This window comes from Arthrobacter mangrovi (genome assembly GCF_026011795.1).
Lineage (GTDB): Bacteria > Actinomycetota > Actinomycetes > Actinomycetales > Micrococcaceae > Crystallibacter > Crystallibacter mangrovi.
This window is the reverse complement of sequence record NZ_BRVS01000014.1, coordinates 1-56,548: the sequence shown is the minus strand read 5'-3', so window position 1 is coordinate 56,548 and position 56,548 is coordinate 1. Positions and strand designations below refer to the sequence as shown.

51 protein-coding genes, 1 pseudogene and 1 other annotated feature (1 of these 53 cut by a window edge) are annotated in these 56,548 nt (G+C 63.7%); of the genes and pseudogenes, 19 read left to right on the top strand and 33 right to left on the bottom strand.

Annotated elements, in window-relative coordinates; translation table 11 throughout:
* From AHIS1636_RS13725 to AHIS1636_RS13685, 9 genes and pseudogenes are all read right to left on the bottom strand, one after another.
* Positions 1-168: pseudogene (locus AHIS1636_RS13725) on the bottom strand (IS3 family transposase) (its annotated part extends 708 nt beyond the left edge of the window); the annotation flags it as partial.
* Positions 154-289, bottom strand: a sequence feature (AL1L pseudoknot). It overlaps the preceding pseudogene by 15 nt.
* Positions 244-558: a transposase gene (locus tag AHIS1636_RS13720; RefSeq protein WP_264796402.1), complete on the bottom strand. Its 315-nt coding sequence runs from the start codon at positions 556-558 to the stop codon at positions 244-246. It overlaps the preceding feature by 46 nt.
* Positions 559-1,064: 506 nt before the next feature.
* Complete coding sequence (locus tag AHIS1636_RS13715) at positions 1,065-2,264, bottom strand: O-antigen ligase family protein (RefSeq protein ID WP_264796401.1); 1,200 nt, start codon at positions 2,262-2,264, stop codon at positions 1,065-1,067.
* A 213-nt stretch (positions 2,265-2,477) separates the two neighbouring features.
* Entirely contained in the window at positions 2,478-3,764 is a 1,287-nt protein-coding gene (locus AHIS1636_RS13710; RefSeq protein WP_264796400.1) for an MATE family efflux transporter, read from the bottom strand.
* Positions 3,765-3,841: 77 nt separating this feature from the next.
* A complete protein-coding gene (locus tag AHIS1636_RS13705) occupies positions 3,842-4,732 on the bottom strand; it encodes a glycosyltransferase family 2 protein (RefSeq protein ID WP_264796399.1) in 891 nt (296 codons plus the stop codon).
* 2 nt (positions 4,733-4,734) lie between these two features.
* Positions 4,735-5,589 (bottom strand): WecB/TagA/CpsF family glycosyltransferase, encoded by an 855-nt coding sequence (locus AHIS1636_RS13700; RefSeq protein WP_264796398.1) that lies wholly within the window; start codon positions 5,587-5,589, stop codon positions 4,735-4,737.
* A complete protein-coding gene (locus tag AHIS1636_RS13695) occupies positions 5,582-6,808 on the bottom strand; it encodes a polysaccharide pyruvyl transferase family protein (protein ID WP_264796397.1) in 1,227 nt (408 codons plus the stop codon). The genes AHIS1636_RS13700 and AHIS1636_RS13695 overlap by 8 nt, the downstream gene beginning before the upstream one ends.
* Before the next feature lie 413 nt (positions 6,809-7,221).
* The gene (locus tag AHIS1636_RS13690) at positions 7,222-8,028 is read right to left on the bottom strand and encodes a glycosyltransferase (RefSeq protein WP_264796396.1); all 807 of its coding nucleotides are present in this window, start codon (positions 8,026-8,028) and stop codon (positions 7,222-7,224) included.
* Positions 8,029-8,291: 263 nt separating this feature from the next.
* The gene (locus tag AHIS1636_RS13685) at positions 8,292-9,686 is read right to left on the bottom strand and encodes a Coenzyme F420 hydrogenase/dehydrogenase, beta subunit C-terminal domain (protein ID WP_264796395.1); all 1,395 of its coding nucleotides are present in this window, start codon (positions 9,684-9,686) and stop codon (positions 8,292-8,294) included.
* A 995-nt stretch (positions 9,687-10,681) separates the two neighbouring features.
* Here AHIS1636_RS13685 and AHIS1636_RS13680 point away from each other — a divergent pair.
* The gene (locus tag AHIS1636_RS13680) at positions 10,682-12,355 is read left to right on the top strand and encodes a DUF4012 domain-containing protein (protein ID WP_264796394.1); all 1,674 of its coding nucleotides are present in this window, start codon (positions 10,682-10,684) and stop codon (positions 12,353-12,355) included.
* A 140-nt stretch (positions 12,356-12,495) separates the two neighbouring features.
* A complete protein-coding gene (locus AHIS1636_RS13675) occupies positions 12,496-13,140 on the top strand; it encodes an LPXTG cell wall anchor domain-containing protein (protein ID WP_264796393.1) in 645 nt (214 codons plus the stop codon).
* A 68-nt stretch (positions 13,141-13,208) separates the two neighbouring features.
* Here AHIS1636_RS13675 and sufU read toward each other — a convergent pair whose 3' ends face one another.
* The 4 genes from sufU to AHIS1636_RS13655 form a co-directional block, all read right to left on the bottom strand.
* Positions 13,209-13,670, bottom strand: coding sequence for a Fe-S cluster assembly sulfur transfer protein SufU (sufU, locus tag AHIS1636_RS13670; protein WP_264796392.1), 462 nt, complete (start codon positions 13,668-13,670; stop codon positions 13,209-13,211).
* Positions 13,671-14,987, bottom strand: a complete 1,317-nt coding sequence (locus AHIS1636_RS13665; protein ID WP_275116380.1) for a cysteine desulfurase — start codon at positions 14,985-14,987, stop codon at positions 13,671-13,673.
* 301 nt (positions 14,988-15,288) lie between these two features.
* Positions 15,289-15,876: an aminoacyl-tRNA hydrolase gene (gene pth / locus AHIS1636_RS13660; RefSeq protein ID WP_264796391.1), complete on the bottom strand. Its 588-nt coding sequence runs from the start codon at positions 15,874-15,876 to the stop codon at positions 15,289-15,291.
* Positions 15,877-15,882: 6 nt separating this feature from the next.
* On the bottom strand, positions 15,883-16,503 hold the full coding sequence (locus AHIS1636_RS13655; protein WP_264796390.1) for a 50S ribosomal protein L25/general stress protein Ctc: 621 nt from the start codon (positions 16,501-16,503) through the stop codon (positions 15,883-15,885).
* Between the two features lie 313 nt (positions 16,504-16,816).
* Between AHIS1636_RS13655 and AHIS1636_RS13650 the strand changes: the two genes are divergently transcribed.
* Positions 16,817-18,397: a tyrosine-protein kinase domain-containing protein gene (locus AHIS1636_RS13650; RefSeq protein WP_264796389.1), complete on the top strand. Its 1,581-nt coding sequence runs from the start codon at positions 16,817-16,819 to the stop codon at positions 18,395-18,397.
* 327 nt (positions 18,398-18,724) lie between these two features.
* Here the strand turns inward: AHIS1636_RS13650 and AHIS1636_RS13645 are convergent, their stop codons facing one another.
* The 3 genes from AHIS1636_RS13645 to AHIS1636_RS13635 form a co-directional block, all read right to left on the bottom strand.
* Positions 18,725-20,275 (bottom strand): sugar transferase, encoded by a 1,551-nt coding sequence (locus AHIS1636_RS13645; RefSeq protein WP_264796388.1) that lies wholly within the window; start codon positions 20,273-20,275, stop codon positions 18,725-18,727.
* Between the two features lie 114 nt (positions 20,276-20,389).
* Positions 20,390-20,989, bottom strand: a complete 600-nt coding sequence (locus AHIS1636_RS13640; protein WP_264796387.1) for an arsenate reductase/protein-tyrosine-phosphatase family protein — start codon at positions 20,987-20,989, stop codon at positions 20,390-20,392.
* A 54-nt stretch (positions 20,990-21,043) separates the two neighbouring features.
* Positions 21,044-21,298: a hypothetical protein gene (locus AHIS1636_RS13635; protein ID WP_264796386.1), complete on the bottom strand. Its 255-nt coding sequence runs from the start codon at positions 21,296-21,298 to the stop codon at positions 21,044-21,046.
* A 336-nt stretch (positions 21,299-21,634) separates the two neighbouring features.
* Here AHIS1636_RS13635 and AHIS1636_RS13630 point away from each other — a divergent pair, with 336 nt between their 5' ends.
* The 4 genes from AHIS1636_RS13630 (at position 21,635) to AHIS1636_RS13615 (ending at position 29,043) form a co-directional block, all read left to right on the top strand.
* Entirely contained in the window at positions 21,635-22,531 is an 897-nt protein-coding gene (locus tag AHIS1636_RS13630) for an ABC transporter ATP-binding protein (RefSeq protein WP_264796385.1), read from the top strand.
* Entirely contained in the window at positions 22,531-24,195 is a 1,665-nt protein-coding gene (locus tag AHIS1636_RS13625; protein ID WP_264796384.1) for an ABC transporter permease, read from the top strand. The genes AHIS1636_RS13630 and AHIS1636_RS13625 overlap by 1 nt, the downstream gene beginning before the upstream one ends.
* Positions 24,196-24,355: 160 nt before the next feature.
* A complete protein-coding gene (locus AHIS1636_RS13620; RefSeq protein WP_264796383.1) occupies positions 24,356-26,803 on the top strand; it encodes an Ig-like domain-containing protein in 2,448 nt (815 codons plus the stop codon).
* A gap of 263 nt (positions 26,804-27,066) precedes the next feature.
* Positions 27,067-29,043, top strand: a complete 1,977-nt coding sequence (locus tag AHIS1636_RS13615; protein WP_264796382.1) for an amino acid transporter — start codon at positions 27,067-27,069, stop codon at positions 29,041-29,043.
* A gap of 86 nt (positions 29,044-29,129) precedes the next feature.
* Here AHIS1636_RS13615 and AHIS1636_RS13610 read toward each other — a convergent pair whose 3' ends face one another.
* Entirely contained in the window at positions 29,130-29,828 is a 699-nt protein-coding gene (locus AHIS1636_RS13610; RefSeq protein WP_264796381.1) for a maleylpyruvate isomerase family mycothiol-dependent enzyme, read from the bottom strand.
* Between the two features lie 212 nt (positions 29,829-30,040).
* The gene (locus AHIS1636_RS13605; RefSeq protein ID WP_264796380.1) at positions 30,041-31,507 is read right to left on the bottom strand and encodes an amino acid permease; all 1,467 of its coding nucleotides are present in this window, start codon (positions 31,505-31,507) and stop codon (positions 30,041-30,043) included.
* 332 nt (positions 31,508-31,839) lie between these two features.
* Between AHIS1636_RS13605 and AHIS1636_RS13600 the strand changes: the two genes are divergently transcribed.
* The 3 genes from AHIS1636_RS13600 to AHIS1636_RS13590 all read left to right on the top strand — a co-directional run bounded on the left by AHIS1636_RS13600 (position 31,840) and on the right by AHIS1636_RS13590 (position 33,053).
* The gene (locus AHIS1636_RS13600; RefSeq protein WP_264796379.1) at positions 31,840-32,346 is read left to right on the top strand and encodes a DUF2231 domain-containing protein; all 507 of its coding nucleotides are present in this window, start codon (positions 31,840-31,842) and stop codon (positions 32,344-32,346) included.
* A 149-nt stretch (positions 32,347-32,495) separates the two neighbouring features.
* Positions 32,496-32,723 carry a hypothetical protein gene (locus tag AHIS1636_RS13595; protein ID WP_264796378.1) on the top strand — a complete coding sequence of 76 codons (228 nt, stop codon included), beginning with the start codon at positions 32,496-32,498 and terminating at the stop codon, positions 32,721-32,723.
* A 93-nt stretch (positions 32,724-32,816) separates the two neighbouring features.
* Positions 32,817-33,053, top strand: coding sequence for a DUF1059 domain-containing protein (locus AHIS1636_RS13590; protein ID WP_264796377.1), 237 nt, complete (start codon positions 32,817-32,819; stop codon positions 33,051-33,053).
* A gap of 96 nt (positions 33,054-33,149) precedes the next feature.
* Here the strand turns inward: AHIS1636_RS13590 and AHIS1636_RS13585 are convergent, their stop codons facing one another.
* The 3 genes from AHIS1636_RS13585 to AHIS1636_RS13575 all read right to left on the bottom strand — a co-directional run bounded on the left by AHIS1636_RS13585 (position 33,150) and on the right by AHIS1636_RS13575 (position 36,492).
* A complete protein-coding gene (locus AHIS1636_RS13585; RefSeq protein WP_264796376.1) occupies positions 33,150-34,412 on the bottom strand; it encodes an alpha-hydroxy acid oxidase in 1,263 nt (420 codons plus the stop codon).
* Between the two features lie 39 nt (positions 34,413-34,451).
* Positions 34,452-35,756, bottom strand: coding sequence for an MFS transporter (locus AHIS1636_RS13580; protein WP_264796375.1), 1,305 nt, complete (start codon positions 35,754-35,756; stop codon positions 34,452-34,454).
* Positions 35,757-35,907: 151 nt separating this feature from the next.
* Positions 35,908-36,492 carry a hypothetical protein gene (locus tag AHIS1636_RS13575; RefSeq protein WP_264796374.1) on the bottom strand — a complete coding sequence of 195 codons (585 nt, stop codon included), beginning with the start codon at positions 36,490-36,492 and terminating at the stop codon, positions 35,908-35,910.
* Between the two features lie 171 nt (positions 36,493-36,663).
* Here AHIS1636_RS13575 and AHIS1636_RS13570 point away from each other — a divergent pair, with 171 nt between their 5' ends.
* Positions 36,664-37,125 (top strand): SRPBCC family protein, encoded by a 462-nt coding sequence (locus tag AHIS1636_RS13570; RefSeq protein ID WP_264796373.1) that lies wholly within the window; start codon positions 36,664-36,666, stop codon positions 37,123-37,125.
* A gap of 150 nt (positions 37,126-37,275) precedes the next feature.
* Positions 37,276-38,439, top strand: coding sequence for a glycoside hydrolase family 3 N-terminal domain-containing protein (locus AHIS1636_RS13565; protein ID WP_264796372.1), 1,164 nt, complete (start codon positions 37,276-37,278; stop codon positions 38,437-38,439).
* On the opposite strand, the gene AHIS1636_RS13560 is transcribed toward AHIS1636_RS13565, so the two are convergent.
* The 7 genes from AHIS1636_RS13560 to AHIS1636_RS13530 form a co-directional block, all read right to left on the bottom strand.
* Positions 38,436-39,116 carry a FadR/GntR family transcriptional regulator gene (locus tag AHIS1636_RS13560; protein ID WP_264796371.1) on the bottom strand — a complete coding sequence of 227 codons (681 nt, stop codon included), beginning with the start codon at positions 39,114-39,116 and terminating at the stop codon, positions 38,436-38,438. The two genes, AHIS1636_RS13565 and AHIS1636_RS13560, sit on opposite strands and share 4 nt — an antisense overlap.
* Positions 39,117-39,153: 37 nt before the next feature.
* Positions 39,154-39,618, bottom strand: coding sequence for an OsmC family protein (locus tag AHIS1636_RS13555; protein WP_264796370.1), 465 nt, complete (start codon positions 39,616-39,618; stop codon positions 39,154-39,156).
* Positions 39,619-39,831: 213 nt separating this feature from the next.
* Positions 39,832-40,467 carry a YoaK family protein gene (locus AHIS1636_RS13550; RefSeq protein WP_264796369.1) on the bottom strand — a complete coding sequence of 212 codons (636 nt, stop codon included), beginning with the start codon at positions 40,465-40,467 and terminating at the stop codon, positions 39,832-39,834.
* Between the two features lie 62 nt (positions 40,468-40,529).
* On the bottom strand, positions 40,530-42,056 hold the full coding sequence (locus AHIS1636_RS13545) for a gamma-glutamyltransferase (protein ID WP_264796368.1): 1,527 nt from the start codon (positions 42,054-42,056) through the stop codon (positions 40,530-40,532).
* 21 nt (positions 42,057-42,077) lie between these two features.
* Positions 42,078-42,854, bottom strand: coding sequence for an amino acid ABC transporter ATP-binding protein (locus AHIS1636_RS13540; RefSeq protein ID WP_264796367.1), 777 nt, complete (start codon positions 42,852-42,854; stop codon positions 42,078-42,080).
* Complete coding sequence (locus tag AHIS1636_RS13535) at positions 42,841-43,611, bottom strand: amino acid ABC transporter permease (protein WP_264796366.1); 771 nt, start codon at positions 43,609-43,611, stop codon at positions 42,841-42,843. The genes AHIS1636_RS13540 and AHIS1636_RS13535 overlap by 14 nt, the downstream gene beginning before the upstream one ends.
* Before the next feature lie 3 nt (positions 43,612-43,614).
* On the bottom strand, positions 43,615-44,466 hold the full coding sequence (locus tag AHIS1636_RS13530; protein ID WP_264796365.1) for an ABC transporter substrate-binding protein: 852 nt from the start codon (positions 44,464-44,466) through the stop codon (positions 43,615-43,617).
* Between the two features lie 232 nt (positions 44,467-44,698).
* Here AHIS1636_RS13530 and AHIS1636_RS13525 point away from each other — a divergent pair, with 232 nt between their 5' ends.
* Positions 44,699-45,427 (top strand): FadR/GntR family transcriptional regulator, encoded by a 729-nt coding sequence (locus AHIS1636_RS13525; RefSeq protein ID WP_264796364.1) that lies wholly within the window; start codon positions 44,699-44,701, stop codon positions 45,425-45,427.
* Positions 45,428-45,496: 69 nt separating this feature from the next.
* Here the strand turns inward: AHIS1636_RS13525 and AHIS1636_RS13520 are convergent, their stop codons facing one another.
* Complete coding sequence (locus AHIS1636_RS13520) at positions 45,497-45,871, bottom strand: LysR family transcriptional regulator (RefSeq protein ID WP_264796363.1); 375 nt, start codon at positions 45,869-45,871, stop codon at positions 45,497-45,499.
* A 144-nt stretch (positions 45,872-46,015) separates the two neighbouring features.
* On the opposite strand from AHIS1636_RS13520, the gene AHIS1636_RS13515 reads away from it, so the two are divergent.
* The 5 genes from AHIS1636_RS13515 to AHIS1636_RS13495 all read left to right on the top strand — a co-directional run bounded on the left by AHIS1636_RS13515 (position 46,016) and on the right by AHIS1636_RS13495 (position 51,265).
* Positions 46,016-47,071: a LacI family DNA-binding transcriptional regulator gene (locus AHIS1636_RS13515; protein WP_264796362.1), complete on the top strand. Its 1,056-nt coding sequence runs from the start codon at positions 46,016-46,018 to the stop codon at positions 47,069-47,071.
* An 88-nt stretch (positions 47,072-47,159) separates the two neighbouring features.
* Positions 47,160-48,494, top strand: coding sequence for an MFS transporter (locus AHIS1636_RS13510; protein ID WP_264796361.1), 1,335 nt, complete (start codon positions 47,160-47,162; stop codon positions 48,492-48,494).
* A 27-nt stretch (positions 48,495-48,521) separates the two neighbouring features.
* Positions 48,522-49,286: an SDR family oxidoreductase gene (locus AHIS1636_RS13505; protein ID WP_264796360.1), complete on the top strand. Its 765-nt coding sequence runs from the start codon at positions 48,522-48,524 to the stop codon at positions 49,284-49,286.
* Between the two features lie 27 nt (positions 49,287-49,313).
* On the top strand, positions 49,314-50,246 hold the full coding sequence (gene kce, locus AHIS1636_RS13500) for a 3,5-dioxohexanoate:acetyl-CoA acetone transferase (protein WP_264796359.1): 933 nt from the start codon (positions 49,314-49,316) through the stop codon (positions 50,244-50,246).
* 74 nt (positions 50,247-50,320) lie between these two features.
* On the top strand, positions 50,321-51,265 hold the full coding sequence (locus AHIS1636_RS13495) for a 3-hydroxyacyl-CoA dehydrogenase family protein (RefSeq protein ID WP_264796358.1): 945 nt from the start codon (positions 50,321-50,323) through the stop codon (positions 51,263-51,265).
* 72 nt (positions 51,266-51,337) lie between these two features.
* Here the strand turns inward: AHIS1636_RS13495 and AHIS1636_RS13490 are convergent, their stop codons facing one another.
* The 4 genes from AHIS1636_RS13490 to ppk2 form a co-directional block, all read right to left on the bottom strand.
* Entirely contained in the window at positions 51,338-52,522 is a 1,185-nt protein-coding gene (locus AHIS1636_RS13490) for an AI-2E family transporter (RefSeq protein ID WP_264796357.1), read from the bottom strand.
* A gap of 204 nt (positions 52,523-52,726) precedes the next feature.
* Complete coding sequence (locus AHIS1636_RS13485; protein ID WP_264796356.1) at positions 52,727-53,143, bottom strand: cation diffusion facilitator family transporter; 417 nt, start codon at positions 53,141-53,143, stop codon at positions 52,727-52,729.
* A 205-nt stretch (positions 53,144-53,348) separates the two neighbouring features.
* The gene (locus AHIS1636_RS13480) at positions 53,349-54,179 is read right to left on the bottom strand and encodes a phosphatase PAP2 family protein (RefSeq protein WP_264796355.1); all 831 of its coding nucleotides are present in this window, start codon (positions 54,177-54,179) and stop codon (positions 53,349-53,351) included.
* Positions 54,180-54,355: 176 nt separating this feature from the next.
* Positions 54,356-55,291, bottom strand: a complete 936-nt coding sequence (gene ppk2, locus AHIS1636_RS13475; protein WP_264796354.1) for a polyphosphate kinase 2 — start codon at positions 55,289-55,291, stop codon at positions 54,356-54,358.
* Between the two features lie 316 nt (positions 55,292-55,607).
* Between ppk2 and AHIS1636_RS13470 the strand changes: the two genes are divergently transcribed.
* On the top strand, positions 55,608-56,548 hold a 941-nt coding region (locus tag AHIS1636_RS13470), incomplete at its 3' end, for a DUF222 domain-containing protein (protein WP_264796353.1).

Below are 56,548 nucleotides of genomic sequence, written 5' to 3'. Positions count from 1 at the left end.
CTCGTGGCCGGCCCGGCGCAGCCAGGCGGTCATCTTCCGTCTGCCGTACAGCGATTCGGGGGTGCCTTTGGTGGCCCGCAGCGCATCGGTAATGCGCGCATCCGAGACGGTCCGGGCCGCCGGCGGGGAGGACTTCCAGTTCCGGTACGTCCGCGGGGCAACCTGCCGGGCCCTGCTCGCGCAGGACCCGGCAGACCGACTCGACCCCGTGGCCGCGTTCGCTCATCAGGTCAATGAAACCGGCTATTTGCGGCGGCGAGGGTCGAGCTCCCTCGCGAAGAAAATCGAGGCCTGCTTCAGGATCTCGTTGGGCTCGCGCAGCTCCCGGTTCTCCCGCTCCAGCTCCCGGATTCGCTCCTGTTCGGCGGTGGTCACACCCGGCCGCTGGTCCGCATCGATCTGGGCCTGAAGCATCCACCGACGCAGCGTTTCCTTGCCGATGTTCAGCTTCGGCCCCATGGCCTTGCAGGCCGCGTTCATCGAGGGATACTCGCTCACATGGTCCAGGACCATCCGCACCGCACGCTCACGCTGGCCCGCCGGGTATTGCTTGGGCATAGTCGCCATCCTTGTCACAAAAGGAAGCGGCATCAAACCCGGGACGGTTCAGAACGCCCGCGCGGGAAGGCAACACGTATTTGCGTGTGGATGCGCTGGCGGGAACTGTGAAAACGGCGCAGCGTCTTTGCTCTTCTGGTCAAACGTCGGCTTCGCCTGGATGCGGATTCGATAGCGGAGGATCTCGTCCCGTCCTCCGTGGCCCTTGTTCGCCTAAGTGGGACCAGCTCCGGCATCAAAACACTTTGTGCGGTCGCCGGGTCGCTGGCGACCGCACGGCCCGAAGAGGCAGGACACCCGCACCATATCGAGCAGGCTTGGAACCAACCCTTGCCAACAGATCAGTGGGCCAATATGGATCTATGCTATGCCTGAAGCGAGCTGACGAGCGGCGCCGGATGATACGGGAGGGATCGTCAACTGAGCAGCAGCATGAACGCTAATTCCTGCCATCATTCCTTGCGAACCACACGAACTAGACGAAGTCGTTTCCACCGGTATCAACACTAGGACCGTCGAGACCTGGCCACTCTTTCCAAAGCGCCGAATAGCACGAAAAGGACCGCGGGGAGACCAGCATTTGTGAATTGAGGCACCGTGAAGGCGGTGGCGACACATAGCAGCAGGAATGTTTTGAGAACGACAGCAAGTTGCGACTCCTGCATCGATGCGGCCCGCCAGAGCTGCACGATGACATAGCCAATAACAACCAGCAGCAGCAAGCCGCCTTGCATCAGAACGCTGAACCACTGAGATTCAGGCGACCTCCACAATAGGTCCTCAGGAAAGTGAGTCCATTGACCGAATTGAATGTACACACCCTGGCCCCAACCTGTGACTGGACGTTCAAGCACGGCAGGAAGCGTCTCATTGATCCATATGGAGAATCTAAACATAACGGTCTCAGGTATCAAACCCGAAGAGCTAGAAAATGCACCGGCATTGTCGCCATACTGCTGAAAGACTCGAAAAGCTAAGGAATCAGCCAAGAAAGCAGAAGCCACGAAGCCGAATATCCCAGAAAGCAATAGAAGAATCAGTCCGCGCTTGGTCTTGATAAAATATACGGCAACTACAAGTATGTACGTGATTATAACGGAAAAAGTGAAAGTGGACAGTACACCCAGCCCGATTACACCCAGGGCAATCATTCTATAATTACTTCGGGATGCGCTCATTAGGGTTAGCGCGAGTACGGCTACAGCCATTGCAACAAGATAACTGCCCAAGCCAGTCCAGTGACCTATAAGCCCGGAGGCGCGCGGAGGTGCGCCTTCCTCTAGGCGGGCCATTGCGCCCGCATTAGGTGCCAGCTCCAATATCGTGCGGGATATTGTCGGATTGTCCAACAGCTGCATCAGAGCAATCACGGCGGCAAGTGGCACCAAGAGTACGAAGCCTCCCAGGAAAGAGCGCAATTCGCCCCTTGAGGCCAAGCAAAGACGGGCAGCAAAAACTGCAAACAGATATATCGTCCAGTTATAGGTCAGATAAAACGCGGGCTCATGTCCCAAGGCAAGCGAATTAATCAGCTCGAGTACTAGTGTCGTAAGAACGAAAAAGAGAATCCCAAGTTCAACCTTTCCGGGACGATACGTCGGAATACGTCGAGCATTGAATAGCAATGAAGACAGTATTGCGCAAGAAAAAAATATCTCGGATATGCTTAGCGGTCCGAGACGAGAGGTGACGCCGACTGTGCTCACCGCCGCTCCTAGGAGCAGGCCAATCAAGAATGCGGACCTGCTGGTTCCGCTGGGCGATTGCATCGGATAGGCATGATCACTATATCGAACGGTCCGTGCATCCAGATGCGAGACCGTTCTCATTCGATTTCCAACTCTACGGAGTAGTAAGACTGAAAGTCTTGGGCGCGTCGCCTAAACAATCCATGCCGCATGCAGGTGAAACCTATCCAATCAATTCTCGGTGGACGAGATGGGCGCTAGGACAGAGTGACGTCCAGATACCGTACCGCGGCGACGGGTGACCCTATATCCGACGAACAGTCCCGGTAACAGTTGGCACAGCGCATACGCAATTGTAACCGCGACCACCGGCCCGACGGCGCCAGCATGAGGCGTCAGCACGATAGCGAGGAGGAAATAGACCACAATCATTCCGATCGACATATAGGCCCGCTGGCGTAACCTAGCCGGCCTAGTTAACAGCATGGATTGGGTGGCATGAGCTGACATGACAACCAATAGAAGTCCGAAAGTTAGCAGGAGGGAGCTCGAGCCGCTAAGGGTGCCGTTGCTCATTAGTCCAAGTAAAAGGGGACCAAAAAGTTGCAGCGCGAGTGCGCCCACGATTCCTATACTGAGCATCAAGACATTTGCGCGCAACCACTGCCCGGCCCTACGTTCATCTCTAGAAAATTCTGCCCACAATGCTGTACTACTCATGTATATAACGGACCAGATCGGGAAAAAGAGCTGGGCTGTCAGCGCATAACTCGCCAGTGCCGCTGCTCCAACCTCATGTGAGATCACGAGGCGATGACTATGCATGACGGCCGCAAATGAAATATTCACCACGAGCATGGGCCATGCCGTATTGAATACGCTTCCACCTGGGAACCTTTTGGCACGGAGCAGACGACGCAGGATATTAGGAAAGGAGATCTCTGCGAGTTTTAGACCTATCGCAAGGTAAAACACGTTAGCAACGAGGACGGACACGGACCCACCAAGAGCGAAATAGAATGGCTCAAACGAAAGGTGATCCGCAAGCAAGGTGTAGACAAGAATTGTTACAGGGGTGACGATCCCGATCCACGCCAATTGGTTCGTCTTACCTGCACCGATAAGCATCCTTTGACCTAATCCCATGGGTAGGGATATCAGGAAAACGACGAGCACAATCGTGATGGGAAGATTTGACTCCGCCGAAAATTGGTCCGGTATACCTATAAGCCTGGGCCAAACCCCAAACCAGCCTAGGATCAGGCACACCAATGCGGCTAATCCGCTCGTAGCAAGGAGAACTCGCAGAGCGCCCAATACGGAACGCTCGGCGTCCAACGGACCCGCGTCTGATAGTCCCTTGCGGGCCACAGCAGTGGTGACCGCTGCGCCAACCCCGAGATCAGCGAAAGGAAGTAACTGGAACAACATTGCTATCGTGTTGATGTAACCATATACCCCAATGCCCGTCGATTCTACGGTGATACGTGCCGTGAGGATGGCAGAAATCGCCGTCACCGGCAAAATTAGTAAACGGACTCCGCCTGAAGTGAGAACGTTCAGTAGCCAACTATTCTGAGCTCGTGGTAGTGCTCTCACTTTTTAAAAAAGCCAAACATTCCGACAATGATTGCCGACATGTGGGCTCGAGATCCCCGAACATTCCGCAGATAGTAGCGAATTCCCTTTACGCTTCGGGTGTGCAATGCCGCTCTTAAAATATGCACTGCCAGAAAATCGCCCCTACCAACTTGGGACAAAATGTGACTGTGCTTCTCGTACCAAACTGCACTGGCCCTCCAATTTGGTATTTTCGATACTGAGGATTCTGAGTTTTGGTTTACAGTCACGAGAGCGTCCGCGAGAAAGATGATGTGATTTTTAAGGTCGGAACCAAATCGTACAAAGAGATCCCAGTCCTGATGCTTAGGAAGGTTTGTGTCCCAACGATAATCCTTCATGATTCCGCTCGGTCCTAGAATGGAACTGGTTTGCATGAAGTTTCGACCGAACCTCAGATCCTTGCGGGTAACCAAATAATCCGCGATATTATTCGCGCTGTGGTAGGGCTCTCTAGGCATTTGAACGTTTAGGCCATGTCCACGAATGAAACTGGTTGCAGTCACCGATATCGATCGATCAGGGTAGGGCGACGCTTCAATGGCAGCGATCTGTTTCTCGGCCTTTTGGGGAAGCCATTGATCGTCATCGTCTAGGTATGCAATGTACGGAGCTGATGCCTTGTCCAGGCCCGTATTCCTGGCGAACGAACCACCCTCTCTACCATTGGTTGTGAGGAGCTTATACGCAAGGCCAGCCAGCCGTTCTTTGACTTCCTTCTCTACCTCCGGCCTGTCCAATACCAGAATGACTTCGCAGCCGACAGTCTGCCGCAGAACAGATTCAACCGTGGTGCGTAGGCAATCTCTTCCAATGGTAGGGATGATCACACTCACAAGAGGTTCGTCGCTGGTTGCATCTAGCATGCTTAATCCTGTCCGTATTTAGACTTGCGAATGATTTGCTTGCGGGTTAGCACTGCAAGCAACTTCCAAGGTTCCACCAAGTAACGGTAGCCAAGTCTCCTTGGCTGTGTGAGAAGCCGCCAGAGCCATTCCACTCCATAATCACCTAGGAATCTCGGCGCTGCTTTTTGGAGACCCGCTATCTGATCGAAGGCTCCTCCTACCGTTGCGTAAACACCGTCAGGCAGGCTGTCGAGATTCCCTTCCAGAAAATGCTCCTGGAGTGGCATTCCTAAACCGACAAGTGTGAGCTGTGGTCGAAATGCACGGACTTCCGCGATTACTTCCATTGACCTCTTTTGGTTCCAGGAGCTTCCTTCCCAGCCTCTATAAGCAATATGAGGACTCGTAGCGCTTAGCCTTTTCACGGCCTCTGCATTAGCCTGCGGAGAAGCACCGATCATGGCAACGCGTCTCAGACCTGCTACTTCACCCAATCGCGGCACCCAATCGAGGGAGCCGATCCGGTGTTTTCCACGCAATCGGACGCCTGGAGCCCGCCGCGCTACGGCTTCAAAGTTGGCTGCACATAGAATTGGGAACCCGTCAATCAGGATAAAGTCAGCTAGACTGTACAGTCGACTAAACTTCGAGTCAGTCAAATTGAGATATAGGCTATGCAGATTGTGGTTGCCAATGAACACTCGACCACGCTGAGTAATCAGGAAGGTCAACTCGCGAAGCAGCTCATCTGCTGTAAGGGGCGTGACATGGGTTTCGAAGACCGGCAGGGCGCGATAAGGCAATTTCCCGTTGCCTCGCTTTGCCGCATCCAGCTCTCGTGAATTCGCCGAAAAGCTGCGGTCCCTGCTATTCATTCCCGGCTCCTGCAGCGCACACGGGCTGAAACTGCGTTAGTGACTTCCGTTGAACGGCACTCAAGTGCTCCACTGGAACGCTTCGCGGATGGAGGCGGAGAGCGGCTTCGAGAGCCACGAAAGCGAAACCGGCTCGGGGCTCTATACAGGCGAAATGTTCCGGGAACAGTATCTCGAGGCCTTTTACTTTTCCTTGGGAGTCCAGCACCACGGCCGGCACTCCTTGCGACAGCGCTATGATCGATAGATGCATGCGCCCCGACACCACGATGCTTGCGCGATGTGCCAGCGACCTAATCGCGGCAGGCTCTAGCAACTCATCGACAAGTTCAACCTGTGGCGATTTAACGCGATCAACCAGTACCCTGGACAGTTCGATATCATCAGACGTCGTTCTGCTTACGTGCGGGATAACAAAAACATTAAAGCCTTGACTAATCAGTCCGTTAGTCAATTCTACATAGTCTTCGATTTGTGGGACTGACTGCTCTATGTGAGCACTGATATTGACCAGTGCAATCTTCTGACCTGACAGGTTTCCCACTATCTTGTCAGCGACAATCTCCGACATCTTTGTCGCGCTGAACACCATATCCGCTGTCTCGACAACGTTGCTCAGGCCATCACCTCGGGCGCGCGAAGCTGAAATCGGATCCCTGACATACAGCTGGGTACCAGCCAGCGTCGCCCTCTTGAGAAATTGCCGAGAGGCCGTAGTAGGCCGACCGTTCCAGCTAAACCCAAGAACTTTTGAATCAGCGCCCATCCTATTTGCCAACCGGAGCATGTTGGCACGTCGAGCTGACGCCTTCGGGTTGTAGGCACCGTCCATTATGTCAGCACCGACTACGGCAACCTCGGTCGCTGTCGACGCGAGGGACGCAAAGAGTGAAATCTCACGAAAGTGGGCCACTGACGGAGAGCCGTAAATGAGATTCGGTAGCTCAGCAACACGGGTTCGGTCCTTCTCAGCATCGGGAACCTGGATGTCGCTTTCGTCCCGAACCACTACTACTACTTCTCCCGAGGTGTTTTCCAGATAAGCCTCGAGCATAGCTTGGTCGCCAATATTTCCGTTACCTGGAGCTGCAATGAGAATCTTTTGAGTCCTAGAACCCCCACTAGCGCTTCGGAGAACCACGATACGATACAAGCTGTAAAGTATGGTCTCCTGAAACAGCGTTATACAGTTCTTGATTGAATTCTTGGCATTTATCATTCGAATAGGTTATCTCTCACTCAGCCTGCCCGCGTTGTGCATGATCGGGGCAGCGCTCCCAGCTTTTAATAGTAGTCGTTGGAGCAGTGATCATAGGAAATGGCTAGGTCACGAACGCGTTTTAGGCAACGCGCTCAGGGGTGGATACTGGCAGTGCGCTCTAAGTAGTTGCCGAAATGATAGACGAGACTGGAATCCGTTCTGATCAGAGTTAACAGAAGCCGGCATCTCATTGTCACCGCTGGAGGAACGAGGGTAAAATCTCATAGAGCTGATGTCACCGCTACTCGACCCGATAAACGTCCCGGCGGACCCACTCCATCGCTCGTGCGTCAGCACTAAATAGTCCCTACAAGTCAAGGCGATGCTGCAAATTTGCATCGTTCGTCTCAAATAACAATGCCTTCGCGGCATTACAGTGCAGCATGGTAGACGCGGAAGTGTGACTCACCTATATCTTTCCACCTGCGCTGATCAAAGTTTGGCGCACTCCCGGTTGGGGGTAATGGAGCCGTCAGCACGTCTCTCAATGACGCGGAGGTTAAATCTCCCTTATAAGTCCTGATCCAGGTTGCCCCAAATTCTGCTTTCAGTTGCTTCGAGGCGGCGTTCTCCCGCAGTATTACTGGTCTACCGACAGAGAGCGCCATCAGTACGACCCCCGAGTTATACAGGTCTGCATAAGGGACAACAACGAACTGTGCCTCATTAATCCTCGCGATAAGTTCAGACTCCTCAACCCTGCGCAACTGAAGATCGATCCAACCTGAACCAAGTGCCAAATCGGACAAAGTTTTGCCGTATTCTGTGTCCATACATCGGCCCACCACCGTCAAGTGACAGGAGCCATCTTCAATCTGGGAAACAGCTTTAATGACTTGATGAAAGTTCTTGTAGGGCCGAATTATTCCGAAGCACAACAACCGTAAAGGTTCTGTTCTTGCCAATTCGCGGCCGGTAAAATTGTGCTCTTTTAGCACAGGCGCATAATCTCCGTGAGGGATTACTTTGACCAATCGTCGCCCGATTGTGGGAACTTCCAAGTCGTTCAATCGTATTTCGTATTTGACGAAAGAACCCAACTGCTTCAATAGCCATCGGTCGATCGGAGATACAGCTACGTGTGGCACCACGTTGTGCCGTGTTTGAATCACGCTTGTTCGGCAAAGAAACAGTCGAGTTATCCAGAGAATGAAGAGAGCCCGTGCGACGATAGTCATTGGACCATTGCGCATCTTTAGGAGATACTCCGGCCAATGGACATGAACTAGATCGTATCTCCCCACGAGTGCCCTACTCCAGCTGAATCCAAGAGCTCGTGCGCCAGGCGAAATACTTCCGATAAGGATATCAATGTAGGGATTCTGGTTCCAGTGTTTTTCTCGTGTATCGAATAGAACGCGAATTTCCCGACTCGATCCTTTTCGAACGCGTAATTGGTGCATCCATCCCCCTCACACGACTGAAAGCCGATACCCAAACGTTATCGGCGCAAGCTAGCAAGCGCCCACTTCAGGCGGCTTTTGTAATCGGTAAGTATCCGCTTATGGGCACCGCCAAATTCCACGTTTCTATATTTCCTAACAAGTGGAAGCATTGTCTTTAAGAACACGTTTATGTTGTTTTCCATTTTGGCGGATTCGAAGGATTGGAGGCTCTTTTCGGACATCTTTCGACGAAGCCGAATCAGGTCCAGACGACGTGCCGACACGCCTTCAATCCCCGGAGCGATCCTCTTGAGAGGTACAGATTTGCCTTCCCTAATGTCGTCCGCTAACCGGACGGCAAGGCCAATCCTTCGATGCCTAAAGTTGCCGGCCTGCGACGCTGCCACGCGATCCGCTGGCAACTCATCAAGTCTGAGGATGCCTTGCGCTTGTCCCTCTGCGAATATCGTATTCAGGTTCTCGTTCCTGGATATAACTACGTTCGTGCCTCTTGAATCGCTCTTATATTCTGGCAACCACGCATCGCCAAATACGACATCCGCTGTCTCAGCAAATATGTCGTCACAATAGTTACAGGCGTTGAGCTGAAACATGCCGTGGCCCCAATTTCCGCCGACGAGTGCCTGCGTTGGTTTAGTCGATAGGTAAGAGTCATCCGTTCCTTTTGCCCCGAAATCGTAGTCATTCGAGGACCGGTGCTTTGCCTTCACGCGGAAGTCAACAGATTCTAAGGCATCGGGCTTCACGCCCGCCTGCCAAGCCATTGATTCTGCAAACCACTGAGATTTCAGATGTCCGCAGACCAGACCAAGATGGTACTTCAGTTGCTTACCGAGGACGGGGTCCTCCTCACCTACGAGCCGCGCAGCACGAATAAAACAAGGAACACCAATGACCGCATAAGAACGTCCATCCCCACGAATTTGAGCAAGCGCATCAGCCATCGTCGTAGAGTAGTATGCAGATTTTCTCTTGAGCTGGATATCAGCAAGATTATATGAGACTTGATACGTGAACAGTTCGCCCTGCCCAGGAGAGGCAGCGCCGACGTGGATCACGCCATCGACGAGCCCCCGGGCTAGCAGCTGGGCTGCCGTCCAGCTTGTCATTCCCCCGGAACTACTTCCTTCAAGCACTCCATCGTCAGCGATGCGTCCGGCGAAAGTAAATTGATGATGGCCCAACAGCGGATCATGGGGCTGGTCTTTTCCGTAAAGCGGTTGAGAAATTTCGTCCTCGTTACGCGACTCATCAGAAAAAGGACACACCCTGCTGGCTCGTCTAACGTCCGCAGACTGGACAGCAGCCAGACTCGCTTCGTACGAACCCCTCCGGCCGATTTTTACAGGTACTCGTCCGCCTGTTACGACAGAGCATGCGCCACAACCTACACACATTCCCTGCCCGACTACGTTTTCGATCGTATGCACTTTGGTAAGTCTTCCTGCATCTCTCGGTGTCCGTTGGTTATTAAGCCTACACACCGCTCTAGTCAATCTTTAAAATGCCAAAGCAAAGTGATCACACTTACCCCACGATGCCTCACTAAGAGCAAACATGTTCGTCTTGCCTCGGCTCCGTTTCCCTTCCCCGATGGCCGCGAATATGGTCTTTCGCATCCGATATAGCTTTCTGGCCCTTTCCTTCATGAACGAAGGTTGTTGCTGCCGGATGGATAGCGCTTCTTGACCTTACCCCACGCTCCGAAACTCGCCGTGGCCACTAGCCGCCACGACCCGCTGTGCAAGGTCACAGCCCAACTTCAACGCGGCCAAGGCAAGAAACACAACCCGTCGGCGGCGGGTTCCCAGGCGCATTTCCGGCCGAATCGTCGCCATATTGAGAAGCGGAACTCTCCGAAACACAAGCCCGAACCAGGCTCTCTTCCCTCTCAGGCAGAGTAGAAGCGGCCGTTCACTTTGTTGGCCGTGCTAGATGTGAGTGGTTCTGCCCCCCCCCCCAAAAAAGTACAGGCAAGGTAGGACTTTCGAACACGCTAGGAGCACGGCAATCATGCCAGTCCACTCGGGCTTACCTACGGAATTTCAAGCTCGTGCATCTGTCCTCCCCGCCCTAGAGTGAGACTTCTGACTGGAGGTGGAGGCGAAAATCTGCCTTGCGTTGAGCACCAACGGTACTCGGGATGGTTCTTAATTCGTTCAGCCAGGCTGCCGGCTGACGATAGCATGATGAACGTTTGCCCGAGACCATTCCCAGAAGGACGTTTATGCCCGGCGTAGCACGATTACTACAAGGAGCTTCCCAGAAGGTGCGAATCACGGGGCGACGGAACGGCGCTTTTCGGACCAGACGGCACCTCAGTCGCGTCGTTCTACCTGTCGCAATATTCCTCGGTGTCCTGTTTCTCATTGCGGGATGGCTAACTTATCGCGCTGTTGAAATCAAAGGCAGCATGGAGTCGGCGATGAGACTGGGAACCTCAGCGTACGAATTGATCAATCGCGGCGACCTCAAAGGTGCCGAAGATCAGGTGAGCCAGCTAAAGGAGCATACCGCCGCAGCCCGAAGTGCGAGTACGGATCCCCTCTGGCGGATTGCTGGCATTGTTCCCTGGGCCGGGCCCAACTTCATGGCTGTCACCGATGCTGCCGTCGCGACAGACATCTCAGTCAACGCCGTAGCCCCGCTTCTAGATTCAACAGGAACATTCAGCCCGACACTCTTTACGCCCAAGGAGGGGGCAGTCGATCTAGCGGCTCTACAGGAGGCTTTTCCCAAGCTATCCCGGGCCTCAGCGACTGTTAGTTCCGCAAACAACAGCATCTCGGCTATCAACACCGACGAACTATTGCCTCAGCTCGCCGCGCCGTTGGGAAAAGCATCAGACGTGATGAAATCGCTTACCGATGTTCTTACTGAAGCATCCAACGCTGCGCAGATCCTCCCGCCGATGCTGGGATCAGAGGGACCGCGCAACTACCTCGTACTCGTGCAGAACAATGCCGAATCCAGGGCTTCTGGTGGAATTCCCGGTGCTCTGGTGGTCTTAACGGCCGACAATGGCATGCTTCAGCTCACGGATCATGGAAGTGCAAGCGACATCGGTCGTATCCATCCGGCGCTGAAAGTCGACGAAGAGCAAGAGAGTATCTATACGACCCGACTGGGCGCTTATATGCAAAACGTCAACCTCACACCGGACTTCCCCACCGCTGCAAGTAGCGCCCGAAAGATTTGGGAGAAGGCAAACCCCGGATCAAGTGTCGACGGTGTTCTCTCGGTAGATCCTGTTGCCTTGGCATACCTTCTGGAAGCGACGGGGCCTATCAAACTCGACCAACTCGAATCCTTTCCTGCCGACCTGGGCTCCCTGCCGACAACTTTGACGAACGAGAACGTCGTGACGACGCTCTTGTCCGACGTATATAACGAGATTGAAGAACCTGCTGTTCAAGACGCTTACTTCGGGGCTTTGGCAGGCGAGGTCTTTTCGGGAATGACGGAAGGAAGAGTCGACGCCTCCGCGTTGGTGAGAGCCCTTCAAAAGGGCACAGCCGAAGGCAGACTTCTCGTCTGGTCTACCGAACAAGACCAACAGAGCGTAATCGCGAATTCGCCACTCGGCGGTGTGATAAAAGGTACTCCGGACAGTCCTGAGATCGGCGTGTACTTCAACGACGGAACTGGCGCGAAAATGGACTACTACGTTCGTAGGCAAGTCGAGCTAGAGAAACGTTGCCAGCCCGACGGCTACTATCGTTATGCCGTTCAGGTGACCATGACGAATGGAGCACCGCCGGACGCAGGAAAGACGCTGCCTGATTACGTAACAGGTGCCGGGGCCTTCGGAGTTAAGCCAGGAACAGTTCAGACGAACGTCTATGCCTACGGCCCAACCGAATGGTACCTAGACTCGGCGGCACGCGATGGAAAGGCAGCTCCGTTCGGCTCATATAAGCACGACGGTCGGCCTGTGGGAGCAGCGACGGTCAGCTTGGCGCCTGGAGAGTCGACCACGGTGGAATTCGAATTCTCTACTCCGTATGAGACTGATGAGCCCGCGCTGGCCGTGACTCCTGGGGTCCAACCGACTTCGGACGTAGTACAGGCGAGCACCGTAAACAAGGACTGCAGTTGATTTTGTTAACGTGCGGTTAAACGTTGCGAGCTGGAATTGCATTAGTTTTGAGCGCCTGTTAGCGTTTTCGAGGAACAACGTATAACCGTTGTCGTATGTCCAAAGGCACCACCACTTCAATGACCCATGGGGGATCACACATGAAGAAGACTCTGACCGCCCTTGCGATCGCCGGATCTCTCGCTTTCATGGGAACCGGCGCCGCTCAGGCCGCTGAATATCCTGCCCCGCCCGTCCAGGCCACGGTAACCGATGGCAACGTCGGCATTGGCGCCACCATCCTCTTCCAGGGCAGCGGGTTCGCGCCCGGTTCGCGGATCGGCATCCTCGTTTCCCGTATCGCCACCGCCGGTCCGAACGCTTCCGGTGTCAGCATCGGCGCGGGCGGCCTCTCCGCCGGTGTGACGGGCGTCATCGCCCCGGCTCAGGCAACGCAGGAGATGTCCACCACCGCAGATGGCGATGGCAACTTCTCCCACCCGGTCAAGTTCGACCAGGCAGGGACCTACACTCTCACCGCTACCGGCGTTGACGCCGATGGCAATCCGATCAGCGTTTCGCAGGAAGTCGTTGTCGGTGCTGCCGCTGGTGGTTCCGAAAACGGCGTTGGCGGCGGAGCCCCGAATGCCGGACCTTCTGCCGAGGACGAGGCTGCCGTAGCCAACGGCGACAGCCTGGCTAACACGGGCCTGGAGTCCAGCGCTCTCCTGTGGGGCGGCGCTGGCGTACTGGCTCTCGGCGCCGGCGCTACCGCCCTGGTGGTTGCCCGCCGCAAGAACGCCTAGTCGTTCCAAATCACCAAGTAAGGCTCCGAACCTTCACTGGTTCGGAGCCTTACTGTTTGTCCGGAGTGTCAGTTCGCCGCGAGCAGCGCTTCCTCGAGAGCGACCCAAGCGAGCATGGCGCACTTCACCCGCGCCGGATACTTGGAGACGCCGGAGAAGGCGGCGGCATCGCCCAGGATTTCTTCGTCAGCCTCGATGGTTCCTCTGGAGCGCATGACGGTGCGGAATTCGTCCACGAGCTTCAGGAGTTCGTCCCGATCCAGGTTGAGTCCGAGGTCGTGGAGCACCGAGGCCGAGGCCATGGAGATGGAGCAGCCCTGTCCGTCCCAGCTAATGGACGACAGGGTCTGAGCCCCCTGGCTTTGGTGCACGGCGGCGCGCAAGGTAATCTCGTCACCGCAGGTGGGGTTCAGCATGTGCGACTCCCCCACCTTGTCGCCCTCGGGAGCCTCAACCAGACCCGCGCCATGACGGAGCTTGGAGTGCTCCAGGATGATCTGCTGGTACAGCTGCTCGAGATCCGAACTCACTTACTTGACTCCAAAGAACGGGCGGACCTGCGCGACGGCTTCGAGGAAGGCGTCCACGTCGTCCGTCGTGTTGTACAGATAGGTGCTGGCCCGGGTCGTGGCGACGAGGCCAAGCCGGCGGTGCAGGGGCTGGGCACAGTGGTGACCCACCCGAACGGCAATACCTTTGTCGTCGAGGAACTGGCCGACGTCGTGCGCGTGCACGCCGTCGACATCGAAGGACGCCAAGCCGATGCGTTCCTCGCCGGCGCGCGGTCCGAGAACACGGATGCCGTCGATCTGCCCCAGCCCTTCCACCAGCCTCTGCCCGAGGTGCTGCTCCCAGGCATGGATCCGCTCCATGCCCGTCTCCTTTAGGTAGTTCACCGCTGCCGCCAGGGCGACGGCCTGGGAGATCCGCTGCGTGCCGGCCTCGAAACGCGTCGGGGACGGCAGGTAGGCGGCATGCTCCATGGTGACGGTGGTGATCATGGAGCCGCCGGTCAGGAACGGCGGCATGGCGTTCAGCAGCTCGGCCTTGCCGTAGAGGGCGCCGATGCCCGTGGGTGCGAGCATCTTGTGTCCGGAGAAGGCGGCGAAGTCGACGTCCAGGGCCTTCACGTCCACCGGCAGGTGCGGCACGGACTGGCAGGCGTCGAGCACCACGTAGGCGCCGACTTCGCGCGCCATCTGCACCAGCGTCTCCACCGGGTTGATCGAGCCGAGCACGTTGGAAGCGTGCGTGAAGGCGACGATCTTAGTCTGTGGGCCGATAACGGTGTTCGCGTGTTCGAGCTGGAGGGATCCGTCGTCGTTCACGGGAATGTAGCGGAAGGTCGCGCCGGTGCGGAAGGCGAGCTCCTGCCACGGGATGAGGTTCGCGTGGTGCTCCATCTCCGTCACGACGATCTCGTCCCCGGGACGCAGGACAAACCGCTCGGCTTCCTCTCCCCCGCGGCCCACGGACGCGTTGGAGAAGGCGTAGGTGATGAGGTTGATGGCCTCCGTGGCGTTGGAGGTCCAGACCAGTTCGTTGAAGCGGGCGCCGATAAAGGAGGCGACGATCTCCCGTGCCAGCTCATAAGCGTCGGTCGCCTCCACCGCAAGAGTGTGGGCCCCGCGGTGGACGGCCGCGTTGCGCTGCTCGTAGTACTCCTGCTCGGCCTCCAGCACGCACTGCGGATTCTGCGACGTGGCCCCGGAATCCAGGTACACCAGCGGGTTGCCGTTGACCTTCTGATCGAGGATCGGGAAGTCATTGCGGATGCGCAGGACCTCGGCGTTGTCGATGGGCCCGGTGGAGGGCTTGAGGGTGGCGGGTGTGGACACCACTGGCACGGAAGGTGCTCCTTGATTCGCGGTCAGGACTAGCCGTCAGGCGATTACGCAAGACAACTCTGACCTAATCTTCCCACGATGGGTTGCCGAGTTCATCTGAGCATGGCCTAAATTTACGGCGCGGGGGCGGCGCCCGGGTACGGAAAAGGGGGCCGACGATGGGATGGGGGTGGCCCAGTCTCAGAGGCCGCCCATCGTCGGCCCCCGCTTTCGGAGCCACTCAGGCTGTGAGCGACATAGCGCTCTAGCGGAAGACATGTGCCTTCCGACACTCGATCATAAATCAGCGGACAGCTTTCGTCTACTGACTGTTTGAGTGGAATTTCTGCTGTGCGGCCAGCAGTCCTTCGTCGATCAGGAGTTCCACAGCGTCGGCGGAATCGCCGATCAGGAACGGCAGTTCCTTCTTCTCGGCGGCAGCGAAATCCTTCAGGACATAATCGGCTGTGTCCATCCGGCCCGGCGGACGGCCGACTCCCACGCGGACGCGATAGTAGTCCTTGGTGCCAAGCGCCTTCGAGATATCCCGGAGACCGTTGTGACCGCCTTCTCCCCCGCCGATCTTAAGTTTGACCGTGTTGAAGGGGATATCGATCTCATCGTGGACGGCAATGACATGGTCAGGCTCCACGCCGTAGAACTTAGCCAAGGCTGAGACCGGTCCGCCAGAGAGATTCATGAATGTCAGCGGCTTGCCGAGGATGAGTCGAGGGCCTCCGGGCCGGAGCCTGCCTTCGACGACCTGAGCGTGAGCCTTGTGGGACTTGAAGGCACCGCCGAGGCGTGAGGCAAGTTCGTCGAGAACCATCTGGCCCACATTGTGCCGGTTACGGCTGTAGCCGGGCCCGGGGTTCCCGAGCCCGGCTACAAGCCAAGTGTTTTCCGCCAAGGAGAATTACTCGGCAGACTCTTCGGCCGGAGCAGCCTCGGCGCCTTCGGCGGCGGCTTCGCCCTCGGCAGCCTCTTCGGCTTCCTCGGTCACGGCCGGGGCGGAGACGGTGGCGATGATGGTGTCCGGGTCGACGAGCAGGGCCACACCATTCGGCAGGACCAGATCGGAGGCGTGGACGTGCTCGCCTACCTCGCGGCCTTCGACATTGACCGTGACGTTCTCCGGCAGGTGGGTGGCGTCGGCCTCGACCAGGACGGTCGGGTGCTCAAGGTTGAACACGGCGCCTGCGGCGATCTCGCCGTCGACGTGCACGCTGACATCCACCTGGACCTTCTCGCCCTGGCGGACGGTCAGCAGGTCGACGTGCTCGATGATCTGCAGCAGCGGGTTGCGCTGGATGTCCTTGGCCAGGGCGAGGTGCTCCTCGCCTTCGACATCGAGGGTCAGCAGCGCGTTCGCGGTGCGCAGGGCCAGGGTCGTGGCCTTGGCCGGCAGCAGCACGTGCAGCGGCTCGGCGCCGTGGCCGTAGATCACGGCGGGGATCTGCTCGTTGCGGCGGGCCCGGCGGGCGGAGCCCTTACCGAATTCGCTACGGACTTCTGCGGAAAGCTTCAGTTCAGACATGGTGTCTCCTACATGGATTCTCAACGGATGTAATGCCGGAGCTGCAGGGAATGTCTAGAGAAATGAATATCTAGCCACCGTCGATAACGGATACATTCTCGAACCGAGAATGCTCCCTCGCCTAGGCGTCGCCATCCATGCTAACAGTGCCTGCGCCTGGGCCCGAAATCCCACCACGGGCTGCCGTTCTGTGAAATCTTTAAGCGCGCGCGGTCAAAGGGAAGTCTCGTTACCCTCCGTTCATGCGTACTGGGTTAGACTTTAGGCTGACTTGGGGCCGAATCACCGCAATGGGAAGGACTGCAAAAGTCTCGTGGAATTGAACCGAACTGAAGAGCAGCCACAAGGCCTCGAACTCCGTGACTACCTCAGAGTTCTTCACACGTACTGGCGAGGAATCGCCGCCATCGCTCTCGTTGTTACACTGCTCGCTTTCGGCTGGACGTTCTTCCAGAAGCCGGTCTATGAGGCGGAATCCAGCGGTCATGTTATGGCTGCCGGAGCGAAGGACCTCGACGGAGCTTTGGCAGCTGACGAACTGTCGAAGTCGAAGGCCACCGTCTACGAGAGCATCGCAACTACACGTCCCGTTGCCCAAGCTGTGATCGATGAGCTCGCCCTATCTCTGGCGCCCGACGAGCTGATGGAAAGCATCGAAGTCGAAGCTCCGCTTGATACATCCGAACTCCGCATCACGGCGTCCGCGGGCGACCCTGCCGAAGCCCGCAACCTCGCTGACGCTTGGGTAACCGCCCTAGCCGCCCAGGTAGAGCAGATGGAGACGGCTGGCACCGAAAACGCCCAAGCCGCCGTCCGGCTGGTTCCCCTCGCCGAGGCGTCGCTGCCGACATCGCCCGTTTCGCCGAACGTCAAGCTGACTCTGGCCATCGGAGCGGTCTTAGGCCTAATGCTCGGTCTCGCGTATGCATTGATCCGCAACCATCTTGACCGCCGCGTACGATCTGCCGACGTGATCGAGCAGCAGTTCGGTGTTCCGGTCATCGGCACCATTCCGCTGGACAAGAGGATGCAGGAGCACCGGCAGGTCGTCGAGACCGGAGCGATCGACAACAACAGTGACCGCACCGCGCACGCCATGTCGGAGGCTTTGCGGGAACTTCGCACAAACCTGAGCTTTGTGGATGTCGATAATCCGCCGAAAATCATTGCCGTAACGAGCTCCGTCCCGGGCGAGGGCAAGTCCAGCGTGACCGCCAACTTGGCGGTCACGATCGCCGCGGCCGGCAAGCGCGTCGTCGTCGTCGATGGGGACTTGAGGCGCCCGGTCGTCACGAGCATGTTCGGCCTCGTACCGGGCGCCGGAGTTACTGACGTACTAAGCGGACAGGCCGAGCTTGAGGATGTCCTGCAGGTGTGGGGCCACGTGCCCAATCTGGCCGTGCTGGGCGCCGGCCGGGTTCCGCCGAATCCGAGCGAGCTTCTGGGCTCCAAGGCCATGGCGGATATGCTGCAGCAGCTCGCGGCCCATGCAACGGTGCTCATCGATGCTCCCCCGCTGCTCCCTGTTACGGACGCGGCCATCCTGTCTAGGATTGCCGACGGAGCGATGGTGGTCATCAACGCCGGCAAGACCTCGCTCGACGAAATCGGCAAGGCTTTCGGCAACCTCGCGAAGGTCGACGCTCACATACTCGGTGCGATCCTTAACCGCGTGCCCACGCAAGGAGCCGACGCAGCCCAATACGGCTACTACGGCCAGTACTACCAGCAGGACGAGGTCGAGCCGATCCAGAAGGGGCGACGCAAACAGCCTCGCCGAACCGCGGCTCCTGAGCCCGTAGCGACAATGCAGTTGGAGCCTGAGGACGAGTTCAAGGCTTTGCTCTCGGGTGAGCCGGTGTCGGCACGACGGATGCCGCCCGCGCGGCGCTAAGCACTTCCGCTCAAGGAGGCCGGTGCAGTCCACCCCAGGACTGCACCGGCCTCTTCCGTATCTCCGCCGAATCTTTACTGATGGCTGGCGGATGATGGTCTTCCGTAAGCTCCCCCGCAATTGGCATCGGTACTCCTCTGGCGGCTGCCCGCCCATCTGGTCCTTCAGTAGCAACGTCAGCCTGTACGACTTGTAGGCCAGCCACCGACCGGCCGCCAGAAGTCGGAGCGCAAAGGACGCGGCGGGATCCACGGAGTCGCGCACACGGAGGCGAAAAGTCCCGGCCCTTCAGGTAAAAGGACCGGGACCGAGCGGGATCGGAAGGGGTTAGTAGGCGCCGTCCTTGGCCACGACGGCTTTCACGGTGCGGGCAATGATGGTGAGGTCGCCGGCGAGGGACCAGTTCTCAACGTAGTAGAGGTCCAGACGGACGCTCTCCTCCCAGGACAAGTCCGAACGGCCGCTGACCTGCCATAGGCCGGTGATACCGGGGCGGACCAGGAGCCGGCGATGAGTGTGCTGTTCGTACTCCGCTACCTCGCGGGCGAGCGGCGGTCGGGGACCGACGAGGCTCATGTCCCCGATCAGAACATTCCACAGCTGAGGTAGCTCATCCAGCGAGTACTTGCGGATGAAGCCGCCCACACGGGTAATCCGGGGGTCCTTCTTCATCTTGAACAAGGTTCCGTTGCCCTCGTTCTGGGCCGCGAGCTCCCGTAGACGTGCTTCGGCGTCCACGACCATGGAGCGGAACTTCATCATTCCGAACCGGCTGCCCTGGATTCCGACGCGCTCCTGCTTGAAGAAAACCGGCCCGCGGTCGTCAAGCTTGATCGCAAGGGCAACGGCCAGCATGACAGGCGACAGCACCAGAAGGCCGAAGGCGGAGGCGAAGACGTCGGTCGCGCGTTTCCACGTAAACTTAGCGCCTTCATACTGCGGCATCTCCACGCTCATCAGTGGAAGTCCCTCGACCGGCTTCCAGTGGATTCGCGGGCCGGCGACATCAACAAGCTTGCTGGCGACAACCAACGCCGTGTTGGTTCCTTCCAGTGCCCAGCTGAGCTCCTTCAGGTAGCGGTGACCGTTCGCGGCCGTCCCCGCAATGATGACCGTGTCGTAGCCTTCTTCCTTGACGACGTCCACCACGCAGTCGGGCGTGGCGACAATGGGAATGGTATGGCCGCTGTCGATGGTGACCACCGTCTCCTGCGAGGGGCGGACAGCGGCGCCATGAAGACGGTAGCCAGTCTGCGGAGATTTGAAGATCTTCCCGGCGACGAACTCGACGTCCGATATTGAACCGACGATCAGGGCGCGATGGGTGAAGCGGCCTTTCGCCCGCTGGCGGACGAGCCAGCGACGCCAGAAGTGACGGGTGGCCAGGAGAAGTGTCAGTCCGACGGGAAGCGCGATGGCCAGGTATCCGCGGGCGACGTCGTACTTGAGCAGCATGGCGGCGATGGCCACCGCGCCGAAGGTACCTAGGGTCGAGTTGATGACGCGACGGTACTCGTCGTTGCCCACCCCCAGGACCGGGAGGGCCCGGCTCTGGGTGATCATCAGGGCCAGCAGCCAAAGACCGGCGATGATCGCGGAAATGATCCAGTACGCGTCACCGAAAACCGAACCGACGAGCTCCTCGTCCGAAACACCGAACCGGAGCGCCTGCGCGAGCAGGAGCGAAATGAGGACGACAGCGCTGTCGGTCAGGAGAAGCCTCGTTTTGAGCGACTTGCCCCAGCCGCGTTCGGCTTCCACTTGCCCGGCGGCCAACTGCTTGCGGACCTCGTCCTGAGGCGGCGTGGCCTCCCCCGCCGCGGGCTCCCGCTCAATCGTTTCAGTAAAATGCCTGGATTGCTCCACTGTCGGACCCATCTATTCCCCCTCGAGCCCCGCCTGCTAGGCGGGTTCATTCCCGCTGAAAATTATACGGCGGCTCCTTCAATAAGAAGCCCGGGTCATGAATCGTTTACGCAGTTTTTGGCCGAATTAGGCGCTTTGGTGATACGAGCGTTCGAAGTCGACGAGCCGGTCGAGGGCAGGAACAAGGTCATGCACCATCTGCCGGTACACGTCGTCGTCGCGACGGTACGGGTCCACGATCTCGTCCTCCAGCGGGTCGACGGGACGGGTTTCATACCGTTTCAGCGCGGCGAGATGCGGCAGGCGCTTCCAGCGGTACTCCACCTCGTGGTCGGACGTTCCCTCCGGAACTTCAAGCTGAGGGTCCGCCGCGATGGCGTCCACCATGCGGGCGAGCTCGCGCACGGTGAAGGTGCGCTTGAGCAGGCGGGGCATGAGGTTCAGGATCCGGTCCCGGTGCTCGACGCCCATTGCGAGGACCAGGTCCACGTTCGCCAGGTGCATCTCCTGCAATTGCCGCGCGACGAAGCCATCCGAGTTTCCTCCGAGCACGTGGAGGAGGCCTTCCGCGCGGGCGTCCATCGGCTTGCCGGCGAGGGCCTGGATGCCGGCGCTGCGGACTTCGAACAGGCCTGGGCGGATCTCGTCGAACTTCTGCTGGAGGAGCCTCTCGGCCATGGGCGAGCGGCAGACGTTGCCGGTGCAGATGGTGAGGATACGGATCATGGATTGAACTCTAGCGCCGGGCCGTCCGGGTCCGCCAAACCGCGGGCCGGCAGGTTAAACCCGCGGGGGCAGCAGCGGGTTGGCGGTGCGGCGGAGGACGGCGTTGATTTCGGCGCGGACGCGGCGTTCGGCGTCCTCGCCGAGGTCCAGGTTGAGGACGGCCTTGAGCGCACGGGCCATGTCAGGGGCGGCGGCGACGAACTCGGCCAGCTCGGGGTCGGATGCCAGCCGCGCAGACATGCTGCGGACCGTGTCGGCCGTCCAGCGGTCGTTGCAGTGGCGGTTGGTCAGAACGTCGTAGGCATTCATCGGTCATCCTTCGGTGGCGGCTTCCACTCCGCGGGCGGCAGGACGCGGCCGGCGGGGCGAGTCGTCTCGCCGGTCCCACTCTTCCCAACAACTCCGGCGGCGGAGGCCGATTTAGGCAGATGTTCGGCCAACGTTCCCGCTGCGTCAACCGCGGTACGGGTTGCACCCGAGCGGACCCCACCGCCGCGCCCCTGCGCCGAACCAGCATCTGAACCGCGGACCGCCGTCGTACTCAGACCCCGGCTGGAACGGAGGCTGAAGACCGGACCGCGGTGCTACTCTGTGCGCAGGTCAGGGGCGCGATCGGCCTATATGGGCTGGCGGGAGGGGCTGTCGATGGTCGGGCAGGCTGCGGTGGTGGAGGCCTCCGGGCTGGTGAAGTCCTTCGGGCGGACGCGGGCGCTGGACGGGCTGGACCTGTCCGTGGCCGAGGGAGAGGTTCACGGGTTCCTGGGCCCGAACGGGGCGGGTAAATCGACCACGCTGCGGGTGCTGCTCGGGCTGATCCGGCCCACGGCCGGCGGTGTGCGGGTGCTCGGACGCGATCCGTGGACAGAGCCGGTGGCGGTGCACCGCGACATTGCGTACGTGCCGGGCGACGTGAACCTGTGGCCGAACCTGACCGGCGGCGAGGTGGTGGACTTGCTAACCGGGCTGCGCGGCGGAGCCGACGCCGGGCTGCGGGAGCGGCTGCTGGCGGAGTTCGAGCTGGATCCGGCGCGGAAAGTCCGCACGTATTCGAAGGGCAACCGGCAGAAGGTGGCGCTGGTGGCGGCGTTCGCCCGGCGGGCCCGGCTGTACCTGCTGGACGAGCCGAGCGCCGGACTTGATCCGCTCATGGACGCGGTCTTCCGGGCCCAGATCCGGCGGGTGCGCGACGAGGGCTCGACGGTGCTGATTTCCAGCCACATCCTCTCCGAGGTGGAGCAGCTGTGCTCGGCGGTGACGATCATCCGCGCGGGCCGGGCCGTGGAGAGCGGTTCGCTGGAGGCGCTGCGGCACCTGCGGCGCACCCACTTTCGGGTGACCTTCACGGATCCAGGCGCGGCTGTGCTGCCCGCGGGGGTGCACGACGCCCGGCGGGAGAACGGGACGGTGGAGTTCGACGCCGACGCGTCGCAGCTGCCGGGGGTGCTGGCGCAGCTGGCGCGGCCTGACGTCGCGTCGGTGGAGGCGGCGCCGCCGTCGCTGGAATCGCTGTTCCTGCGGCACTACGGCGGCGGTGACCGGTGATGGCCTCGGTCCTGCGGCTGCTGCGGGCCCAGGCACGGCGGGACCGGTGGCAGCTGCTGGCGTGGATCGCGGGAATCGGGCTGCTGGGCCTGGCCATCGCCGGCGCGACCGCCTCGCAGTTCGGCAGCGAGGCCGGACGTGCCGCAATTGTTGCGGTGGCGGCGGGCAGTCCCGCGTTCCTGTTCCTGCGCGGAGTGCCGGACGGGTACGACGCCGGCGCTTTCGTCTTCTTCAACGGGTTTTCCTTCACTGCGGTGCTGACGGGGCTCATGAGCACGTTCCTGGTGGTCCGGCACAGCCGCGCGGACGAGGAATCGGGACGGGCGGAGCTGGTGGGCGCCGCGCCGGTGCCGCGGTCGGCGCCGCTGGCGGCGACGCTGCTGCTGGGGCTGCTGGCGAACCTACTGCTGGCCGCGGCGGTGGCGCTGGGCTACCTTGCGGGCGGGCTGCCGGCCGGCGGGTCGGGGCTGGCCGGGCTGGCCGTCGGGTCGGTAGGGCTGTTCTTCGTCGGCGCTGCCGCGCTCGTCGCGCAGCTGATGCCCTCGGGCCACGCAGCCAACGGGACCGCGGCCGCCCTCGTGGGGCTGGCCTACCTGGTCCGCGGCACGGGCGATGCGTTCGGCACGCCCGACGCGACGCTCAGCCGGGTGGAGCCGGCCTGGCCGTCCTGGTTCTCCCCGATTGGCTGGGGCCAGCTCACCCGCCCGTTCACCGAGGCCGACCCGGTGCCGCTGCTGGTGCTCGTTGGAGTGGCCGTGCTGCTTGCCGCGGTGGTGCTGCCGGTCCGCGGCCGCCGGGACCTCGGTGCCAGCCTGCTGGCCGAGCGGGCCGGCCGTCCGGCTGCCGGCTTCGGCGGCCGCTCCCTGCTGGGCCTTGCCTGGCGCCTGCAGCGCTCGACCCTGGCTGGCTGGGCGGTTGCCGCCGCGGTCCTCGGCCTGCTCTCCGGCGCCCTCGGCCCCGTGCTCGCCGACGCGGTAGCCGGAAACCCCTCGCTGGCCGAGCTCATCGCCAGGCTCGCCGGCGGCAGCGCGCCTGCCATCGCCGATGTCTTCATCGCAGCCCTGCTCGGCATCACCGGGGTCCTCGCGGCGGCCGCCGGCGTGCAGGCCGTGCTGCGGCTGCGCGCGGAAGAGGAGGCCGGCCGCCTCGAGCTCCTGCTCGCGCTCCCCCGCTCCCGACCCCGCTGGTTCGGCGCCGGCCTCTCCGTCGCCGCCTTCTCCGTCCTCGCCGTGACCCTGGCGGCCGGCCTCGCCGCAGGCACAGCCTCCCTCTTCGCGGATGCACCGGCCGCCGGTCCCCTTACGGGAACCGCCGCCGGCGGACCGGATTCGGCCGACCGGTTCTGGCTGCTTGTCGCCTCCGCCCTCGCCCACCTGCCCGCCGCGCTCGTGATGGTTGCCCTCGCGGCCCTGGCCTTCGCCGCGCTCCCCCGGCTCGCCGTCGCGCTTGGCTGGGGCCCGCTCGTCCTCGCCCTCGTGCTCGGCCAGTTCGGCGGCCTGCTCAACCTTCCCGAGTGGGCCCAGGACCTGAGCCCCTTCCACCACTCGTCCGCCATGCCCGTGGAAGACTTCGCCGCCGCCCCGGCGCTCACCATGCTGGCCGCCGTCGTTGTTCTTGCCCTCGCCGCGACATTCATGCTTCGCCACCGCGACCTCGGTGCCTGAGGCGAAACCAATCGGCCCTCTCCCGCCGCTGTCCCTGTGCGCCGAAGGCTGCTTAAAGTTTTCCCCAAGTGCGCTGGCCTAAAACGTTCCATGGCTTGTTGCTGCCAAGCCTCGACCCGGTTCAGCGGGGCATTCTTCCCAGCAGCGCGAAGGAGTCGTCATGCGCACCATTTCCAGCAAGCGAGGCGCCGGATCCGGCCGCGGCGCGAGTGCCCGCCGGTCCCGCAGCGGAGACTCCGAGCCGGGAGACGTTCCGCCGCCTGGAAGCCGGAAAGGCAGGCTCGTTCCATCGATAGCCGCGGCGGCCATGCTGGCGGCGGCGCTCGGGCCGGTGGGGGCGGTTCCGGCGAGCGCCGATGTGGCGGCCGTGGGGCCGGTGGACGCGCAGAACGGCTTCCCGACCTGGTACTCGGACGGCAGCGTGAAGCTGCAGCTGTGCTACATGGCCGGCGCCGGCTGCCTCGCGGAGCCGCCCAATCCGGCAGCGCCGGCGTCCTACCCGGACAACTTCCCGGAGGAGGCCTTCTGGTTCGCTGCGGAGGCCAGCGGCGGAAACCTCGGGCTCTACGAGGCGGCGCTGGAGGCGGCCCACGTGAACGGTCCCGTGGCTCCCGGCGAGCAGATGGGCTTCGGCCGGCTGCGGTTCATCCTGGACAACCTCAAGCCCAACACCGCCTACACCATCACCCATCCCTACGGCGTCAACACGATCACCTCGGAGCCGGACCCGAAGAACGCCTCGCTCGGCCGGATCAAGACCACCATCGACTCGGGCGTCTGCGCGCCGACCCCCACGGTCCCCTGTGACTGGGCGGGCGTCGGGGCGGCGTTCCTGGGCGACTATGCCGTGGGCACCACCGCGTCCTTCCTGCGGCAGACCGGCGCGGCGCCCGGAACCCTGGGCGATATCAACACCCCGCGCCCGGTCACCGGCGCGCCGTCCGGAACCAACGCCGTCATTGTCACCGGTCCGGACGCAGGCGGCCCCGGCATCAACACGCTGACCGTGGACACCTTCACCGTGCAGGGGCTGATCTTCAACGGCGACGACGGCGCCCCCAGCGCCCCGGACCTCGCCACCGCGAGCGACAGCGGACGGTCCGCCACGGACAACATCACCAAGGTCAGGACGCCGGTGTTCACCGGGGCCATCCCGGGCGCGCCTGCCGCTGCGGGCACCGTGGAGCTGATGGTCGACGGCGCCGCCGCGCCGGCCGCGTCCGCTGCCTTGGCGGCCGGGTCCTACTCCCTCCAGGCCCCGGCACTGGCCGCCGGCGTGCACCGGGCGCAGGCCCGGATCGCCAATCCGGCCGCCGCGACGGACCCCGCCGCGCCACCGTTCCTGGTCTCGCCGACGCTGACCTTCACCGTGGACACCACCGCTCCGACCGCCTCGGTCGTCGCGCCGTTCCCGTCCACGCCGACCCTGGACACCACGCCCACGCTGAACTACACCGCCAATGAGGCGGGCTCGCGGTTCGAGTGCCGGCTGCTGCCCAGCAACGCGGCCTGGGATCCCGGCTGCACCTCGCCGAAGACCTACGACGCCCAGGTGAACGGCACCTACATGTTCGGCGTGCGCGCCACGGACGCGGCCGGCAACGTCGGCGCCGAGGCCAGCCGCGCCGTGCGGATCGGCCCCGCCGACACCACGGCCCCGACCGTCAGCGCGCGCGGCCCGGCCTCCGCGGCCACCAACGTCGCCACCAACGCCAACGTAACGGCCACCTTCAGCGAGTTCATGCAGGGCGTCACCGGCAGCACCTTCACCCTGCGCAACCCCGCCGGTACGGTCATTCCGGCCACGGTGACCTACGACCATGCCACCAAGCGCGCCACGCTGAACCCCACGGCCAACCTCGCCGCGAACACCAAGTACACGGCCCGGCTGACCGGGGGCAGCACCGCCATCCGCGATACCGCCAACATCGCGCTGGCCAGCACCAGCTGGACGTTCACCACGGCACCGGCGCCGACTGTCACGGCCCGGACCCCGGGCTCCAATGGCACGGCGGTGGCCTCGGCGGGCAACATCACCGCGACCTTCAGCAAGGCCGTCACCGGGGTCAGCGGAACCACCTTCACGCTGAAGAATGCGGCAGGAACGGCGATCCCCGCCGTCGTTAGCTACAACGCCACCACCCGCGTGGCGACGCTCGATCCGTCCGCCAGCCTGCCGGCCGACACCCGCTACACGGCGACGCTGACCGGCGGCGCGACGGCGATCCGGGACACCGGCGGCACCCCGCTGGCGAGCACCAGCTGGTCCTTCACCACCGGCCCGGCGCCGACCATCACCACCCGGACCCCGGCGTCCGGCGCCACCGGCGTGCGGCGCGCCAACAACATCACGGCGACGTTCAGCGAGGCCGTGCAGGGCGTCACCGCCAGCACGTTCACGCTGCGCAACGCCTCGACCGGCGCCGCGGTCTCCGCCGTGGTCAGCCGCAACGGGACCACCAACCAGTGGATCCTCAACCCGGGCGTGACCCTGGCGTCCAACACCCGCTACACCGTCACCGTCACGGGAAGTACGACGGCGGTGCGGGACCTTGCGGGCAACCCGGCGGCCACGTCGTCCTGGAGCTTCACCACCGGGACGCTGTAGCCGCGCCTCCTCCCCTAGCACCAAGCGGAGGTGGTTATTCCTGGCAACGGTGGCGTCGATCAGTCGGCGCCGCCGTTGCCGCGTCCGCGGCTCCGCTGAGCGACCGGGGCAGGCCCACCTCCCACGCAATGCGGCTGCACGGGGCGCCGATGGGCCGGCGTAAAGGAGCCATCAAGAATCTGCCGCGGCGGGTGCGCACAGCCCCCGCGCGGTGTTTACTTCAACTGTGAACGCGCCGCGTCCGGCGGTGCGGGACGGAAGCCATGACGACATTGAGCTGGCCGCCGGCCGACCCCTCGGCCGCCCGGCCAAGCCGCAGGGAAGCCCTGCGGAGCTGGCTGTTGTTCGGCCTGCGGGACAGCAGGGGAACCCATCTGGGCCCCGGCCGGGCCAGCGATCCGTACGAGAAGAAGCACCCGTGGTGGCACGTGATGTGCCTGACCGGCGTCGACTACTTCTCCACCCTCGGCTACCAGCCGGCGATCGCGGCGCTGGCCGTCGGGGTGATCTCCCCGCTGGCCACCGTGGTGCTCATCGCCGTCACCCTGCTCGGTGCGCTGCCGGTCTACCGGCGGGTGGCGCGGGAAAGCCCGCACGGCGAGGGGTCCATCGCGATCTTCGAGCGGCTGCTGCCGGGCTGGGCCGGCAAGCTGCTGGTCCTGGTCCTGCTGGGCTTCGCCGCGACCGACTTCATGATCACCATGACGCTCTCCTCCGCCGACGCCACGGTGCATGCGCTGGCGAATCCGGCCGCCCCGGGCTGGCTGCAGGGCCAGAACGTCCTGGTCACGCTCTTCCTGCTGGCGCTGCTGGGCGCGGTGTTCCTGCGCGGATTCGCCGAGGCGATCGGGGTCGCCGTCGTCCTGGTGGTCCTGTACCTGGGCCTCAATGCGGTGGTGGTGGCCAACGCGCTGCTGGAAGTGCTGACCCATCCGGCGGCCCTGGACAACTGGTGGACGGCCCTGTGGACGTCGCACGGGGATCCGATCATGGCGGTCGGCATCGCGCTGCTCGTCTTCCCCAAGCTGGCACTGGGGCTGTCCGGCTTCGAAACCGGCGTGGCCGTCATGCCGCAGATCCGCGGCGACGAGGACGACACCGAGGACAAGCCGGAGGGCCGGATCCGCCGGACGCGGCACATGCTGGCCACCGCGGCCGCGATCATGAGCGTCTTCCTGATGACCAGCAGCTTCGTCACGGTGGTCCTCATCCCGGCGCAGGAATTCCAGCCCGGCGGGCAGGCCAACGGGCGCGCCCTCGCCTACCTGGCGCACGAGCACTTCGGCGCCGGCTTCGGCACGCTCTACGACCTGAGTACCATCGCCATTCTCTGGTTCGCCGGCGCGTCCGCCATGGCCGGCCTGCTGAACCTGGTGCCGCGGTACCTGCCGCGCTACGGGATGGCCCCGGCCTGGGCCAAGGCCGTCCGGCCGCTGGTGCTGGTCTTCAGCCTCATCGGCTTCCTGGTCACCTGGCTCTTCGGCGCCGACGTGACCGCGCAGGGCGGCGCCTACGCCACCGGATTCCTGGTCCTGATGACGTCGGCAGCGGTGGCCGCCACGCTCTCCGCCCGCGGCCGCAAGCAGCACCGCCGGGCCGTCACGTTCGGCGCCATCTCGCTGGTCTTCATCTACACCACGGTCGCCAACATTTTCGAGCGGCCCGAGGGCATCCGGATTGCCGGGCTGTTCATCGCCGGCATCATCCTGGTCTCGCTGCTGTCCCGGGTGGGCCGGTCCTTCCAGCTGCACGCCACCCGGGTCCATCTGGACCAGCAGGCGCTGGAGTTCATGGCGCCGATCCTCGACGGACCCATCGCGCTGATCGCCCACGAACCCTCGGACAGCAACGCCGCCGACTACCGGCAGAAGGTGGCCGCCGCCATCGAGGTCAGCCAGCTGCCCCTCACCGAGGAACCGCTCTTTCTCGAAGTCGTCGTCGACGATTCCTCCGAGTTCGAAACGGAGCTGCGGGTCAAGGGCGTGGTCCGGCACGGCTACCGGGTCCTCGAGGTGCACGGGCCGGGCGTCCCGAACACCATCGCCTCCGTGCTGCTGCACATCCGCGACGTCACCGGGCTCATGCCGCACATCTACTTCCGCTGGACCGAGGGCAGTCCGCTCGCCAACTTCCTGCGCTTCCTCTTCCTAGGCGTCGGCGAAATCGCTCCGCTCACGCGCGAGGTGCTCCGCGAAGCGGAACCGGACACCGCCCGGCGCCCGCAGGTCCACGTCGGCTGAGCAGCAGGCGACCCCGCGGGGCCGGCGGCTCACCGGGAAGCTGAAGCTTTATCAGGAAGGCAGCACCGGTCGGCGGGCCGACGGCCTTACCAGGACGGCAGTGCCGGCAGCGCGCCCTCGGCCTGGACATGTTCCGCGTCGCCGCGCGCCAGCCACTGGAGCAGGCCCTCGCGGTCCGACTCGACGCGCACGCCGCCGTCGCCGATGACCCACTCGTCGCCCTCCTCGGTCACCAGGGTCATCCCCGGCGCATCCTTGGCGCCCAGCGTGCCGATCACTGACTCGAGGGCGTTCAGCAGGGAGTCCGGGTCGGCTTCCTCGATGGTCCAGGCGGTGTCGAGGTCATGATGGTGGACCACCACTTCGGCGATCCGCAACGCCACGATGGACGTCGAGGGAAGCACCTTGGTGTGGACCCGCACCTCCCGGGCCGCGAGCTCCCCGCCCAGCCGCTGGGCCTGCTCGGCGAAGTTCCGGGCAGACTCCCGCACTTCCTCGATCAGCTCTTCCCTCGGGAGCGCCGCCAGGGCGGAGATGGCCTCGGCGCGTGCCTCCGGGGAGGCGTACAGCGGGCGTTCCTCGCCGGTCGTCGCCCAGTCGATGAGATTGAGCAGCGCGTGGCTATTGGAGGCGACGTGGGCGATGACGTCGGCCCGGGTCCACCCCTCGCACAGTGAAGGCGCCGCCAGCTCGTCGTCGGACAGGGATGAAACGGTGGCCAGGAACATGCCGGTTTCCCGGTCGAGGCGGGACAGGTCCGAGTGCAGAAGTGATCGATTACTCATTCCGCCAGCCTAGCCACCGGCCGGCGCCCAAACCATTATCCCGGCCGGCCCGTTCCATATCGGGAGCGTCTGGACCGCCGCGGGCCGCGGACTTGGGGCCCGTCACGCACGGCAACGGCGGCGCCGATGAATCGACGCCGCCGTTTGCGGATGAGGCAGTAGCGCCGCAGCAGGTCCGGCTACTTCCGGAGCGGGGCCTGCCGGGTCCGTGGCTACTTCCGGAGCGCGGGCTCCGCTTCGCGGGCCTCTTCCGGCTCTGCCGCAGCGGCATCCACCTTGATCCAGGCGTTCTCCCCGCGGCGGTAGCGCCATACGCCCAGTGCCACAACGACGGCGGCGAGTGCCACCGAGAGGATCAGCGACTCACGCGTCTCCTCGAGGATCACCATGCCGATCAGCAGCGCGATGATGCTGCCGATCGCCAGCCAGGTCAGGTACGGGAAGAACCACATCTTCAGCGTCAGGTTCTTCGCCTCGGCCCCGAGGCGCCGGCGCAGGATCAGCTGCGAGGCGGCGATGACCAGCCAGACGAACAGGGCGATGGCGCCCGAGGTGTTGACCAGGAACAGGAACACGGTGTCGGGCGCGATGTAATTCAGGCCCACGGTGATGAAGCCGACCACGGTCGAGGCCAGGACGGGAGCCACGGGCACGCCGCGCTTGGAGATCCTGGTCCAGGAGCGCGGGGCGTCGCCGCGGGTGGAGAGCGAGAACAACATGCGGCTGGCCGTGTAGAGGCCGGAGTTCAGGCAGGACAGCACGGAGGTAAGCACGATGATGTCCATGATCACGCCGGCGCCCGGGATCCCGTACAGCTCCATGACCGCCACGTACGGGCTCTTCGCCACGGAGGCGTCGTTCCACGGCAGCAGGGTCACCACGATGGCGATCGAGCCGATGTAGAACACCAGGATGCGCCAGACAGTGGAGCGCACGGCCTTCTTGACCGCGGAGACGGGGTTGGCCGATTCGCCCGCGGCAATCGTCGCGATTTCCGCACCGAAGAAGGAAAAGACGACGACGAGGATGCCCGCCAGTACGGCGGCGCCGCCGTTCGGGAAGAAGCCGCCCTGGCCGGTCAGGTTGGCTAGGCCGGGGGCCTCGACGCCGGGCAGCAGCCCGAGGATCGCGGCGATGCCGAACAGCAGGAAGCCGACGATGGCGGCGACCTTGATGGAGGCGAACCAGAACTCGAATTCGCCGAAGGACTTCACCGAGGCGACGTTGGTCAGGGTCAGCAGCACCATCAGGATGAGCGCCCAGACCCACTGGTCCACACCGGGAACCCAGCGGTGCACGATGGCGGCGCCGGCGGTGGCCTCGATGCCGAGCACTATGATCCAGAACCAGGCGTAGAGCCAGCCGATACTGAAGCCGGCCCAGCGGCCCAGGGCCTTGTCGGCGTAGGTGGAGAACGAACCGGTCTCCGGGTTGGAGGCGGCCATTTCGCCGAGCATCCGCATCACCAGGATCACCACGAGGCCCGCGGCGGCGTAGGCCACGAGGATGCCGGGGCCGGCCTGCTGGATCGCGGCGCCGGAGCCGACGAACAGCCCCGCGCCGATGACGCCGGCGATGGCGATCATCGACAGATGCCGCGGCTTCAGCGACTTGGACAGGCCGGGCGATGCGGCACCGGCCGGCTGAGCAGACGGCTGAGTAGGCGCGTCAGAGCGCATGAACGTACTCCTTGATTGGAAGGACTCCGCCGCCGCGGCATCGTGAAGCCAGGCGCGGACGGCCCGGCGAAGACGACGGCGGACCGGAAGTTTCGTAAGGGGATCCCCCGGCCGCTAGGACGGGCGGCGAGGGGCAGGCATCTTTGTCCCGATCAAGTATGCACCCTCACGCCCGTCAGCAAAATCCACGGTTCCTGACGCTTACCGTTCGGTTTAGCTGACGGATCGCCCGTTCTCCCGCAAGCTGGGGAATCCGCGTTGGGACTGTTGCTTCCGCGCAGGTGGTGCTTGGATGGCCGCAGGTGTATCGGAACTCCACCTCAGGAGGAGCCATGGCAGACCAGTCGGCGCAGCAGCAGGCCAAAGAACCGAGAACCGCCTTGGCCGGACCGTACGGCCACCCCTTCCACCCGATCCTGGTCACCGTGCCGATCGGCGCGTGGATCGGCGCGCTCATCTTCGACGTCGCGACCATCCTCACGGATGACCCGGAAGTCTTCGCCCGCGGAGCCGTCTGGCTGACCGGGATCGGCATCGCCGGCGCGCTGGTCGCCGCGGCTTTCGGGTTCCTCGACTACTCCCAGCTGGCCGCGGGCACGAAGGCGCGGGAGACGGCGACCATCCACATGTCGCTGAACCTGCTGGTCACGCTCCTGTTCCTGATCGCGTTCCTGGTCCGCCAGGTCGCCGGCTACCGGGACCTGAGCGTGGTCGGCTTCGTCCTCACGATCGTCGGGCTGGGCCTGCTCTCGGCCTCGGGCTACCTTGGCGGAAAGCTCGCCTACCACTACGGCGTCAGGGTGGCGGACGAGCGGACCCAGGGCGAGGGCTTTCGGTAGGTGGTGCGCCACCGCAGGAACGACGACGGCGGGGCGCCAGTCAAGCCGCCTGGGCTCCGGAGGCGGTAGGCACGCCGTCGAAAGCATCTCTCCCGTACAGGGCGACGGATACTATCACTGAACGACGGACCAACGTATGGGAGAACATCATGGCTGGAAACGGGGTCAAGGCCGCGGCTCTTCTTCGCGATGGAGGTGCGAAGGCCAAGATGACCGCGGCCAGGATCTATGCCGTTGCCAAGGACCCGGCTACGCAGGAGAAAACAAGGAAGCTGGTCGACGACGGCAAGAAGGTCTACGAAGCCCTGACCAGCCCTGAGGCGAAACGCCTGTACCGCCAGGCAGCGGATCTGGTCAAACAAGCGCGCAAAAAGTAGACGGCCGGCCCTCGCGGCGGGTACTGCCGCCGTGCCTCGATCGTCACAGGCGAACACCAACATACGAAGCAGATCGCAGGAAGGGAGCCACACATGAAGACCATGACGTGCCGGCAGCTGGGAGGACCTTGCGACCTTGAACACCGCGGCGAGACCGCCGACGACGTCATCCAGGCCCAGGACCGCCATCTAAAGGAAGCAGAGAAGGCCGGTGACGCGTCGCACCAGGAAGCCCGCGACGCGATGAAGGGCCGCTGGCGCCACCCGAAGAAGTCGCTGGGCTGGTACCGCGACATGAAGGAGGCCTTCGCCGGTCTCCCCGAGGACTGATCCCGGTCCTGGTGGGCCGCACACGACGTCGGTAGTACCGGCCCGCACGAAGCGAACCGGTACTGCCGCGGCGAAGGCAAGGGCCACCGTCGTTAGTTAGGCCAGGCTCCCGGCCGCGGTGACGCTGTCCTGCGAGACGGGGACGAGGCGGCTGAGCTGGGTGACGTGGCGCGGTTCGAGCTCCTCGAGCGAGGAGACGCCGAGCAGGGCCATGGTGCGCTCGATCTCGCTGCGGAGGATCTCGATCATGCGGTCCACGCCCTGGCGGCCGCCGGCCATTAGGCCGTAGAGGTAGGCTCGCCCGACCAGCGTGAACTTAGCGCCGAGGGCGACGGCGGCGACGATGTCCGCGCCGTTCATGATGCCGGTGTCGACCATGACCGTCGCGTCGCGGCCGACCTCGCGGACCACCTGGGGCAGCAGGTGGAACGGCACGGGGGCGCGGTCGAGCTGGCGGCCGCCGTGGTTGGAGAGCACGATGCCGTCGACGCCGAGGTCGATCAGCTTGGCCGCGTCCGGCACGTTCTGCACGCCCTTGACGACGAGCTTGCCCGGCCACATCGCGCGGATGATCTCGAGGTCCTCGTAGGAGATGGTCGGGTCCATCGCGGAGTTGAGCAGGTCCCCCACGGTGCCGCCGGTCGAGGACAGCGAGGCGAACTCGAGCTTGGGCGTGGTCAGGAAGTCGATCCACCACCACGGACGCGGGATGGCGTTCAGGACGGTGCCGGCGGTGAGCTGCGGCGGGATGGAGAAGCCGTTGCGCTTGTCCCGCATCCGGTGGCCGGCGACGGGGGTGTCGACAGTGAACATGAGCGTGTCGAAGCCGGCCCGGGCGGCGCGTTCCACCAGGCCGTACGAGATCTGGCGGTCCCGCATCACGTAGAGCTGGAACCAGTTCCGGCCGGCAGGGTTGGCGGCCTTCACGTTCTCGATGGAGGTGGTGCCCAGCGTGGAGAGCGTGAACGGGATGCCCGCTGCCCCGGCGGCGCCGGCCCCGGCGACCTCGCCCTCGGTCTGCATGAGGCGGGTGAACCCGGTGGGGGCGATGCCGAACGGCAGGGCCGAGAGGCCGCCGAGGATGGTGGTCGAGGTGTCGACGTGGGCCGCCGGCTTGAGGATGTCGGGGTGGAACTCGATGTCCTCGAAGGCCTGGCGGGAGCGCTGCATCGAGATCTCGCCCTCGGCGCCGCCGTCGGTGTAGTCGAAGGCGGCCGCCGGAGTGCGCCGCTTGGCGATGCGCCGCAGGTCGTACGTGGTCAGTGCCGCATCGAGGCGGCGCTTCTTGCCGTTCAGTTCGGGCTTCTTGAACTGCATGAGTTCGAAGAGTTCGGCGGGTTTGGGAAGCTGGCGGTTCATGGTTCTGGTCCTCTCTGGAAACTGCCGGGTCCGGGTGCCTTAGCTGTCCTGGTGTGCGACGCGCTTGATGAAGAAGGAGGCGACGATCGAAACCGAGGCGCAGGCGGCCACGTAGACGGCGATCGGCCACCACTGTCCGCCGCTGACCTCGAAGAGCCAGGCCGCGATGATCGGAGCGGTGCCGCCGAAGATCGCGGCGCCGAGCTGGTAGCCGAGGGAGGCGCCGGTGTAGCGGACCTCGGGGGCGAAGTTTTCGGCGATCAGGGTGCCGAGGATCGCGTTGACGCTCCCCCACAGGATGCCGAATCCGACGACGGTGGCGGCGAAGAGCGCCCAGGTCGCCCCGGTGTTGAGCACCAGGTAGTAGGGCACCACGAGCAGGATCGTTGCGGTGGCGGACCAGCGGTAGAGCTTGGCGCGCGGGATGTTGTCGGAGATGCGGCCGAAGATGGGCATCCAGATCGTCGCCACGAGCGCGGCCGCCGCGACGGCGAGGAGGACGGTGTTCTGCCGCGCCCCCAGGACGCCGGTGGCGTAGGCGATGACGTAGGTGCCGAAGATGTAGAACGGGCCGGTTTCGGCGGCCTTGGCGCCGATCGACACCAGCACGGCGCCGCGGTGCTTCGTGACGACCTCCTTGATCGGCAGGCGCAGCTGGGCGCCCTTCTCCCGAATCCGCTTGAACTCGGGGGTCTCGTCGAGGCCGTTGCGGATCCAGAGGCCGATGAAGACGAGCACCACGCTGCCGACGAACGGCACGCGCCAGCCCCACGTCATGAACTGCCCGTCCGGGAGCATCGTCAGGAGCGCGACGACGCCGGCGGCGAGCAGCATGCCCAGGCTGATGCCCATCTGCGGCACCGCCCCGTAGAGGCCCCGGCGGTTCTTCGGCGCGTACTCGTAGGCGAGCAGGAGTGCGCCGCCCCATTCGCCACCGATGCCCAGGCCCTGCAGGATGCGGAAAGTGATGAGCAGGATGGGTGCGGCGATGCCGATGGCCGCATAGTCAGGCAGCAGGCCGATGGCGACAGTGCCGCCGCCCATCAGCATGAGCGTGATGAAGAGCGTCTTCTTGCGGCCGATCCGGTCGCCGATGTGGGAGAAGATGATGCCGCCCAGGGGACGGAAGAAGAACGTCAGCGAGAACGAGATATAGGCGAGCAGCGTCGACACGAACTCGTTGTCGCTCGGGAAGAACAGCTTGTTGAAGACCAGGGCGGCGACCGTGCCGTAGACGAGGAAATCGAACCACTCAATGACGCTGCCGCTGAGGCTGCCCAGCAGCACGCGGTAGTTGAGCTTCTCGGCGCTCTGGGTTTTTTCTGAGGACGTAGTGACCGTCACGAAATCTCTCCTATGGGAATCGGAGGCTGTGTGGCCCTACCATGTGGTCCGACCACAGAAAACTGTAGAGGTGTGACTGCTGCCACGTCAAGGTGTGGCGTAGCTTTCCTTGTGGGACCAGGTCGATGCAGGCCGAGATGGCCCGTCGAGGTCAGTGCACGAGCGTACTCAGCCAGATAATGATCAGCCCCAAGGCCGACGTGGCGGCGGCATTGAGCAGCCGCAGCGGCCAGCGTTTGCGGCGCCGGGCGGCGTTGACATAGCCGAGCACAGCGAGGATCCCGGCGCCGACCCACAGGGCGATGTAATAGGCCACGTACTCGTCGAGCACGCCGACTGCGGCCAGCAGCAGGAAGAAGGCCGGCAGGAGCATCGCAAGCACCATGCCGACCGAATGCCGGGCGGTTGCGAGGACCCTGGCCCAGACCGCCTCGCGGGGGCGCCCGGCCGATCCACTGCCGGCAACCACCCCGGCGTAAATGTGGGACAGCCAGAAAACGCCGACGGTACCGAGGGTGAACAGGAAGACTTCCAGGTCGGTCTCGTACTTCCAGCCGACGGCAATCAGGGCGCTGACCAGAACCGTGCCGTCGATGGCGTGCTCGGTTCCGTAGGTATGCAGCAGAGCGGCCGCGGGGCGGGCGACGCCGTGCGCGGCGCGCCGGGTCAAGCGGCGGGCGCGCGATTGCGAGGTCACTGCCTCGGAATCGACTGCGTCAGGATTGGCATCGGCCATGGCTGTCCTCCGCACGGCTCGTGCCCCCAACTAGATCCCACGGTAGCGGCCCGTGCAGCGGCGGTCCAGAGGAATCCAGCCGGAAGCCGCTCCTTCGACCGCCGGCGGGGCGTCCTGCCCGCGCCGTCGTTGGCATGGCGGACCTGGTGCCCTGGTGGGGATGATCGTGGCGTGAGCGTCTATTTCGAGTGCGAGACCCGGACAACGATGAGCCGGGCCGACCTGTTCGACCTGTCCCGCAGCATTGACGCGCATGCCGGTTCCATGGCCCGGTCACGGGAGAAGGCGGTTGCCGGGGTGACGACCGGGCTCATTTCACTCGGCGAGCAGGTCACCTGGCGGGCCTGGCACTTCGGCCTGCCACTCAGAATGACGAGTCGGATAACCGAGATGTCTGTCCCGGACTACTTCGTCGATGAACAAGTGCGCGGACCCTTCCGCCGCTTCCGGCACGTGCACGAGTTCACGGAGGATGGCCCGGAGACGCTGATGATCGACCGGGTGGAGTTCTCGGCGCCGTTCGGTGTGCTCGGCCGCGTGGTGGAGCGCCTAGTACTGGCGCGATACCTGCAGAAGCTGATCCGGGAACGTAACAGGTACCTGGTCGCGCCATCCGCGGCGCTTCACGGGTAACGATTCAAAGCTTTAAGCCCGGCCAAGGCTTGCGGGCCGGCGCTCTCGCGATCGTGTCCCATTTGGAATCTTGCGCCTGGCTCAGGGCGAGGCGGCGGCGCGTAAAGTGCTGCTTGGATCTCCGTCCGGTCCATCCTGAGGAGCAGGGATATGTCACTTCGTTGGCCTGCCGCCATCGCCGCGGCCTTGGTGCTCGGCCTGACCACAGCGGCACCGCAGGGGCTGGCGCAGGCGAGCAATCCGCCGTCGTCCGTTGCGGTGGAGAGGACGGCCGCAGTTCCCACACCCGCGCAGCAGCTGGCCAAGCTGACCTTGGACCAGCGGATCGGCCAGGTGGTGATGGGCGGGGTTCCGGCGACCGGTGCCAGCAGCAGCGACCTGGCCATGATCAAGCGCTTCCACATGGGAAACATCTTCCTGTCCGGCCGCAGTTCCAAGGGCGTCGTCGCCACCCGCAAGGTCACCAGCGCCCTGCGCGCGACCGTATCGTCGCGATCCACCGGCGGCATCCCCATGTTTATCGCCACCGACCAGGAAGGCGGATATGTCCAGGTGCTCAGCGGTCCGGGCTTCGAGAAGATTCCCACCGCGCTGCACCAGGGCCGCTGGCTTCCGCGTTCGGTGCAGGTCAGCGCCCAGCGCTGGGGCAGCCAGCTGCGCTCGGCCGGAGTCAATGTGAACCTTGCGCCGGTGGCGGATACTGTTCCGGCGTCGCTCGGCACCGGCAACCTGCCCATCGGCTACTGGAGCCGCGAGTTCGGCTACACACCCGGGGCCGTCGCTACGGATGTGGTCGCATTTTCGAAGGGCATGAAGGCGTCCGGTGTCGCCCCGGTCGTCAAGCATTTCCCGGGGCTGGGGCGCGTCCGCCAGAACACGGACATTTCGAGCGGCGTCACGGACACCGTCACGACGCGCCGCGATGCCTACCTGCGGCCCTTCAAGGACGGCATCGGCGCGGGCGTCCGCTGGGTCATGGTCTCCAACGCCTACTATTCGAAGATCGACGCCCGGCACATCGGCCCGTTCTCGCCGACGATCATGCGCACCATGCTGCGCTCCGACCTGGGCTTCACGGGCATTGTGATCTCCGACGACCTGTGCAATGCCAAGCAGCTCTCGCCGTGGTCCTACAGCACCCGGGCGCGCGCCTTCTTCAACGCCGGCGGCACCATGCTGCTGTGCACCGACGCCCGCGACCTGCCGGCGATGCAGCGGTACCTGCACACGTATGCCCTGGCCAATCCTGCTTTCCGCGCCAAGATCGACGCGGCGGCGCTGAAGGTCCTCGAGGTGAAGCAGGAAGGGACCTAGCCGGCCGTTTCCAGGTAGTACCCGCGGATGTGGTCCCGCACGGTTTCCGCGGCCCGCCGGCGGTCCCCGCTGCGGAGGGCGTCGAAAATCGCGCGGTGTTCCGAACGGAGCCGCCCGGCAGTCGTCGCCCAGTCCGGAAGCGCCTGGGCCCGGGCCAGCGTGTGGTCGGCAATGGCGGTGCGAAGGGCGTCCATGAGCATGCTGATCAGGGGGTTTCCGGCGGTCCGCGACATCGTCACATGGAATTCGGCGTCAAGCTGCAGGAAATCCTCGACGGCGATCTCCGGGTCATCCATTCGCTTCAGGAGCCGCTCGGCGGAGTCCCAGTCTCCCCGCTCGGATTCGGAGTGCTCCGCCGCCCACGTCTCCAGCAGCAGGCGCATCTCGTACACGTGCGAGTGCTCGACGTGGCTCGTCGCGATCTGCAGGTTGAGCAGCAGCGCCATCGCCTGGGCGGGTGCCGCGGTGACAACGGTGCCCGACCGCGGGCCGGAGCCCGTCGAGGCCTGGATCGTTCCCAGCGCCTCGAGGACCTTGAGCGCCTCACGCAGGGAACTGCGGGAAACCTTCAGCGTCTCGGCCAGGGCCCGCTCGCTCGGGAGGTGGTCGCCGACGCGCAGGCGGCCGCTGGAGAGCTCCTCGGTCACCCAATTCATCACTGCTTCGTGCGCTTTCATCGCCACCGATTATCGCAGGTCAGGCCGGAGGCTCCGGCTACTTCGCGCCGTCAGCGACGCCGTCGATACCGACGCTGATGTCGTGCCCGACGGCGGTGCCGTGCTCCACCGTCCGGGAGACCGTGCAGTACTTGTCGTGGGAGAGCGCGACAAGCCGCTCGACCATGCCGGCCGCCTTGCGCCCGCCGTCGTCGTCCGGGAAGGAGAGCTTGAAGGACAGGTTCAGGTCCTCCATTCGGTTCGCCCCGTTCTCCTCGACGATCTTGTTCCCCGTGGCTTCGATCCGGAACTCGGAGGGCTCGGAGCTGCGGGAGGTCGCGGTGTCCACGTCGATCGCCGAACAGCCCGCGATAGCGGCCAGCAGCAGCTCCACGGGAGAGAGCAGGCCCTCGCCCTGGCCGAACTCGACCTCGGCCCCGGCGGCATTGCGCGCGGTATAGCGGCCGGTGGCGGTGCGGGCTAGCTCGATGGAACGCAGGGCGGAATCCGGGTTTTGGCTCATGGGCCCATCATGCCACCGCGGCCGATGACCGCCGGCATTGGGTCCCTGCACGATCTTCTCGGCATTGTCGGCGCCACCGGACAGCCGCGGAGATTCCGCGGGCCAGATCTGTCCTTGCCGCCCCACTGGCTCTGTTTCGCGCCACGAGCCAGGCTTCGGCCGCTGACCTAGTGAGATGCGCGCGCTGCAATGGCGCGCGCATCTCACCTGGCATCAAGTCGTCTTGGGCTCTAAGCGCCGGCTGAACAAGGCCATCACCACGACCAGCCCGCTCGGAACCGCGATGGTTGCCAACCCGGCAATGGGGAGGACAACCGCCCCTACGACGGCGCCAGCGAGCATGCTGCTGATAGCCGCCAACTGGCGCGTGGAAATGCGGCGTTTGCGCCAAATACGGCCAGCGCCCGCCTCCGCGAAGAATTGCGAGAGCGTGGAGGTTACAACCAACGTATTTATCTCCGGAACCCCCAAGAGCCTCGCGGCAAGACCTTGGCAACCCATGGCTACCCCGATGAGGACTGTTATGACTAGGCCCAAGGACCGAGCCGTATCCATGGCGGCAAGGACCGCGCTTGCCGCCAGCAGGACCCCGGTCGTCAAGAACAGCGTCCGTGGGGCAGGTGACCCGTGCTTCCGTGCCTCCATTAGCCGGTGGCAGGTGCCAGCCAACATGCTTCCCGCACAGAACGAAAGGATGGCAACCAGAGGGTGGAACAGTCGTTCCCAATCGCCCGTTAGGCCGATGCCCACGAGAATCAGGTTTCCGGTCATGTTGGCACCGAAAATGTGGTCGAGGCCTAAATATGTCAGTGCATCCACAAACCCCGTCCCAAACGACAATACGGTCAACAAGACAGGGTCGGGAAGTACCCGGCGGCGGAGGGCCCTGGCGGGTCGCAGTTCCGTCAGCGTCATCGGAGCCGCCCGCTGCGTGCCGATCCATCGGACCGGGGATCACTGGCGGCGATGGGAATGCCTTCCGAGTCCACGGTGACCAACTGCATGTGCCCCAGCCCGTCCGAGAAGTTCGGTTCAATCCTGGTTCGGCTGAACCGCTCCTTGAGGTAGGCCTGGGTTTCGGGGGCCACGGACTCTTCCATGACAGCTACGTCGACCCCGTCGTTGTCCTGCTCCACCACCCAGCGAGGGCCAAGAAGCGCGGATGCCGGTGTCTCGCCTTCCCATTGCCTCAGCAGAACCTGCGCGTGGATCTGGGGCTGGGCTTTGCCCCCCATTGTCGACTGAATGTAGCGGATGTGTTGCTGCTGATCCGTGACCATGACCGGCATCAGCGTGTGCGGGGGCATGGCACCGGCGCGGAGGGTGTTGGGCTGGTCGTCGGTGAGCGAAAACATTGTTCCCCGGTTCTGGAGCACTATGCCGGTGGCCGGGTCGATGAGATAGGAGCCGAAGTGTGAGTACAGGCTTTGGATCCACGACACGCTCAACCCCGTGCTGTCCACGCATGAGATCCCGATGGTGTCTCCGTCCGCTGGCGCGGATGCATAGGCCGGTGTACGAGGAACCGGGAGGTCCTCAATGGCGTATGCATTGTAGAAGTCCGCCTCGGAGTCCTCGCTGAGGATGTTGTCCCTAAGGTAGTTGCAAATCCTCGCGTTGACCTGCATGGCCTCCACCACGCCGTTTAGGTTAACCGAGTTGCTCCCGTCCGTAGGCAGGTTCTCCAGCAGCCGGACCAGACCGAAGCCCTGGGTAGGCGCAGGGCTCGTGTACACGTTATAGTCCCCGCTCCGGAGGGACAGTGGCGTAAGAGAAGCTGGAACGGCCGACTCGAAGTCCTGCGCGGTGAATTCGGCGCGGTGGGTCTGCATGAACGAAAGAAGCGCTTTTGCCGTCCAACCTCGATAGAACTCCTGAAACCCTGAGGAGCCCATGCGGCGCAGGGTTTCCCCCAAGGCCGGGTTCGACACGCGTTTGCCCGGTTCATATGAGGAGCCGAAGAGCGTGTTGACGATCTCGGCACCGATTCCTCCGGCGGCGGATGCTTTGGCCGCTGCCAGCGTGACTGATCGGGTGAGCTCGTAGCCGGCGGCGAGTTCGGAGGCCCTCTCCATTAGGACAGAGGAGTGCAGTCGGCCATAGCGTTCATGCAGTGCCTGCCAGCCGGCGGGAGCTCCGGGAACGGTCAGCGTTGCTGCACCCCGCGCCGGCATTCGTTCTCCAAACTTCTCTCTCAGAGCGCGGTGGTGGGCTGCACCGGGAGCTCGTCCCACGGCCATTATGCATTGGGGGGCCGCCTGAGGCTCCTTCACTAGCGCCACCAAGTCGCCGCCGATCGAACAGTTGTGCGGGTAGACAACGGATAGGACTGCGGCTGAAGCGATAGCTGCGTCGACCGCGCTTCCTCCGGCTTGCAGTACGGCCCATCCGGCTTCGGTGGCTTCGCGGTGCGGGGTTGAGATTGCTGCGTCGTGCATTTCTGGGAAATCCTCTACTCGTTACAAGATCTTGGACAAGAACGATTGCGTCCGCTGTGAAGAGGCATCTGTGAACATGCCGCCGGGAGTGCCGGTCTCGACTATCCGGCCGTCCTCCATGAAGACGATCCGGTCTGCAACTTCCCGCGCGAAACCCATCTCGTGGGTAACGATCATCATGGTCATGTCAGCCGAGGCCAGATCCTTCATGACCTGGAGCACTTCGCCGACCATTTCGGGATCCAAAGCGCTGGTCGGTTCATCAAAAAGCATCAGCTTGGGTTTCATGGCCAATGCCCGGGCAATTGCCACCCGTTGCTTCTGCCCGCCCGAGAGCCGGGCAGGCTTGACGTCGGCTTTTGCTTCCAGTCCAACCCGCTGTAGTAATTCCCCGGCCTCCCGGTCCGCCTCCGACTTCGATATGCCAAGGACCCGGCGGGGCGCGTGGGATACGTTCTCCAACGCGGTCATGTGGGGAAACAGATTGAAGTGCTGGAAGACGAAGCCGATGTGCCGCCGTTCCTTCGCGAGGGCTCTACGGTTATGGGTCCGGCCTCCTCCGGATTGAATGAGCCTTCCGTCAACGTGGATGGTCCCGGAAGAGATGCTCTCAAGGTGGTTGACTGTCCGAAGCAATGAGGTCTTGCCTGCACCAGACGGTCCGACCAGGACCACGACCTCGCCTCGGCGAATGTCCAGCGAGATGTCATCGAGGATCGCGTGTTGTCCGATTCTCAGGGAGATGTCGGAAATGCTGACAAAACCATTGCCTGCCCGTTCCTGCTCATGCAGTGGCATTGACCGGCCTCCTTCGCATGGCTTCTGTGAATCGGAATGGCCTGGGTGTGATCCCCATGTAGTGGCTCAACCGCCTTTCGATGAAGAACTGGATGATCGCCCACACCGTCGTGAGCAGCAGGTAGTAGAGCGCGGCGACGATGAAGATCTCAAAGGTCCGGAAGCTCGTTGCACTGATGCCCTGCGTAACCAGGAACATCTCCGTCACGCCGATGATGCTCAGGATGGACGTCTCTTTCATGAGGCCGTTGAAGATGTTGCCCAGTGGAGGGACCATTGTGCGGAGCGCCTGGGCCAGGATCACGGTCCGCATGGCAAGGCCGGGCGTCATGGCCAGTGCTTCGCTGGCCTCAAATTGGCCGCGGTCGACGCTTTCGATGCCCGAACGTACAATTTCGGCGATGTAGGCGGACTCGTAAATCGTCAGGGTAACAATCGCTGCCTGGATCACACCGCTGATTGAAATGCCGGCAATCGAGGTGTCGGAGAAGCGGTAGATGTTGGCCGCGGCCAACCCGTTGTAGACAATGACGAGCTGCACCAAAAGCGGCGTGCCCCGGATGACCCACACATAGCCGGCTCCGATGCCCCGGAGGAGAGGCGCGTCCGATCTCAGCAGCAAGGCAACGCACACGCCGACGATCAGCGCCAGGGCCATGGAGATGACAGACACCAGGACTGTGGTCCACAGTCCGGCGATGAAATCGGGGTGCGGTGTCAGCAGGTGGTCGAAGAAGAATTCCCAGTTGAAGCTCATGGGTCAGCTGTTCCCGCCGATTGCCAAGGCGCCCAGGTTGTGTTCATCAAGGATTGCCTCGTACCGGCCGGAATCCTGCACCGTCGCGAAGGCCCCCGCGAAAGCTTCCCGCAGGTCAGGATTGTCCTTATTGAACCCAGCCCCAATCTCGATTTCGCCCACGTGCTCACCCACAAGGCGGATGGCGTCCGGCCGTGTCGACTGGTAGTAGAGAAGCGCCATGCTGGTATCCGCGAAACCGTCCAGCTGGCCGGCGACAACCTGCTGCAGACCGGCCACACCGTTGTCCGTCCGCCTGAGGTTGATGGGCTCAGCGCCTTCCTTCTCGCACTCCGCCGCCTGATCAACCAGGAACCCCTCGGCCGTGGTGGACACCTGGGACCCGACGAGCTTTCCGCACAGCGAGCCATCCAGGCCTGTGACTTCAGTCGTTCCCTTGGCGGGCACGGCTACCGCGGTCGCGGACATCAGGTAGGGAACGAAATCGATGACTTCCTCACGTTCCGGCTTGATATACAGGGCTCCCATGATGGTGTCGCACTGCCCCGCCTGCAGGGTCGGGATGATGGACGCAAACTTCGTCTCGCGGAACCGTACGTCCAGCCCCATTTCCTTGGCGACCTCTCGAGCCAACTCGATTTCGACGCCGCTTTCCTTGCGACCTTCGTCGTAATAGCTGGTAGGCGGATTATCGAACGTGGTGCACACCGTGAGGACATTCGGCTCGATGGTGGAAACCGACGCCTGGTCGCCGCCGGCGGAGGCTTCACTGGCGGGAGCACTGCACCCCGTGGCGAGCAGGGCGGCGCAGACAGCGGCGGCTGCGACGTAGGCGTGATTCTTCTTCTGCTGCATGGCTTCTCCTGAAGTTGGAGTGTTTCTCTAAGTGTCAACCGGTAGGGTGGTTGGACCACTTTGGGTAGCATAGGGAGATAAGTTGCCGAGCCACAAGGGTTTGGAACTACGAAATGAAACTTTTACCCGCCGGAAACCGTTTGGTCTGATGAGGAACGGTGCTCCTCGTGCAGCGGAAAGGACGACTGTGTGCAGCCTGAGGCATGACCCGTTGTTGGTCTTCAGTGACCGTGTGGACGTCCTCGCCGAGTCTCTTCGTTCGCAGATCGAGGACGGCTCCCTGGAACCGGGAGCCAAACTGCCGAGCGAACGGGAAATTGCTGAGAGGTACCGGCTGTCCAGAAACACAGTCCGGGAGGCCTTGCGTGAGCTCGAGGCCGTCGGATTAGTTCATCGCCGCCATGGAAGCGGGACGTACGTATCCGAGGAACCATTTCTGGCATTTACTTCTTCGCTCACAGGCGGTGCCGGGACCGGCGATTCGATGAACCACGTCATGGATCTTCGCCTCGTCATTGAACCAGGGATCGCTAAACGGGCCGCCATCAGGGCAAAGGGCCAAGTTTCGAAACTGCGGTCGCTCCTCGATAGCGCTACGGAAGAGGCAGCCCGACAAAAGCCCTCGAACACCGCACTAAGGAAACTGGACGTGGAATTCCATGCCGAGCTGGCCAGACTGTCCCGGAATCCGCTGCTGTCCGAACTGTTGGCAATGTCCAATGATCTGATGGCTCCCTCGCGTGCTGACGAGTTCCTGACGCTCGAACGCGTCCGGAGCTCCGTAACGTGGCACCGCCGCATTCTTGAGGCCGTTATGGAACGCGACGGAGATGCAGCCTTCAACGCAATGGAAGAACATCTAATCGACATCAAGGGCCACACTGAAAAGCGGAAGGCGGGTCCGGTGCCAAGGCTGGACAAACCTGACGATCCCCAAGAGCACAGTGCGCCGGGGTCCTAGGCTGCTCCTGGTACTGAACGACAGCGGCGGAACCCATGGGACGTAACTGCCAGTCTCGGTCCATGTAGCTCAAGACGGCGGTACCCGCCGCGGCGAGCACCGCAGGATCCCGATCTCGGAACTCCCGCTGCGGATGGAGGCAACGACATCGTCCGTGGTGAATGCCGCATCCACACTGACGACCACCGCGGTGTACCTGCGGAAGAACGCCGCGATCATCGAAGTCAGCGGCTCGATACCCGGCGACGGCATGGCGGACAGGGCCATACGCCCGCTGCGCAGCCCCTTCACGGCAACGACGGCGGACCTCGCCACCTCGAGGTCCCGCACTACCGCGCGGGCCGGGCCCACCAGTTCCCGGCCTACCTCGCTGAGCACCACCCGCCGTCCGACCCGGTGGAACAGCGGCACCCCGACCTCCTGCTCCAGCGTTATGCCGGCCATGCCGCCCAAAGCTCCGGGCCGAGGCGCTGCCTTCGTCGAGCGCAGCGCCGGTCCGCCGTTACTTAACGTTGCTTATGGGTTCGGGGCTTCGTAAAGTGACGGTGTTCACATCTACGGCCACGGCTACTCATCGGAAGGAGGCGCGTGCGATTGGAAACTTCGGTCAAGGCAAGCAAACCCAGGAACTTCGTTTCCGCCGCCTCGGTTGCCCGAGCGGCAGGGGTTTCCGCGGCTACCGTCTCCTACGTCATGAACGGCAAGACCGGGGTCTCGCCGGAAACCAGGCGACACGTCATCTCCGTGGCCAACGACCTGGGATTCCGGCCTCGCTCATCAGGGCCCGGCCTCAGCCCGCAGCGCACGCGCGTCATCGGACTGATCGTTCCCAACATCCTCAATCCGATGTACACGCGGTGGGCGCAGGGCGTCATCAGCACTGCGGCCGACTCGGGATACGAAGTCTTCACGGCCATCACCCAGGACGACGCCGATACGCTTGGCCAAATCACGGCGACGCTGGCCGCGCGCAATGTCGACGGTGTGATCATCGCGGCAGCCTTGCGGGAAGACGCCACTGCACTGCGGACCCTGAGGACAGCGAGGATCCCCTTCGTCTACCTGTCCCGCAAATCGACCTATCTGGAAGGCGACTACGTCGGCATCGATGACAGCGGCGCCGCTTCGCTGATCATGAAGCACATGCTGGACCACGGGTACCAGGACATAGCCACCGTCATCGGGCCCCGGTTTTCCAGCGCCTCGCTGGCGCGCGAGCAGGGACTTGTCCGCGCGGCGGCGGAGGCCGGCCTATCGATCCCGGGCGAGTGGAGGATCAGCACCAAGCTGAACAACGCGGGCGGCCGGGCGGCGGCAAAGAGCCTGTTCGCCTCCCGCCGTCGACCTCGCGCCATCCTGTGCGGCAGTGACGAGATCGCCATCGGCATTATGGAGTACGCCCTCTCCCAGGGCCTGAGGATTCCCGAAGACATAGCGGTCACGGGCTCCGACGGCCTCCCGCACAGCATTTCAGGACTCATCAATCTCACGACCATCGTCCAGCCTCAGCAGGAAATGGCTCATGAAGCATTCGCCTTGCTGCTGAAGCGGATGGAAAACCCTTCGCCCCAATACCAATCAATGATCTGTGCATACCGATTGCACATCGGCAGGACCTGTGGCTGCGACCCGGCCACGGCTTGATTCAATTCCCCCGAAGTAACCCGGCAGGATGATGCGGCGGCAATGAGGCCGTGTGATTTTCTGCGCCCTATTCCACGTGAGGACAACTATGCAAGCTCCACAGACAACGGCGATGCGCTCGCCGCAGGAAGTCAGCAGCCTCATCCTGCGAAAGCTGATGCCGCTGCTCATCATCGCCTACATCATGAGCTTCCTGGACCGCACGAACATCGGCATCGCCAAGGAACGCCTGGAAATCGACCTCGGTATTTCGGCCACCGCCTACGGCATTGGCGCCGGCCTGTTCTTCCTCACCTACGCCCTGTCCGAGGTGCCGTCGAACCTGATCATGCATAAAGTGGGCGCCCGGTTCTGGATCACCCGGATCATGGTGTCGTGGGGCATCATTTCCGCAGCCATGATGTTCGTCCAGGGCGAATGGTCCTTCTACATCATGCGGATGCTGTTGGGCATTGCCGAGGCCGGCCTGTTCCCCGGTGTCATGTACTTCCTGACCCAGTGGTTCGTCCGCAAGGAGCGGGCCAAAGCCAACGGATTGTTCCTGCTCGGCGTGTCCTTTGCGAACGTTATCGGTGCGCCGCTCGGTGGCGCACTGCTGAACATGGAAGGAATCGGCGGCCTGCACGGCTGGCAGTGGATGTTCCTGATCGAAGGCCTCCCGGCGTGCTTCCTGGCCATCGTCGTCTGGAAGATGCTCCCGGACCGCCCGACCCAGGCCAAGTTCCTCACCTACGAGGAAGGGGCGGCCCTGGAGGCAAGGATCGCGGCAGAGGATGCGGCGGGCGCCGAAGCCTCCGGCACGCACAAGCTGACCGGAGTCTTCAAGGACAAGCAGATCCTCCTGGTCGTCGGTATCTACCTGTCTGAACAGATCGCCGTGTATGCCCTCTCGTTCTTCCTGCCGTCAATCATCGGCACCTACGGCGAACTGTCTTCGTTCGAAATCGGCCTGCTGACAGCCGTTCCCTGGATCTTCGCGGCACTCGGTTCCTACTTCATTCCCCGCCACGCCACCAACGGCACCAAGGCGCGGAAGCTGGTCAGCACGACGATGATCGGCATCTGCGTGGGGTTCACCCTGGGAGCGGTCTCGGGTCCGGTGGTGGGACTCATCGGATTCTGCCTCGGCGCGTTCTGCTTCTTCGCCATGCAGCCGATCCTGTTCACGTTCCCGGCGAGCAGGCTGAGCGGTTCGACCCTTGCCGGCGGCATTGCCTTCGTGAACACCATCGGCCTCTTCGGCGGCTTCCTCGGCCCGTACGTCATGGGCTTCATGGAAGACGCCACGGGCAGCAAATTCGCCGGCCTTTGGTTCGTCGTCGCCGTCTGCGCCGTCGGAGCGTTCCTCTCCTTCTTCCTGAAATACGGAGAACTGGACGAGACGGAGTCCGAGACGGCAGTCGTGGCCGCTGCCGCGAAATAGAACCAGCACAGAATTTAGGAGACACACATGGATTTCACCGGACGCAAGGTACTGGTCACAGCCGGAGCAGCCGGAATCGGCCGCGCCATCGCTGATCGCTTCCGCGGCCTCGGCGCGGAGGTCATGGTCAGCGACATCAACCCGGAGGCCGTGGACGCCGCCAAACAGGATGGCTTCGCCGTCGCCCTCAGCGACGTATCGGACGAAGCGCAGGTCCGCAGCCTCATGGAGGAGGCTGGCAACCGGCTCGGCGGACTGGATGTCCTCGTGAACAATGCCGGGATCGCCGGACCCACCGGGCCTATCGAGACGCTCGATTCCCAGGCATGGAAAACGACCTTCGACGTCAACGTGCACGGACAGTTTTTCTGCATCAAGCACGCGCTGCCGCTGCTGCGTGAGGCAAAGGACGCCAGCATCATCAACCTCTCGTCGGCCGCGGGCCGGCTCGGCATGGCCGGACGCAGCCCCTACTCCGCTTCCAAGTGGGCGGTTGTCGGCCTGACGAAGACGCTCGCCATCGAGCTCGGCCCCGAAGGCATCCGCGCCAACGCGATCTGCCCCGGCGCCGTGAATGGCCCGCGCATCGACGCCGTCATCGACGCCAAGGCAGCCATGCTGGGCCGTCCCGTTGAGGAGGTGTCGGAGCTGTATCACAAGCAATCCTCGCTGGAACGGCTCGTCGAGGCCGACGACATCGCCAACATGGCCGTCTTCCTGGCCAGCGATCTTGCCCGCAACGTCAACGGCCAGGCGATGGCCGTCGACGGCAACACCGAAAAGCTCTACTGACCCGCCTGCAGCCACCAAGGAGCCACCATGCCCACCAAGCGCAAAGTCATTATCACCAGTGCCGTCACCGGCGCCATCCACACCCCCTCGATGTCGCCGCACCTGCCGGTTACTCCGGAGGAAATCGCGGACGCCGCGATTGGCGCCGCGGAGGCCGGCGCCGCCGTCGTCCACATGCACGCCCGCGACCCCAAGGACGGCCGCCCCTCGCAGGACCCGATGCACTTCGAACCCATCCTGGCCAAGCTCAAGGCCAATACGGACGCGGTCATCAACATCACCACCGGCGGCTCCCCGCACATGACGGTGGAAGAGCGGATGCTCCCGGTCGCCACGTTCAAGCCCGAACTCGCCTCGCTCAACATGGGCTCGATGAACTTCGGCCTCTACCCGATGCTGGACCGCTTCCCCGAGTTCCAGCACGAGTGGGAGCGCCAATCCCTGGAGAAGTCCCGCGACCTGGTCTTCAAGAACACCTTCGCGGACATCGAGACCATCCTCGGCATCGGGAACGGCAACGGCACCCGCTTCGAATTCGAGTGCTACGACATCTCGCACCTGAACAACCTGGCCCACTTCCATGGCCGCGGCCTGGCCCGGGGCCCCTTGTTCGTGCAGTCTGTCTTCGGACTGCTCGGAGGTATCGGCGCGCATCCCGAGGACCTGATGCACATGCGCCGCACGGCGGACCGGCTGCTCGGCGACGACTACGAGTGGTCCATCCTCGGTGCGGGCAAGAACCAGATGCCGCTGGCCACCATCGGCGCCGCCATGGGATCCCACGTGCGGGTGGGCCTGGAGGACTCGCTGTGGATCGGCCCGGGGCAGCTCGCCGCCTCCAATGCGGAACAGGTCCACCGCATCCGCACCATCCTCGAAGCGCTGAACTTCGATATCGCCACGCCTGACGAAGCCCGCGAAATGCTGCAGCTCAAAGGCAGCAACAACGTCGGTTTCTAGTCCAGCGAACACTGTTCCGGTGACGGGCTCGCCTGGCGCGGGCCCGTCACCGTCCCTATCGTTCAGGAGCTCAGATGAAGATTGCTGTTGTTGGATCCGGGTACATGGGCGGCGGTATCGCCCAGACATTCGCGCTGCGGGGCCATCAGGTTTCGATCGCCGATGCAAGTCTCGAGATCGCGGACCGCAACCTGGCCAGGCTGTTGGAGGAATCGGCCCTGTGGGAAAGCCGGGGGCTCTTCGACCCCGGCAGCACGGAGCAGCTCACCTCATCCCTGTCGGCGGCTGCCATACCGGAAGCCGTCGCCGACGCCGAGCTGGTCATCGAGGCCGTCACCGAAAGAGTCGAGGTCAAAGAGGGGGTGCTCCGGGACATCGCGGCTTCGGCGGGGCCCGGATGCATCATCGGCACCAACACGTCCACGATTTCCATCGGCACGCTGGCAGGATTCGTTTCGGGCCCCGGCCGTTTCCTCGGCCTCCACTATTCGAACCCGGCTCCGTTCGTACCCGGGGTCGAGGTAATTCCCCACGCGGACACCGATCCCGCCGTCGTCAGCCGTGCCCGGGACATGATCGAAGAGACCGGTAAGGTCACCGCCGTCGTCAAAGACGTCCCCGGCTTCGTGCTGAACCGCTTGCAGTTCATGCTTTTCCAGGAGGCCGCGCAGATCGTGGACGAGGGAATTGCTTCCGCCGAGGACGTAGACAAGGTCGTGCGTTCGACCTATGGTTTCAGGCTGCCGTTTTTCGGCCCGTTCCAGATCGCCGACATGGCCGGCTTGGACGTCTACGGGATGGGCTTCGACACGCTCGAAGCCGCCTTCGAGGAGGGCAAGTTCTCCAAGCCGGAGGCGCTCAGGAAGCTGGTCGAGTCCGGACACTACGGCACCAAGTCCGGCAAGGGGTTCTACGAAACGACCGAAACGGGCGCCCGGGAACTTGCCCTGTTCCGGAACGACGCCTACAGCCGGCTCGCCAGACTGCTCGGTTCCGTCGACGGCAGCCCCACCTCCTAGGTCGTCGGTGCGCCGCCAGTTCATGGGCCGGGAGCCCCCGCCCAAAGGCCCTCCCCCCGCACGCCGGCGAACCTACGGTGCCTCGGCCCTGGGCTTGGCCTCGGGCTCGGGCTCCTGCGCCGGCTCGGGCGCTGCCTTTTGCACCTGCGCCGGCTTCTTCCGGCTGTCCGGCCGGGGCGGCCGGCTCGAGATGAGGATGTTGATCCAGCTGGCCCGCGGGTCCGCGTCCACCAGCAGCGCCTTAAGCAGCAGCGTCGCCGGCAGCGCGAGCAGCGCGCCCAGCCAGCCGAGCACCCAGTACCAGAACAGCAGGGACAGGAAGGACATGGTCGCGGTGACGCCCACGGCCTCGCCGGTGAACTTCGGCTGGATGATGGACTGCACGGAGAAGTTGAGGAGGCTGTAGGCGGCGACCACCGCGAGTGCCGGGCCCGGCCCGCCCTCCAGCAGCGCGAGCAGGGCGGGCGGGACCAGGCCGATCACAAAGCCGATGTTCGGAATGTAGTTGGTCAGGAACGCGAGCACGCCCCAAACCCAGACCAGCGGGACGCCGATGATGGCCAGCGCGGCGACGTCGAGCAGCGCCACGATCAGGCCGAACACCGTGGTGACCACCCAGTAGCGGCGGACGCCGCGGCTGAAGGTCACGATGGCCTCGGTGAAGCGCGGGTTGTCGGCCTTGATGGAGGCGAGGCGGCGGCGGATCTGGGTGGAGTCCATCGCCAGGAAGAACACCGTCATGACCACCGTGACCAGCACCGACATGACCGAGGTGAGGTTGCCCAGCAGCGGGCTGACGAAGCTCATCACGTTGCTCGCGTCGATCTGCCGCAGCTGGTCCAGCAGCATCGACTGGCTGATGCCCACGCTCCCCAGCAGCCCGATGACCTCGGCCCACAGCTCGGTGAACTCCCGGTTGTACAGCGGCAGCTCGCGCAGCAGCTCCGTCGCCGCCCAGGTGGTGGCTCCGAAGAACACCAGGATCAGCGCCAGCACCACCACCAGCGTGATCACGGCCGCCAGGTAGCGGTGGATCCGGCGCGCCAGCAGCAGCTGCAGCGGGTAGGCCACGATCATGAGGTTCAGGCCGAGGAAAACCGGCGCAATGATGCTGCTCAGGTCGCGCACGAAATACAGGAACACGGCCAGCCCGGCCAGCCCCAGGCAGATCAGCACGAAGCGGGGCATCGGCGCCTTGGCCGGCGTCGGTTCCTTGGCGAGCGGCTCCCCCGCGGCGTCCGGCGTTGTCGGTTCCATCGTGTTTCTCCTCCAGTGCTCCGCGGCCCAGTGTACGGGGCCGCGGCCGCAATTTCGTGGCCAGCCTAGGTGCGCTACGGTGTACGGTTCCCCACTGTTTGGGGAGAACGACGGCGGCACCCGGGTTCCGTTTATCCGGAGAAGTAGCCGCCCGCGGGGAGTGCCGCCGTCGTTGTTGAGAAAAGCGTCAGGACAGCGGCGGGCTCAGCGGCCGGGCCGCAGCGAGGGCTCGTCCGAGGTGGCGGGCGTCAGGACGGTCTCCTCGATCAGGTCGCGTGATTCGAGCTCGCGCTCGACCAGGCGCTGCGCCAAGGCGACCTCCTTCTCGCGGCGGTTGCCGGCGATGTCGACGGCGGCGACGAGGTAGAGCCCGTCTGGGCCGACGAACTCGAGGTGGAGGTAGGTGACCCGCTCGACGTCCTCGTGGGTCAACAGCATTTCCAGCGCGAGCTGCTCGGTCCGCCCGGAAACGGACTGGCCGACCAGGAAGCGGCGGTCGCGGTCGATCAGGATCACGGCGATGACGCCGAGCAGGATGCCGACGAAGATGGACCCGACGGCGTCCGGCACGGTCGAGCCGGTGACCAGTCCTCGCCAGCCCGGCCCCGCCGGCCCGGCCACGCCAACCAGCTTCCACCTGCCCAGCCCCGCCAGCCCGGCCCCCCCTCGCGAACCGGCTTCCACCAGCCCGGCCCATTCTCAAAACGATTGGCCGGAAATGCCGGGTTTAGGCCCTCTATCCAGGTCATTTCCGGCCAATCGTTTTCGTGGCAGGCGAAAACGGGGCGGCCTGGTACTCCGAGCCCGCGCTATCGGGCGGCTCGGGCTATTTGGGGGCCGGGGTCTTGTGCCGCACCGTCAGGTACATGCGGTGGGCGGTGATCACGACGGCGAGCCAGGCCGCGCCGAGGGCCCAGGCGGCGAGGACGTCGGTGAACCAGTGGTGGCCGAGGAAGACGCGGCTCAGGCCCATGAGCAGGGCGAAGCATCCGGCGGCGGCGATGGTCAGGTACTGGCCGCGGCGTGAGCGCAGGCGCAGGATGATCAGGTAGGCGACGATGCCCGCGATGACGATCGAGTTCAGGGCGTGCCCGCTGGGGAACGACGCCGAGTGTTCGTAGGGCGGGACGGCGTCGCTGAGCGCGGGGCGGGCCCGGCCGAAGAAGGGCTTGCCGGAGACCGTCATCAGCAGCGAACCCAGCGCCGCGGCGGGGATGAGGATCACCGGCGTCCAGGAGCGGCGGCGCCAGGCCAGGGTGATCGTCGCCAGGACGGCCAGGATCGGCATGCCGACGGTGCCGCCGAGGTCCGTGTAGGCCGTCGCGAGCAGGTCGAGTCCGGGCGAACGGAGGGTCTTCGCGAACGCCAGCAGCGGGTGGTCCAGCTCGGCCACGCCGTCGCCTTCGGTCACCGCATCGTAGACTCCGGCGAACGCGGTGGTCAGCACGACGGCGACGATGAGCCCGGCGGCGAGCAGCAGGATCAGCGTCGGGATTGAGCCGAGCCGCGTCCCGACCGTTTCGGCGGCGCCGGCCAGGAAGCGCCCGAACCGGCTGTGCCAGCTGGCCGGGTCACGCCCGCCGGGAAGCTTGTCGCCCCGCAGCTCCCCCTTTACGCCTTGCCCGCCCGGCGGTTCATGGTGGTTCCTGGAGTCCATTACCAAAGGATGTCGCACCAAGCTGGCAAAGTGCGGACAAGTCCCGAATCCGCGCAGCGGCGATGGTCGGCTGGAACCGGGCTGTCCCTGCCGAGGACGGTCCCGCAGCGAAGGCGACGGCCCTGCGCGTGGCGGGCGCCGCCGTCGTTATGGCCCTGCCGGTCCCCGACCGTGATCTAGTCGCCGACGGCTTCGCGGCCGCGTCGGACAATCTGCGGGTCCGCCGCGTAGACCACCGAGGTGTCCTTGCCCTCGTAGTCGAACTGGTTGAGGAAGAAGCGCATGGCGTTGATGCGGCCGCGCTTCTTGTCGTTGGACTTGATGGTGGTCCAGGGCGCGTGGTCCGTGTCGGTTCGCAGGAACGTGGCTTCCTTCGCGTTCGTGTAGTCCTCCCATCGGTCGAGCGAGGCCAGATCCATGGGTGAGAGCTTCCAGCGGCGGACGGGGTCGATCTGCCGGATTGCGAAGCGGGTGCGCTGCTCGTGGCGGGTGACGGAGAACCAGAATTTGGTCAGGTGGATGCCGGAGTCGACGAGCATCTTCTCGAAGACCGGGGCCTGCTCCATGAACGTCTCGTACTCTTCGTTGGTGCAGAAGCCCATCACGCGTTCGACGTTGGCCCGGTTGTACCAGGAGCGGTCGAACATGACGATCTCGCCGGCGGTCGGCAGGTGCTGGATGTAGCGCTGGAAGTACCACTGGCCGTGTTCGCGGTCCGAAGGTTTGGTGAGTGCGACGGCGCGGGCCGCCCGGGGGTTGAGATGCTCCGTGAAGCGCTTGATGGTTCCGCCCTTGCCGGCGGCGTCGCGGCCTTCGAAGACGATGACGTGCTTGTGCCCCACGTCCTGGCCCCAGTACTGGAACTTCAGCAGCTCGATCTGCAGCGCGTACTTCTCCGCCTCGTAGTCCTCGCGGGTCATCCGCTGCTCATACGGATAGTCTTCGCGCCAGGTTTCGACGGCTGAGCCGCCGGGGTTGATGAGTTCAGGGTCCTCGCCCTGGCTGCCGTGGACTTCGTAGCCGAGGTCGACGAGCTGGTCGATGAATTCACGCAGGTTGTCCCGGACCAGCCAGCGATCTTCCGGGGTCCATGTCCTGCCAGCCTCCGTCATCGGAGCCTCCTCCTGGTTGAGGCGGCCTCCCCAAGACGTCTCTCATGCGCCGGACCGCCCTCGCCCGCATTTTAACAGGGCCGCGCGGCCGGAAGGTGAACACTGTTATTTGGGCTCGGTGATGCGGCCGCAGGGCCGACCCGCCGTCGCACCAGCACCTGTCCTGCCCGCGGCAGAATGCCGGCGATTCAGGAATCGAGCCAGGATGCCGGCACTCCGAGGATTGACGCTTGGAGGTCCGCTTCCGCTCCTTCCACTCGTCCTACACTACGAAGATTTATCGTGCTATCAGAACGTATCTTCGATAGAATGAGGCATGGCGATCGCACCACTCGAAGCGACTCAGGAAGCCACCGGCTTCCTCGCCTCGATGCGCGACGAACTGCGCGAATTCGCCGCCGGCTTCCGCGAAAACGCCGGCCTCCAAGACCCGCAAACAGTGGCTGAATGCGTGGGGCTCTTCGAGGACCTCTCCCGGACCGTCGAGCAACTCCAGATCACCGGGGCCCACGCCATCGAACAAACCGGCGTCGCCGCGATCACCGGCCAGCCCCCGGAGGCGAAGACCGAGTTCCGGGACACCGCGGACTACCTGCACGCCCGGCTGCGGATCAGCCGCACCGAAGCCCGCCGCCGCCTCCGCCTCGGGGCCGGCACCATGCCGCAGGCCCTGATCTCCGGCGGCGAAGCCCCGCCGAAATACGAACACCTGGCCGCCGGACTGGCCGAATCCGGGCTCTCCTGCACCGCCGCCATCCTGATCCATGACACGCTCGAACGCGTCCGCCCGGCAGCGGCCCCCGAGGACCTGACCGCGATGGAACAGCAGCTGACCCGGCAGGCCACCGAAACCGACCACGACACCCTGCGCGTCATCACCCGCTCCTGGGAAGCGGCCATCGACCCGGACGGACGCGAACCCTCCCCTGAACAGCTCGCCGCCCGGCAGGGCGTCTTCCTCAAAGGCAAACGCCGGGGGCTGCACCGCTTCGAAATCGCCGCCACCGACGAACAATACGAACACCTCATCACCGCCATGAACACCGCCACCAACCCCCGCCTCCACACCACCTTCGAACCCGAAGGCGACAAGGCTGGCACCAACGAAGGCTCCGAAACTGCCGGCAACGGGCACGACGGCACCGCCGAAGATGGAGCGCGCGGCACCGGGCACGACGGAGCCGGCACCGGACACGACGGCGCTGACGGCGGCGACGGGGACGGGGACGCTCGGCCGCACCCGGGCTGGCCGATGCC

What these genes read in the sequence shown, in the direction of transcription:
- AHIS1636_RS13705 (WP_264796399.1), bottom strand. Translation starts at nt 4,732, where the DNA reads ATGCTAGATGCAACCAGCGACGAACCTCTTGTGAGTGTGATCATCCCT.
- AHIS1636_RS13510 (WP_264796361.1), top strand. Translation starts at nt 47,160, where the DNA reads ATGCAAGCTCCACAGACAACGGCGATGCGCTCGCCGCAGGAAGTCAGC.
- AHIS1636_RS13610 (WP_264796381.1), bottom strand. Translation starts at nt 29,828, where the DNA reads ATGAGTAATCGATCACTTCTGCACTCGGACCTGTCCCGCCTCGACCGG.
- AHIS1636_RS13555 (WP_264796370.1), bottom strand. Translation starts at nt 39,618, where the DNA reads ATGAGCCAAAACCCGGATTCCGCCCTGCGTTCCATCGAGCTAGCCCGC.
- AHIS1636_RS13565 (WP_264796372.1), top strand. Translation starts at nt 37,276, where the DNA reads ATGTCACTTCGTTGGCCTGCCGCCATCGCCGCGGCCTTGGTGCTCGGC.
- AHIS1636_RS13585 (WP_264796376.1), bottom strand. Translation starts at nt 34,412, where the DNA reads ATGAACCGCCAGCTTCCCAAACCCGCCGAACTCTTCGAACTCATGCAG.
- AHIS1636_RS13595 (WP_264796378.1), top strand. Translation starts at nt 32,496, where the DNA reads ATGGCTGGAAACGGGGTCAAGGCCGCGGCTCTTCTTCGCGATGGAGGT.
- AHIS1636_RS13625 (WP_264796384.1), top strand. Translation starts at nt 22,531, where the DNA reads ATGGCCTCGGTCCTGCGGCTGCTGCGGGCCCAGGCACGGCGGGACCGG.
- AHIS1636_RS13600 (WP_264796379.1), top strand. Translation starts at nt 31,840, where the DNA reads ATGGCAGACCAGTCGGCGCAGCAGCAGGCCAAAGAACCGAGAACCGCC.
- AHIS1636_RS13540 (WP_264796367.1), bottom strand. Translation starts at nt 42,854, where the DNA reads ATGCCACTGCATGAGCAGGAACGGGCAGGCAATGGTTTTGTCAGCATT.
- AHIS1636_RS13535 (WP_264796366.1), bottom strand. Translation starts at nt 43,611, where the DNA reads ATGAGCTTCAACTGGGAATTCTTCTTCGACCACCTGCTGACACCGCAC.
- AHIS1636_RS13615 (WP_264796382.1), top strand. Translation starts at nt 27,067, where the DNA reads ATGACGACATTGAGCTGGCCGCCGGCCGACCCCTCGGCCGCCCGGCCA.
- AHIS1636_RS13560 (WP_264796371.1), bottom strand. Translation starts at nt 39,116, where the DNA reads ATGAAAGCGCACGAAGCAGTGATGAATTGGGTGACCGAGGAGCTCTCC.
- AHIS1636_RS13620 (WP_264796383.1), top strand. Translation starts at nt 24,356, where the DNA reads ATGCGCACCATTTCCAGCAAGCGAGGCGCCGGATCCGGCCGCGGCGCG.
- AHIS1636_RS13495 (WP_264796358.1), top strand. Translation starts at nt 50,321, where the DNA reads ATGAAGATTGCTGTTGTTGGATCCGGGTACATGGGCGGCGGTATCGCC.
- AHIS1636_RS13605 (WP_264796380.1), bottom strand. Translation starts at nt 31,507, where the DNA reads ATGCGCTCTGACGCGCCTACTCAGCCGTCTGCTCAGCCGGCCGGTGCC.
- AHIS1636_RS13490 (WP_264796357.1), bottom strand. Translation starts at nt 52,522, where the DNA reads ATGGAACCGACAACGCCGGACGCCGCGGGGGAGCCGCTCGCCAAGGAA.
- AHIS1636_RS13505 (WP_264796360.1), top strand. Translation starts at nt 48,522, where the DNA reads ATGGATTTCACCGGACGCAAGGTACTGGTCACAGCCGGAGCAGCCGGA.
- ppk2 (WP_264796354.1), bottom strand. Translation starts at nt 55,291, where the DNA reads ATGACGGAGGCTGGCAGGACATGGACCCCGGAAGATCGCTGGCTGGTC.
- AHIS1636_RS13480 (WP_264796355.1), bottom strand. Translation starts at nt 54,179, where the DNA reads ATGGACTCCAGGAACCACCATGAACCGCCGGGCGGGCAAGGCGTAAAG.
- AHIS1636_RS13720 (WP_264796402.1), bottom strand. Translation starts at nt 558, where the DNA reads ATGCCCAAGCAATACCCGGCGGGCCAGCGTGAGCGTGCGGTGCGGATG.
- AHIS1636_RS13645 (WP_264796388.1), bottom strand. Translation starts at nt 20,275, where the DNA reads ATGGGTCCGACAGTGGAGCAATCCAGGCATTTTACTGAAACGATTGAG.
- AHIS1636_RS13695 (WP_264796397.1), bottom strand. Translation starts at nt 6,808, where the DNA reads ATGATAAATGCCAAGAATTCAATCAAGAACTGTATAACGCTGTTTCAG.
- AHIS1636_RS13530 (WP_264796365.1), bottom strand. Translation starts at nt 44,466, where the DNA reads ATGCAGCAGAAGAAGAATCACGCCTACGTCGCAGCCGCCGCTGTCTGC.
- AHIS1636_RS13520 (WP_264796363.1), bottom strand. Translation starts at nt 45,871, where the DNA reads ATGGCCGGCATAACGCTGGAGCAGGAGGTCGGGGTGCCGCTGTTCCAC.
- AHIS1636_RS13700 (WP_264796398.1), bottom strand. Translation starts at nt 5,589, where the DNA reads ATGAATAGCAGGGACCGCAGCTTTTCGGCGAATTCACGAGAGCTGGAT.
- AHIS1636_RS13545 (WP_264796368.1), bottom strand. Translation starts at nt 42,056, where the DNA reads ATGCACGACGCAGCAATCTCAACCCCGCACCGCGAAGCCACCGAAGCC.
- AHIS1636_RS13680 (WP_264796394.1), top strand. Translation starts at nt 10,682, where the DNA reads ATGAGACTGGGAACCTCAGCGTACGAATTGATCAATCGCGGCGACCTC.
- AHIS1636_RS13690 (WP_264796396.1), bottom strand. Translation starts at nt 8,028, where the DNA reads ATGACTATCGTCGCACGGGCTCTCTTCATTCTCTGGATAACTCGACTG.
- AHIS1636_RS13630 (WP_264796385.1), top strand. Translation starts at nt 21,635, where the DNA reads ATGGTCGGGCAGGCTGCGGTGGTGGAGGCCTCCGGGCTGGTGAAGTCC.
- AHIS1636_RS13590 (WP_264796377.1), top strand. Translation starts at nt 32,817, where the DNA reads ATGAAGACCATGACGTGCCGGCAGCTGGGAGGACCTTGCGACCTTGAA.
- AHIS1636_RS13575 (WP_264796374.1), bottom strand. Translation starts at nt 36,492, where the DNA reads ATGGCCGATGCCAATCCTGACGCAGTCGATTCCGAGGCAGTGACCTCG.
- AHIS1636_RS13675 (WP_264796393.1), top strand. Translation starts at nt 12,496, where the DNA reads ATGAAGAAGACTCTGACCGCCCTTGCGATCGCCGGATCTCTCGCTTTC.
- AHIS1636_RS13635 (WP_264796386.1), bottom strand. Translation starts at nt 21,298, where the DNA reads ATGAATGCCTACGACGTTCTGACCAACCGCCACTGCAACGACCGCTGG.
- AHIS1636_RS13640 (WP_264796387.1), bottom strand. Translation starts at nt 20,989, where the DNA reads ATGATCCGTATCCTCACCATCTGCACCGGCAACGTCTGCCGCTCGCCC.
- kce (WP_264796359.1), top strand. Translation starts at nt 49,314, where the DNA reads ATGCCCACCAAGCGCAAAGTCATTATCACCAGTGCCGTCACCGGCGCC.
- AHIS1636_RS13655 (WP_264796390.1), bottom strand. Translation starts at nt 16,503, where the DNA reads ATGTCTGAACTGAAGCTTTCCGCAGAAGTCCGTAGCGAATTCGGTAAG.